A 57,671-nucleotide genomic window follows, 5' to 3' on the forward strand; every position below is an offset into this window, starting at 1 on the left:
CTGATGAGTGATAGAAGGAGTGCATGAAGATGAGCCAGGAAAAAGTGGACAGATATAAAAAGGAAAAAGCCAACCGCAGGAAGACCATGAAAAAGGAGAAGATCCAGTATTATATCCGCCGCTGTGTGGTTGCGGTCCTTGCTGTGGCCCTTGTGGGATGGATCGGCTATTCCGCCTTCAGCAGGTATGAGAGCAGCAGGCCTGTGGAGACCGCGGAGGTGGATTATAACGCTATCACGGATTACGAGACAAGCCTGAATACGGCGCAGTAGGATGACGGCAGAGCCGGCAGATCCGGGACGGAGCGGGCAGCAGCGGGGGAGATCCCCGAGAAATACACTATAATGGAAGACGAGAGAAGACAGGAAAGCCTGTCTTCTTTTTTTGTGCGATATGTCCGTAGGGTGACTGCCGTGCCCCCGCGAGCGGGCATCCGGCAGGCGACTGTGCGCTATATTTTGGATTTTTGCAAAAAAAGGGGTTGAAATCACCAATGAAGTGGTTTACAATGGTTTCAAGTGGTAGAAAGTGGTGAAAAGTGGTACAAAGTGGTGCGAAAGTGGCAGGCCACTTTGAAAGAGGGTGAGTTCTGATGTTGAAAGGAGAGTACAGTCACAATATCGACCCTAAGGGGAGGGTGATCATTCCAGCCAAGTTCCGTGACGATCTGGGGGAGCATTTCGTCATAACAAAAGGCATGGAGAACTGCCTGTACGTGTATCCTGAAGACGAATGGACCGCCTTTGAAGAGAAGCTTAACGCCTTACCAACGACCACAGACAAAAAAGCCCGTGCTTTTGCGCATTTCTTTCAGGGAAGCGCAAATGACGGCGACCTTGACAAGCAAGGTAGAACTTTAATCCCACCGGCCCTGCGCAGCTACGCGAAGCTCGAGAAAGAGGTTGTGTTTATCGGTATGGGGAAGCGTGCCGAGATCTGGGACAAGGCCAGATGGGATGAAAAGAATGCTGAACTGGAGCTCACGATTGAGGATATTGCATCTGATATGGAGGAGAGTGGATTCAGTATCTAGAGGGAGAAGATATGGAATTTAAACACAGGTCAGTATTACTTGAAGAAACTGTCAATGGATTAAACATCAGGCCGGACGGCATTTATGTGGACGGAACGCTTGGTGGAGGCGGACATGCGTACGAGATATGCAGACGTCTCGGTGACAAGGGGAGTATTGTAGGAATAGACCAGGATGAGGCTGCCATAGAGGCGGCGGGCATCCGCTTAAAGGACTTCGGGGAGAAGGTCACGATAGTCCGGAGCAACTATTGTGAAATGAAGTCCGTGCTCCAAGGATTAGGCATTGACAAGGTCGATGGGATCGTGCTCGATCTGGGCGTATCATCTTATCAGTTAGATACGGCAGAGAGGGGATTCTCCTATCGCGAAGATGCACCCCTGGATATGAGAATGGACAGGCGTCAGACGATGACGGCCAGGGACATTGTCAATGACTACAGTGAGAAGGACCTCTATCGCGTTATCAGAGATTACGGGGAGGATAGGTTTGCCAAGAACATTGCCAAGCATATCGTGATCGAACGCGAGAAGAGGTCCATCGAAACAACCGGACAGCTGACGGAGATCATCAGGGGAGCCATTCCCATGAAATTCCAGAAAAAGTCCGGGCATCCGGCCAAGAGAACCTTTCAGGCCATCCGGATCGAGCTGAACAGAGAGCTGGATGTGCTGAAGAATTCTCTGGACGATATGATCGATCTGCTAAATCCGGGGGGAAGGCTTTGCATCATCACCTTCCACTCACTGGAGGACCGGATTGTGAAAAGCGCATTTAAGAAAAATGAGGATCCCTGTACATGCCCGAAGGATTTTCCGGTGTGCGTGTGCGGAAAGGTCTCAAAAGGGAGTATTTTAACTAGAAAACCTATTCTGCCGAGCCAGGAGGAGATGGAGGAGAACAGCCGTTCCAAGAGCGCGAAGCTCCGGATCTTCGAGAGAAAGTAGGCGGGCGGGCGCAGGGAGTATATAGAAAGGGGATTATCAGATGGCTGCGGGAAGAGCATCATCCAGAAGGACAAATACATACAGAAGAAGCGGCGCTGATTCCCGTTCTATGTACGTGTACGGCAACGCAGTGCCAAAGCCGGATTACGAGCCCCAGCGGCGTGGGGAGCCGTCGCGGGAGCCCAGGCGAGGGAAAAGCAGCCGTCAGAGCCGGCGGGTACGCCAGAACCAGAGAAGAGAGCTGCGGGTCGGGAAGCGATACGTGATCTTTCTCTCCGTGGCAGCGGTGCTGGCCCTTTTTATCTGCGTAAACTATGTGCGCCTCCAGTCAGAGATCGCCGGCCGCTCCAGCAACATCACAGCGCTGCAGGAGGAGCTGGCTGACATGCGGGAGGCGAACAACACGAAATACAATTCCATTGTCGACTCCGTCAACATGGACCAGATCAAGCAGAAGGCGGAGGGTGAGCTGGGAATGGTGCCCGCCCAGAGCGGCCAGATCGTAGAATATGACAGTCCTGAGGGGGATTACGTGACACAGTATGAGCAGATACCGGAGAGTGGTATCATTGCGAGCGCAGACAATGTACAGGACTAAGGTGTAAAGATGACCAAAAAAGTAAAGAAATTATTGCGGAAGAAATTTCCCAAATTTATGCAGAAAAAGCTAGTTATCCTCTATGTGGGGATCATACTAGCTTTTGCTGGTCTTGTGGTGAGGATCACCTACATCAATGCGGCCAGCGGAGAGGAATATACAAAGATCGTGCTGGATCAGCAGCAGTATGACAGCCGGGTCATCCCTTACAAGAGGGGGGATATCGTGGACCGGAACGGCACCAAGCTGGCCACCAGCGAGCGGGTGTACAATGTGATCCTGGACGTAAAGACCATGCTCAGCGATGAGGATTACGTGGAGCCCACAAAGCAGGTGCTGAAGGACTGCTTTGGCGTCGAGGAGGAGACGGTGGACAGTCTCATAGAGAACAGCCCGGACAGCCGGTACAGCATCCTCGTAAAGGGGATCGACTACGAGACGGCCCAGAATTTCAACGCCATTGATGACGATGATGAGAACTATCCCAATGTCCAGGGGATCTGGCTGGAGGATGACTATCACAGGACCTACCCCTACAGCACCCTGGCCTCTGACGTGCTTGGGTTCACTGTGGATGGAAATGTGGGAAATGGGGGCATAGAAGGGTACTATAACTCCACTCTCAACGGCACCGACGGCCGGGAGTACGGCTATCTGGACAGCGGCTCCTCCGTGGAGCGGACCGTGAAGGAGCCGGTGAACGGAAAGACCGTGGTGTCCACCATTGACCTGCAGGTGCAGAGCGTGGTGGAAAAGTATATCCAGCAGTTCAACGATGAGAGGAAAAACAACGCCACTCCCGGGGAGGGGAGCAAGAACACGGCGGTCATGGTCATGAACCCCCAGAACGGGGAGATCCTGGCGGAGGCCAGCTATCCAAACTTTGACCTGAACAATCCCAGGGATCTGACGAAATACTACACCCAGGAAGAGATCGACGCCATGAGTGACGAGGAGACGCTGGACGTCCTCAACAGCCTGTGGAAGAACTTCTGCGTCACCGACACCTATGAGCCCGGCTCCACCATCAAGCCCTTCACTGTGGCGGCGGCGCTTGAGACGGGCGCCCTCACCGGGGATGAGACCTTTTACTGCGGCGGCTCTCTCCACATCGGGGACTATGATATCCACTGCATCAACCGGGATGGACACGGAACCCTGACGGTGAAGGGGGCGATAGAGAACTCCTGCAACGTGGCTCTGATGCAGATCGGGGAGATGATCGGAGCGGTGGATTTCTCCAAATATCAGCACACCTTCGGCTTTGGCGAGATGACCGGCATCGACCTGCCGGGTGAGGCGGAGACTTCGGCCCTTCTCTATACGGCGGACAACATGGACGAGACCAGCCTTGCCACCAATGCCTTTGGACAGAACTTCAACGTGACCATGACTCAGATGATGGCGGGCTTCTGCTCTCTCATCAACGGCGGCTACTACTATGAGCCCCACATCGTGAAGCAGATCCAGGATGAGAACGGGAACGTGATCGAGAATGTGGACCCTGTCCTTGTGAAGAGGACCATATCGGAGGATACGAGCACTCTGGTGAAGGACTACATGAGAGGCGTGGTTCTGGAGGGCAGCGGCAAAGCAGCCAACATAGAGGGCTACGAGGTGGGAGGAAAGACGGGGACGGCGGAGAAGCTGCCCCGAAGCGACGGCAAAAACCTTGTTTCCTTCATCGCCTACGCACCCCAGGAAAATCCGGAGATCGCCATTTATGTAGTTATCGATGAGCCCAACGAATACGACCAGGCCCAGAGCTCTCTGGCCGTCCAGATGGCCAGCGACATCATGAAGGAGATTTTCCCCTACCTGGGCATCAGCCAGACGGCGGACGCGTCAGCCGGATCGGATCAGTAGAAAGCAGCGCAAAGGGAAAACAGCATACGGGCAGATGTATAACCTCACAGAAGCACTCATAAATTGTAGAAAGGCTTTTGTGAGGTTTTTCTGTGCGCAACCGGACATATAATAAGAAGAAACTCTTCATCGTTTTTCTCGGGGCCCTGTTCATCCTGCTTTTCCTGGCCGGGCGCCTTGTCTGGCTGATGGTCTTTGAGGCGGACTACTACCAGGAGAAGGCGGAGGCTCTCCATGAGCGGGAGAGGGAGATCAAGGCGGCCAGGGGGAGGATACTGGACGCATCAGGCCATGTGCTGGCGGATAACCGGACCGTGTGCACCATCTCCGTCATCCACAGCCAGATCACGGACCCTGAGGCGGTGATACGCGCTCTGTCCCAGACGCTGGAGATGGAGGAGAGTGAGGTCAGGGAGAAGGTGGAGAAGGTCTCCTCCATGGAGCGGATCAGAACCAACGTGGAGAAGGAGACCGGGGACATTATACGGAATATGGGCCTTGACGGGGTGAAGGTGGATGAGGATTTCAAGCGGTATTACCCATACGGGGACCTGGCCTCCACAGTGCTTGGGTTTACCGGGGCGGATAACCAGGGGATCATCGGCCTCGAGGTGAAGTATGAGGAGTACCTGAAGGGGCAGAACGGCACCATACTGACCACCACGGACGCCCGGGGCATAGAGCTTCCCGGGGAGGCGGAGGACCGGATCGAGCCGGTGGCCGGAAACGACCTGCAGACAAGTCTTGACTACAATCTGCAGATGTACGCCCAGCAGATGGCGGAGAAGGTGATGGAGGAGAAACAGGCCGACGGCGTCTCCATCCTTCTCATGAACCCGCAAAGCGGGGAGATAATGGCCATGGTGAATGTGCCTGAATTCGATCTGAACGACCCATTCACCCTGAACACAGGGACAGATACCTCCGCTTTGTCGGACGAGGAGAAGCAGGACGCTCTGAACCAGATGTGGAGAAACCGGTGCATCAACGACACCTACGAGCCCGGATCTACCTTCAAGATCATCACCGCCTCGGCGGCTCTGGAGGAGGGCGTGGTGTCTCTGGATGACACCTTCAGCTGCCCCGGCTACCGGGTGGTGGAGGACCGGAAGATCCGCTGCCACAAGGTGGGAGGACACGGGCAGGAGACCTTTGTGGAGGGTGTCATGAACTCCTGTAATCCGGTGTTTATCGATGTGGGGCTGCGGCTGGGGGCGGACACCTTCTGCGATTACTATCAGCAGTTCGGTCTCCTTGACCTGACCGGAGTGGACCTGCCAGGGGAGGCCGGGACCATCATGCACAAGCGGGAAAATATAGGCACTGTGGAGCTTGCCACCATGTCCTTTGGCCAGTCCTTCCAGGTCACACCCATCCAGATGGCGGCCACTGTCAGCTCTATCATAAATGGCGGCTACCGGGTGACGCCCCATGTGGGAGTCCGGGTGCTGGATGAGGAGGGGCGGGAGAAGCTGACGCTGAACCAGGGAAAGAAGGACCGCATCGTCTCGGAGGAGACCTCCCGGACCATGCGCACGATCCTGGAGAAGGTGGTGGCGGAGGGCTCGGGTAAAAACGCGGCCATAGAGGGATACCGGATCGGGGGCAAGACAGCCACCTCCCAGACGCTCCCCAGGAGCGCGAACAAATATATCTCCTCCTTCATCGGATTTGCGCCGGCGGACGACCCTCAGGTGCTTGGCATGTGCATTATATACAATCCCCAGGGAGTCTACTATGGGGGAACCATTGCGGCGCCGGTGATACGGGACATTTTTGAGAACATCCTCCCCTATCTTGGCGTTGAAAAAGAGTGAGAAATGAAGTATACTGAATGGAGCTATGGATTGCCCCGGCAGTCCTGGGCCAGGAAAATAACGAAAGAGACGAGAGGTGTATCTATGGACTATACAATTTTTGTGCCAGTGCTCATTTCCTTTGCGCTGAGCGTGATCATGGGCCCGGTTGTGATTCCGGTGCTCCGCAGATTGAAAATGGACCAGACGGAGAGGGAGGAGGGTGTGAAATCCCACCTAAAGAAGGCGGGCACTCCCACCATGGGAGGAGTCATCATCCTGACCGCGGTGGTACTCACATCCGTTATCTACATCGGGCGGTATCCGAACATTATTCCCATTCTCTTTGTGACTCTGGGATTTGGACTTATCGGATTTCTGGACGATTATCTGAAGGTGGTGCTCAAGAGGTCTGACGGGCTCTTCCCCAGGCAGAAGATGGCCCTGCAGATCCTTGTGACGGCGGTCTTTGCCTTCTACCTTGTGAAGTTTACAGACGTGCCTTTGACGATGCTCATCCCCTTCTCCGGCGGCAGATACCTGGATATCGGATGGCTGGCCATCCCCCTGCTCTTTGTGGCGGTGATCGGTACGGTCAACGGGGTGAACTTTACAGACGGCCTGGACGGTCTGGCCTCCAGCGTGACCGTACTTGTGGCCACCTTCTTCACGGTGGTGGCAGTGGGGACGAAGAGCGGCATCGAGCCGATCACCTGCGCGGTGGTGGGCGCCCTCCTCGGGTTCCTTCTGTTCAATGTGTACCCGGCCAGCGTGTTTATGGGGGACACAGGTTCCCTGGCCCTTGGCGGCTTTGTGGCCTCCACAGCCTACATGCTGCAGATGCCCATTTTCATTATCATCGTGGGACTGATCTATGTGGTGGAGGTGCTCTCCGTCATGATCCAGGTTACATACTTTAAGAAAACCGGGGGCAAGCGGTTTTTCAAGATGGCCCCCATCCACCATCATTTTGAGCTCTGCGGGTGGTCGGAGACAAAGGTTGTGGCCGTGTTTTCCATCATCACAGCCATCCTCTGCCTGATCGCTCTCATGGCCATGTAGCAGGAAGGAGAGAAGGGATACAATGGATACAGCAGGAAAAGAAGTACTCGTGTTCGGCCTGGGGATCAGCGGCATCGGCGCTGGATCCCTGCTGGAGAAGAGAGGCGCCCGTGTGGTTCTCTATGACGGCAATGAAAAGCTGGACAAGGATAAGATCAGAGAACAACTGGGAGAGGACAGCAGTGCCAGGATCATCACGGGGCCTTTCCCGGAGGAGCTGCTGGGGGAGCTGGACCTTGTGGTGCTCAGCCCCGGCGTGCCCACAGATCTGCCCGTCATAGAGAAGATGAGGGAGATGGGGATAGAGATCATCGGGGAAATTGAGCTGGCCTACCTCTTTGGCAGAGGAGAGATCCTGGCCATCACAGGCACCAACGGGAAGACCACCACCACCTCTCTTCTGGGGGAGATTGCGAAGAACGCCTTTGACAGTGTCTTTGTGGTGGGAAATATTGGCAATCCCTACACCGCAGTGGTGGACCAGACCAGGGACGATTCCGTCATCGTGGCGGAGATGAGCAGCTTTCAGCTGGAGAGCATCGTTACCTTCCGTCCCAGGGTGTCCGCCATCCTCAACCTGACACCGGATCATCTGAACCGGCACCACACCATGGAGGCCTACATCCAGGCAAAGGAGAATATCACGAGGAACCAGACAGAGGAGGATTTCTGCGTCCTCAACTACGAGGACGAGGTGCTCCGCAAATTCGGGGAGAGCCTGCGGGCGCAGGTGATCTGGTTTTCCAGCGCCAGGAAGCTGGAGGCAGGCATTTATCTGGAGGATGGTCATATAATATACAGGGGAGCCAAAGGGGCGGAGGAGCTGCTGTGCAGCGTGGATGAGCTCCAGCTTCTGGGCACCCACAACTATGAGAATGTGATGGCGGCCTCCGCCATGGCCATCGCCTACGGCGTCCCCATGGACGTGATACGTGATACGGTGAAGGCCTTCAGGGGTGTGGAGCACCGGATCGAGTTCGTGGCGGAAAAGGGGGGCGTGGCCTACTACAATGACTCCAAGGGCACCAATCCGGATGCGGCTATCAAGGCGGTCCAGGCCATGAAGAGGCCCACTGTGCTGATCGGGGGAGGCTATGACAAGCAGTCCGACTACAGAGAGTGGATCGAGAGCTTTGGAGGGAAGGTGAAGCTCCTTGTGCTCCTGGGAGCCACAAAGGAGAAGATCGCCGCCCAGGCAAAGGAGTGCGGCTTTACAGACTATGTGTTTGCGGATAGCTTCGACGAGGCAGTCCAAAGAGCGGCATCCGCCGCGGCGCCTGGGGATGCGGTTCTTCTGTCACCCGCCTGCGCCAGCTGGGATATGTTCAGGAGCTATGAAGAACGGGGAGATAAATTCAAAGAGATTGTAAATTCCTTGTAAGGGAGAGCATAGATTGCCGGGTTCATCCAGAAAGAAAAAATATGACTACACGCTGCTTGCGGCGCTGTCTCTTCTCCTCCTGGCGGGGCTTGTGATCCTGCAGAGCACCAGCGCCTGGAACGGGGAAGTGAAGTTTAACGATCCTTATTATTATCTGAAAAAGCAGGTTTTTGCCACAACCATCGGGATAGCGGCCATGTTCGTGACAGCCAATATGGACTACCATGCCCTGCGCCGTCTCGCCCTGCCGGCCTACCTGGCAGCAGTGCTATTGTCCGTCGCTGTCCTTCTTGTGGGAGATGAGTACAACGGGTCCAGAAGATGGCTTTCTTTGGGCCCGTTTTCTTTTCAGCCCTCAGAGTTCGCCAAGGTGGCAGTGATCCTCTTCCTGGCCGATCTTGTGACGAAGTGCGCGGACAGGGTAAAGAAGATGCGGGTTATGGCGGGGATCATGATCCTGGTCCTGCCGGTGGCCGGCCTTGTGGGAGCCAGCAACTTAAGCACAGCCATCATCATCCTGGGCATCGGGGTAATCCTTGTGTTCATCGCCAGCCCGAAGTACGGGCAGTTTGTCTGGATGGGAGTCATTGGCTGTGCCTTTCTGGCCGTCTTTCTGGCTCTGGAGAGCTACCGCCTGGAGCGGCTGGCCATTTGGAGAAACCCGGAGGCCTACGAGAAGGGCTACCAGACTCTGCAGGGGCTCTACGCCATCGGCTCCGGGGGACTTTTTGGCCGGGGGCTGGGAAACAGTGTGCAGAAGCTGGGATTTGTCCCGGAGGCCCAGAACGACATGATCTTCTCCATCATCTGTGAGGAGCTGGGACTTTTCGGGGCCGGCTTTATCCTCCTGCTCTTTCTCATCCTGATCTGGCGGTTCTACGTCATCGCCAGCAGAGCCCCGGACCTCTTCGGGGCCCTTATCGCCGCCGGGGCCATGGGTCACATGCTGATCCAGGTGATCCTGAACATCGCGGTAGTGACCAACACCATTCCCAACACAGGCATCACCCTGCCCTTTATCAGCTACGGGGGTACCTCGGTGGTGTTCCTCCTGCTGGAAATGGGGCTTGTGCTGAGCGTGTCATCTCTGGTAAAATAACAGGAAAGCGCCGGCTGCCATGGCGGCCGGCGGGAATACAGGAGGCTTTACATGAAGCAAAAGAAAAACAGGGGCTACAAAATGTCCCATAAAATATACGCGCTGACAGTCATTGTTCTGGGGCTTGCCATTATCCTGCTGGCCCTGTTTCTGCTCTTCTATGTGCAGAAGATCGAAGTGAAGGGAAATGAGTACACAGACAGCCAGGAGATCGTGGATCTTGTGGAGGAGGATCCGCTCTCCAAGAATTCGCTCTATCTCCTGTACAAGTACCGCTTTACGGACTATGATATGCCGGGCAGCCTGAACTCCATGAAGGTGACTCTTACGGCCCCCTGGTCCGTAAAGGTGACTGTGGATGAGAAGAAGATACTGGCCTGCGTGCCAGGCGGCGAGCAGAATGTGTACTTCGACGAGGAGGGGCTGGTTGTGAAGATGAGCAGCGAGGTCCTGGAGGGAGTGCCCTGTATCGAGGGGCTGGATGTGTCTGGGGCGGAGCTCTACAAGCCCCTTGAGAACGGGGATGAGGCCCTGTTTAAATCCATCCTGGAGGTGACCCGGGAGGTGGCGGAATTTGCACTCTCCCCGGACCGGATCGTGTGCAGCGACGGGGACATCCAGCTCTGGTTCGGCGAAATATGCGTGCTTTTGGGGGACGACATCACCGCCGACAAGATTGCCCAGATTTCCCCCATTCTGGCGAAGCTGGAGGGACAGCGGGGAACACTCCACCTGGAGCACTTTGTGGAGAAGGGGGATGCGGTTTCCTTCACGCCGGATGTGCTGCCCGAGTAAATGCCTGTTTTCCACATAAAAATGAGCGGAAATCCATAAAAATAGAGAAAATTCTATTGATATTTTGCACAAAAGCCTATATTATATAGTATATATGGCGGACTGGCAGTCCGCCGTTATGGGATGTATAATTATATAATAAGGATAGAAACAAAGGAGGAGAAACCCTTGCTAGAAATTAAAACAAACGAGTCGGAAGCGGCGGCAAAAATTATTGTTGTTGGAGTTGGAGGCGGCGGAAACAACGCTGTCAACCGAATGATTGACGAACAGATCGCCGGCGTTGAATTTATCGCTATTAATACAGACAAGCAGGCCCTGCAGTTATGTAAGGCGCCTACACTGATGCAGATCGGTGACAAGATCACCAAGGGACTGGGCGCGGGAGCCCGCCCGGAGATCGGAGAGAAGGCGGCAGAGGAGAGCGCGGAGGAGATCTCGGCGGCTCTGAAGGGCGCTGACATGGTATTTGTTACCTGCGGTATGGGAGGCGGAACCGGAACCGGAGCTACGCCCGTTGTCGCCCGCATCGCAAAGGAGCAGGGGGCTCTGACCGTAGGCGTTGTCACAAAGCCTTTCCGCTTTGAGTCCAAGACCCGCATGAACAACGCTCTGGCTGGAATTGATAAATTAAAAGAAAATGTCGATACACTGATCGTCATCCCCAACGACAAGCTGCTGGAGGTGGTGGACAGACGCACCACCATGCCGGAGGCTCTGAAGAAGGCGGATGAGGTGCTGCAGCAGGGTATCCAGGGTATCACGGATCTGATCAATGTTCCGTCCTTGATCAACCTGGACTTTGCGGACGTACAGACTGTTATGACGGACAAGGGTATCGCCCACATCGGTATCGGACAGGGCCGAGGCGACGACAAGGCGCTGGAGGCTGTGAAGCAGGCTGTGGCCAGCCCGCTGCTTGAGACCACCATTGCAGGGGCTTCCCATGTCATCATCAATATTTCCGGTGATATCACCCTCATGGACGCATCCGATGCGGCTGAGTTCGTGCAGGATCTGGCGGGAGAGGATGCCAACATTATCTTTGGTGCTATGTACGATGACTCCAGAGCCGACGAGGCCACCATCACTGTCATTGCGACAGGCTTACATAACGTAGGCGGAACCTCCTCCAAGCTGAAATCCAGACTGGAGGGACGCTCCGGAATGGTTCCACCGGCCAGCAGCTATGACAGACAGCTGAATTCTGCCCACGCGACGCACACATCCCACACCACTCATGCCCCGAGGCAGGAGGCGGGAACAGCGCCGTCTAACAGCGGAAGCGGGCTGAAGCGTCCGCTGGGAGGGACAACCCCCTCACTGGAGACACCGAGGACACCCACCAGCAAGGTGAAGGAGCAGTCCATCAAGATTCCGGATTTCTTTAAAAAATAAAAATATGTAACGTCTTACCCGGGAGGCCGCGCGAAGAGCGCGGTTTCCTTTTTTCTGCCCTTTTTCGAAAACTTCTGTATTTCTGCGGAAACCATATTTTTCTGTCGAGAAAATCTGCCGGCCTCCCGGCACCATCTGACAAATTTTGAAGCCCCCTTCTCTTTATAATAAATCCTGCCCGGGTACAGTAAAGCAGTACGCGATGTCTGCACAAAAGAGAAAGAAGGTGTAATGTGGAGTATGAACTGTATATAGATATTTTTTTCCTGGAAAATTTTATGATGGATCACATACTGCTCCTTCTTGTCAGGCGGATACTGAAAAGCCCTGCCACGCTTGGACGTATCGCTCTGGGAGCACTGGCGGGATCCGCGCTCATGTGTGTGGTGATCGCCTGTCCGCTTCCCTGTCCGTTCATAAAATTTTTTCTGTTCCACGGCGTGGTCAGTGTGGCCATGCTGCGGGCGGGCCTTGGGATACCCTGGGGGAGGAAGATGGTGTACGCTTTCTTCCTTCTGTACGCGGCAGGGTTCCTGACAGGCGGGATCATGGGCTGGCTTGCCCAGTACGGGGAGTGGCTGGAGGTGGGAAGCCTCTTTTTCGCCCTGGCGGCCGGGAGCTATTACCTGGCCTCCGGCGTGCTCTGGCTTGTCTCCCTGGGACTTCAGAGAGGCCGCGGCAGGTGCCGGGCGGATCTTTTCTGGAGGGACAGGAAGGTGACGCTGACAGCCCTTGTGGACACCGGCAACTCCCTGAAGGATCCCTTCACCGGGGAGCCCGTCAGCATCCTGGAGAGGGAGGCGGCGGAGGAGCTGTTTCAGGGCCGGCTGCCGGAGGAGCTGCGGTATATCCCGTACCGCTCAGTTGGAAGGAAGGATGGAGTGCTTCCGGCTGTGAGGCTGGAAAGGCTCTGCATATATGAGAGGGGGCCCAGGTGGATACAGGGGCCTCTTGTGGGGATCAGCGAGGACGCAGTATCTTCAGACGGAACATACCGGATGCTCATTCATCCGGATCTGTAGCATAGATTGGAGGATAGAAAGACATGATGATAAAAGTAGCGGTGCCAAATCAATTTAAACTCAAGGTGATACCGAATTTCAGGACTTTGCTTTTCCCGGAGAGGGGGGACGTGCACTATATCGGCGGCTCAGACATCCTCCCGGCGCCCCTGGAGGCCGAGGAGGAGGCCGATGCCATCGGAAGGCTGGGGACGGAGGAGGACAAGGCAGCCAGGAAGCTGCTCATCGAGCACAACCTCCGGCTGGTGGTGTACATAGCAAAGAAATTTGACAACACAGGCGTGGGGGTGGAGGATCTGATCTCCATCGGCACCATCGGCCTCATCAAGGCCATCAACACCTACGACCCGAAGAAAAAGATCAAGCTGGCCACCTACGCCTCCCGGTGCATTGAAAATGAAATTCTCATGTATCTGCGCAGGAACAACAAGACGAGGATGGAGGTGTCCATCGACGAGCCTCTCAATGTGGACTGGGACGGCAACGAGCTGCTCCTGTCGGATATCCTTGGTACGGAGGAGGATACCATCTACCGGGACCTGGAGCAGGAGGCGGAGCGGAAGGTGCTGGGGAAGGCCCTGGAGAGGCTCACCAGCAGGGAGCAGACCATTGTGCGCCTCCGGTTCGGCCTGGGGGTGCCGGGCGGGGAGGAGAAGACCCAGAAGGAGGTGGCGGATGTGCTGGGCATCTCCCAGTCCTACATCTCCCGGCTGGAGAAGAAGATCATGCAGCGGCTGAAGAGGGAAATGGTAAAATATTCATAGCCACGGCCCGGGTAAAATGATACAATAAAAACAAAAAGGGGTTGAGGCATATGAAGCTTACTTTTATCGGCGCGGCCCACGAGGTGACAGGCAGCTGTCATCTTCTGGAGGCCTGCGGGAAACGGGTCCTTATCGACTGCGGCATGGAGCAGGGGCCGGATCTGTATGAGAACCAGAAGCTGCCGGTGACGGCGGGGGAGATCGACTGCGTGCTTCTGACCCACGCCCACATCGACCACTCGGGAAACATCCCGCTCCTGTGCAAGCAGGGGTTCGCGGGGGAGGTAGTCACCACCTTCGCCACCTCGGACCTGTGCAGCATCATGCTGCGGGACAGTGCCCACATCCAGGAGTTTGAGGCCCAGTGGAGAAACCGGAAGGCCCGCCGCAGCGGAGGAGAGCTGTACGAGCCGGTGTACACCATGGCGGACGCTGACGCGGCCATCCAGCTCTTCGCGCCCTGCGACTACGGACAGACCATTGACCTGTGTCCCGGGATCCGTGTCCGGTTCAACGACATGGGCCATCTCCTTGGCTCCGCCAGCATCGAGGTGTGGGTGACAGAGGGGGACGTGACAAAGAAGGTGGTGTTCTCCGGGGACGTGGGAAATGTGAACCAGCCCATCATCCGGGATCCCCAGCCTGTGAGGGAGGCGGACTACGTGGTCATAGAGTCCACCTACGGAGACAGGCTCCACGGGGATGAGATCCCGGACTATGTGGGAGAGTTCACCCGCATCCTGCGGGAGACCTTTGACCGGGGCGGCAATGTGGTTATCCCCTCCTTCGCCGTGGGCAGGACCCAGGAGCTGCTCTATTTTATCCGGGAGATCAAGGAGAAAAATCTCCTGCCCGAATACCCCTCCTTTGAGGTCTATGTGGACAGTCCTCTGGCCATCGAGGCCACTACGGTCTTCAATAAGAATGTCCGTTCCTGCTTTGACGAGGAGGCCATGGCTCTTGTGGAGCAGGGCATCAACCCGCTCGTTTTCCCTGGGCTGAAGACAAGCATCACCACGGAGGAGTCCAAGCAGATCAATCTGGACGACCGGCCCAAGGTCATCATCTCCGCCTCCGGCATGTGCGAGGCGGGCCGGATCCGCCACCATCTGAAGCACAATCTGTGGCGCAGCGAGTGCACCATCTGCTTTGTGGGCTACCAGGCGGTGGGGACTCTGGGAAGGAAGCTTCTGGAGGGTGCCCAGGTGGTGAAGCTCTTCGGGGAGACCATCTCAGTCAACGCCCGGATCGAGTCCATCAAGGGCATCAGCGGCCATGCGGACATGAACGGTCTGCTGGCCTGGCTGGAGGGCTTTGAGAAGAAGCCGGACCGGGTCATCGTGGTCCACGGGGAGGACACGGTAACGGAGAGCTTCGCCCGGACTGTGGAGGAGAGGATCGGCTGCCCTGCCTTTGCTCCCTTCTCCGGCGGCTGCATGGACCTGGCCACGGGACAGATCCTGTCGGAGGGTGTGCGGATCCCCAGGAAGGCGGCCGAGAAGCCTGCCAAGGCGAGGGCGAGAGCGGCCTTTGAGAGAGTGGTGGCAGCGGCCAGACGCCTCATGGAGGTGGTCGTGAAAAACGAAGGACTCTCCAACAAGGATCTGGCAAAATTCGAGACCCAGATCCAGAATCTGGCGGACAAGTGGGACAGGTGATCTGTCAAAAAAGGTCAGATAAGAAGAGAGAAAAAGTGAAGAAAGACATGTAAAGTTTTGGCCCTTTGTCAAGGGCTAAAACTTTTTTTATTTTCCCCTGGGCCAGTATAAGCCCGGGCCTGATTGAGAAAAATCAATACTGTACGAGATCAGATGACGACGGAAAACAAGGAGGTTTGAAGATGATGGCACAGGGGAAGGTTGAGATCTGCGGGGTGAACACGTCAAAGCTCCCGCTTCTTACAGAGGAGGAAAAGGAGGAACTGCTGGCCCGCATCAAGGAGGGGGACGAGGAGGCCAAGGACCGCTACATCAAGGGAAACCTGCGGCTGGTGCTGAGCGTTATAAAGCGCTTCTCGTCCAGCAATGAAAATCCTGACGACCTGTTCCAGATCGGCTGCATCGGGCTGATCAAGGCGGTCAACAATTTTAATACAGAGCTGGATGTGAAATTCTCCACCTACGCGGTCCCCATGATCATCGGGGAGATAAGGCGCTACATGAGGGACAACAATTCCATCCGGGTGAGCCGCTCCCTGCGGGACACAGCCTACAAGGCGATCTACGCCAGGGAGAGCTACATGAAGCAGCACCTAAAGGAGCCTACGGTCCAGGAGATCGCGGAGGAGATCGGCATCTCGGGGGAGGACATTGTCTTTGCTCTGGACGCCATACAGGCCCCTGTGAGCCTGCAGGAGCCGGTGTACAGTGACGGCGGGGACGCCCTCTACGTGATGGACCAGATCAGCGACAAGAAGAACCGGGAGGAGAAGTGGATCGAGGACCTGTCCCTAGAGGCTGCCATGGAGCACTTAAGCGACCGGGAGCAGTACATCATAAGGCTCCGGTTCTTTGAGGGGAAGACCCAGATGGAGGTGGCGGAGGAGATAGAGATCTCCCAGGCCCAGGTGAGCCGGCTGGAAAAGCACGCACTGAGGGTCATGCGGCAGTATCTGAACGGCTGACGAAAAAGGAGACAAAAAGAAGCGGCGAAAACAACAGGAAAATAGCAGGATATGCAAATACCCGTTGAAATTTCGGCCGCTTCATACTATGATAGGGGAGAAGAAAGAGGAAAAGGAGTGCCGTGTATTATGAGAGGCTGTATATTTGATCTGGACGGAACATTGACGAATACATTGGAGTCACTGACCTATTCTGTAAACCTGACTATGAAAGAGATGGGCCTTCCATCCATCACGATGGACCAGTGTAGAAGATTTGTGGGAGAAGGCGCCAGAAAGCTGATCGAGAGGACGCTGAGGGCCTGCGGGGACGAGAACCTGAGCCGCCTGGAGGAGGGACTTAAGGTCTACGGCAGAATATTCCATGACAACTGTACATATCATGTAACACCCTACGACGGGATCACAGAGATGCTGGGGGATCTGAGGGCCATGGGCATCCGACTGGCGGTGCTGTCCAACAAGCCCCACGGGCAGGCCGTGGATGTGGTGAGACAGATCTTTGGAGAGGGAGTCTTTGACTTTGTGCAGGGGCAGAGCGAGGAGCTGCCGAGGAAGCCGGATCCGGCCGGGGTTTTGTACCTGCTGGATAAGATGGGCGTCAAAAAGGAGGACTGTGTCTACGTGGGAGACTCGGAGGTGGATGTGGCCACCGCCAGGGCAGCCGGCGTGACGGAGCTGGCCGTCACATGGGGATTTCGCAGCAGACAGGTCCTTGAGGAGGCCGGGGCCACCGTGCTCATCGACCATCCGGGAGAGCTGGTGGATTTTCTGCGAAGCCGCGGATAAAGCGAAGCCGCAGATAAAGCGAAGCCGCGGCTGGCCGGGACTGCGTATGGCGGGAAGCTGCGGCATAGAGAAAGAAGCAAAAGGACAATGAGAGCATACGGGATATAGAAAGGAAAAGAAAGAAGGGAGGAAAAACGTATGTATGAGTATGATGAAGAATGTCTGCAGGTGTTCCTTGACAAGCAGGGGCAGCTGTTCGACGAGCCGGTGGCCGGGACCTTAGAGGAGGCGGAGGCTTTCCTGGAGGACTGTATGGCCGTTGTGGTGGACAGCATCCAGGAGGTGGCAAACTACTTCCAGGAGGAGGGTGTGGACGTGGACGGCATGTCCCTCGAGGAGCTGGAGGAGGCCTCGGAGGTCTTTGCCCTGCCAAGCGGCAAATATCTGATCGTGGAAGGATAGAAGGAGGGGCCCTGCATGGGGAGGGCCCGGCGAGAAAGGAGCCGCCCGGCGTGGGCGGCTCCTCTATTTTTCAGCCTTTTTCAGGGCTTCCCTGACAGCGTCCACGATGACCTGGGAGGTGTAGGCCGAGTCAGCGGAAAATTCCAGGTTGTCAAGAGACTGGGACTGGCAGATCTGCTCCGCGATGTCCTCCATGGCCGGCTGAGCTAAGGGGAGCATGGCCGCCGTCGTCTCGTCCATGTTGGTGAAGCGGATGGAGCTGATCCCCGAGTCGTCCACCGAGACCTCCACTTCCAGGTCTGTATTGTTTAAGGTAAGGGAGGAGGTGTAGACACCGGCTTTGTATTTGCCTGACGAGCCGCTCTCTTTTTTGTCTCCGGGGAAGAACATGAAGACGAGCAGCAGGATCAGAAGAATGGCCAGCACGGCGAAAATGACGGTATAGATGATCTCCTTCATGTGGAGCACCACGATTTTTGTTCTGGAACTCATAAAAAGCCCTCCTGTACCATTATGGCAGTATTTTTATTCTCTATAAACGTATGCCGGGAACCGGGAAAATATTCCCGGCTTTTGCGTGACAAACAGCCCTTCTTCCTGTAGAATGGAGGGAGTGTGAAAGGAAAGGTGGAAGACAATGTATATCATAGCTGGACTTGGAAACCCGGGGCAGCCCTATGAGGGGACAAGGCATAATGCCGGGTTTGATGTCATAGATGTGCTGGCGGAAGCGTATAATATCTCCGTGGATTATCGGAAAAACAGGGCCCTTATTGGAAAGGGCATCATAGAGGGGCAGAAGGTGATCCTGGCCAAGCCCCAGACCTACATGAACCTGAGCGGGGAGAGCATCCGGGGACTTGTGGATTACTACAAGGTGGACGAGGAGTCGGAGCTCATCGTCATCTACGACGACGTGAGCCTGGATCCCGGTCAGATCCGGATCCGGAAGAAGGGCAGCGCCGGCGGCCACAACGGAATAAAAAGCATCATCGCCCACCTGGGCACGGAGGTGTTTCCCCGGGTCAAAGTGGGGGTGGGCCAGAAGCCCAGGCAGTACGATCTGGCGGACTATGTGCTGGGGCATTTCTCCAGAGAGGAAAGGGAGCAGATGGCGGAGGGCTACCGCCATGCCGCGGAGGCGGTAAAGTACATGGTGACAGACCGGGTGGACGAGGCCATGAACGAGTACAACCGGAAAGTGAGACCAAAGGAGCTGTAGGGATATGAGAGCGCTGACAATGCCGCTTGAGGAGCTTGCGGAATTTGAGGAGATAAAAAAAGAGCAGAAAAAGGGAAAGGGAGCCCTGCAGGTGTCGGGCTGTGTCCGCTCACAGAAGACCCATCTTGTCTACGCCCTCTCCGGCGGGGCGGGAAGGCGCGTCATCGTCTGCGCCAGCGAGTCGAAGGCCAGGCAGATGTATGAGGAATACCGCTTTCTTGACAGCGATGTCCGGTTCTATCCGGCCAAGGATTTCCTCTTTTACCAGGCGGATATCCGCAGCAAGGAGCTGATGAGCCAGCGGATGTCCGTCATCCAGGCTGTGCTGGAGCAGGAGAGGATCACGGTAGTGCTGAGCTTTGACGCCCTCATGGACGCCCTGCCTCTCCCGGGGGCCGTGCGGGATCAGGCTATAGCCATTGAGAACGGGGCTGCCATTGACTTTCAGCAGGTGCAGAGGCGCCTGGCGCAGGCCGGGTATGACAGGGAGGCCCAGGTGGAGGGGCCGGGACAGTTCGCGGTGCGGGGTGGCATACTGGACATCTTTCCCATTACCGAGGAGCTGCCTGTGCGGATCGAGCTGTGGGGAGACGAGGTGGACTCTGTGCGCACCTTTGACGTGGAGAGCCAGCGGTCTGTGGAGAATCTGGACCGGGTTCTTGTGTATCCCTGTGAGGACGCGGAAAAGGAGGAGAAGAGAGTCTCCTTTCTGGACTATTTTCCCGGGGAGGACACCATTCTCTATCTGGATGAGCCGGTGCGCCTCCTGGAGAAGGGGGACGCGGTGGAGAGTGAGTTCGTGGAGGCCCAGGCCAAGCGGATGGAGAGCGGTTACCAGGTCAGCGACGGGGAGATGATCCTCTACCATCCGGCGGATATCGCGAAGAAGATGAACCAGTACCCCTGTGTGGGGCTGTGCGCCCTGGAGACCAGGTGCCCGGAGTTTAAGATCCGGGGAAAATACAGCCTGGAGACAAAGAGCGTGAACCCCTATAACAACAGCTTTGAGATGCTCACCCGGGATCTGAAGCGGCTGAAGAGAGAGGGCTACAGGGTAGTCCTCCTGTCCGGCTCAAGAACCAGGGCAAAGCGCCTGGCGGAGGATCTGCGGGACTACAATCTGAGCAGCTTTTACAGCGACGAGATGGACCGGGAGGTGGAGCCGGGGCAGATCATGACCGCCTACGGCCACGTGGGGGAGGGGTACGAGTACCCTCTGCTGAAGTTCGAGGTCATCTCGGAGACAGACATTTTCGGGAAGGTAAAGAAGAAAAAGAAGCGCCGCACCTACGAGGGCAGGAAGATCCAGAGCTTCTCCGAGCTGAAGGTGGGGGACTATGTGGTCCATGAAAACCACGGCATCGGCATCTACCAGGGCATCGAGAAGATCGAGGTGGACAAGGTGGCCAAGGACTACATGAAGATTTCCTACGCCCAGGGGGGCAACCTCTACATCCCTGCCACCCAGCTGGATCTGATCCAGAAGTACGCCAATGCGGACGCCAAGAAGCCGAAGCTGAACCGGCTGGGGACCCAGGAGTGGACAAAGACCAGGACGAGAGTGCGGGGAGCGGTCCGGGAGATCGCAAAGGACCTGGTGGCTCTCTACGCGGCCCGGCAGGAGCAGGAGGGCTATGTCTACGGTCCGGACACGGTCTGGCAGCGGGAGTTTGAGGAGATGTTCCCCTTTGAGGAGACGGAGGACCAGCTTGCGGCCATCGAGGCTGTGAAGCATGATATGGAGAGCCCCAAGATCATGGACCGGCTCATCTGCGGGGACGTGGGCTACGGGAAGACGGAGATCGCCATCCGGGCGGCCTTCAAGGCGGTTCAGGAGAACAAGCAGGTGGTCTACCTGGTTCCAACCACCATCCTGGCCCAGCAGCACTACAATACCTTTGTCCAGAGGATGAAGGAGTTCCCGGTGCGGGTGGATCTGATGTGCCGTTTCCGCACTCCGGCCCAGCAGAAGAAGACCATTGAGGACACAAAGCGGGGGCTTGTGGACATCATCATCGGCACCCACCGGGTCCTGAGCGACGACCTGAAATACAAGGACTTAGGGCTCCTCATCATCGACGAGGAGCAGAGGTTCGGCGTGCAGCACAAGGAGAAGATCAAAAAGCTGAAGGAAAATATCGACGTGCTGACTCTGACCGCCACTCCTATCCCGAGGACGCTCCACATGAGCCTCATCGGCATCCGGGACATGAGCGTCCTGGAGGAGGCGCCGGAGGAGAGGATGCCCATCCAAACCTATGTCATGGAGTACAACGATGAGATGGTGCGGGAGGCCATCGAGCGGGAGTGCGCCCGCCAGGGGCAGGTGTACTACGTCTACAACCGGGTGGAGGACATCGTCGAGGTGACGGCCCGGATCCAGAGGCTGGTGCCGGATGTGACGGTGGCCTTTGCCCACGGGCAGATGCGGGAGCATGAGCTGGAGAAGATCATGTACGCCTTTATCAACCGGGAGATCGACGTCCTTGTGTCCACTACCATCATTGAGACGGGGCTGGACATCTCCAACGCCAACACCATGATCATCCACGACGCGGACCGGCTGGGTCTCTCCCAGCTCTACCAGCTTAGGGGTCGGGTGGGGCGGTCCAACCGCATGGCCTACGCTTTCCTTCTCTACCGGAAGGATAAGCTTCTGAAGGAGGTGGCGGAGAAAAGGCTCTCCGCCATCCGGGAGTTCACAGACCTTGGATCCGGGTTCCGGATCGCCATGAGGGATCTGGAGATCCGCGGCGCAGGCAATCTTCTGGGAGCTGAGCAGCACGGCCACATGGAGGCGGTGGGCTACGATCTCTACTGCAAAATGCTGAACGAGGCGGTGAAGCACCTTAAGGGAGAGACGGAGGAAGAGGAGACCTTCTCCACCACCATCGACCTTAACGTGGACGCCTTTATCCCGGACACCTACATCCCCAACGAGTACCAGAAGCTGGACGTGTACAAGCGGATCGCAGCCATCGAGAACGAGGAGGAGATGGAGGATATGCTGGAGGAGCTGATCGACCGGTTCGGGGACATCCCACGCAAGGTTCAGCAGCTTCTGAACATTGCGGGCCTCAAGGCCCGGGCCCACAGGGTTTACGTGACGGCCGTGGAGCAGAAGGGAGGCCAGTATGTATTTACCATGTACGAGAAGGCCAGGGTCAATCCTTTGAAAATACCGGATATGCTCTCCTCCTACAGGGGAGATCTGGTCTTCCGGGCGGAGGAGCCCCCCAGCTTTGTCTATGAGAAGAAGGGCGGCAGCCGGAGGGCGAAGGATGAGGACGCTCTGGAAGTCGTGAAAAAAGTGTTAATTTCCCTGGAGGGATTGCTTGAATAGACAAAAAAAGCTATAATGGGGAATAGGCATTTTAAAGGAGGATAAAAGCGATCATGAAAAAGAGAGCAGTCATTTTGCTGCTGGCCGGCCTGCTGGCGGCCGGATCACTGACCGGGTGCGGGAGCCTGGAGGACAGTGACGTAGTGGCAACTGTGAATGATACAGATATTACAGCGGGCGTGGCAAATTTCCTTGCCAGGTACACCCAGGCCCAGTATGAGACCTACTACGCGGGATACATGGGAGACGATATGTGGTCCGGTGAGGGGGAGGACGGAGAGACCTATCAGGACACGGTCAAGGACTCCATCCTTGAGTCCCTGGAGAACATGTACCTCATGGAGCAGCACATGGACGAGTATGAGGTTTCTCTGAGCGACGAGGAGAAGAACGCCATCAAGGAGGCGGCCAGCGAGTTTGACTCGGCCAACGGCCTGTCGGAGAAGGAGAAGGTCTCCGGGAGCACAGACAATGTGGAGCGGGTTCTTGAGCTTCTGACGATCCAGAAGAAGGTGCAGGACGCCATAGAGGCGGGGGCGGACACAGAGGTCTCCGACGAGGAGGCGGCCCAGAAGAGCATGCAGTATGTGGTCTTCCCCTTCACCACCACCGACGAGGAGGGTAACTCCGTGGACCTGACGGACGAGGAGAAGGCGGAGCTTAAGACGACGGCGGAGAGCTTTGCCGCGGGCGCCGCGGGGGCGGCTGACTTTGCGGCCTACGCCGCGCAGCAGGGACAGACCTCCCAGGACGCTACCTTTGACGGGGAGACCACCACGCTTCCTACCCAGCTTGTGGAGGCGGCGGACGCCCTGGACGAGGGAGAGACCACAGGACTTGTGGAGGGGGACAACGGCTACTATGTGGCCAGAGTCACCAGTCTTCTGGACCGGGAGGCCACAGATGCCAAGAAGCAGGAGATCGTATCCCAGCGGCAGCAGGAGCTCCTGGATGACACCATCGACGGATGGCGGGAGGACGCAGACATAGAGGTTCACGAGAAAGTGTGGGACAAGGTTGATTTCACCACCCTCACCGTCACCATGAAGCAGGACGAGGCGGATCCCTACACAGATGAAGTCCAGACCGACGACCAGGCGGAGGATGCGGGAGAGTAGGAAGAGAGCGGTCGCATCGGGGGAATTGTATTGGAAAAAATACAAAAAATCTGCTTGACAGATCAAAGGGCGGCATTTATACTTGGTAATTGTTAAGGCAAAGGTGTCACACATGAAAATGTGTGGCACCTTTTTTGCATTTGCATCATGGAAAGGAAGGCGTTACGTATGAGATTGAAAGATACTGGACTTACAGCAAAGGAACTGAAGGCAATGGTGAAAAAGTATATGGTAGAGACATACCCCAGATTTGACTTCGTGGCAGAGAGGGCGGAAGGGATGTACCTGTACGATGAGAAGGGAGAGGCTTACCTTGATTTCTACGGCGGCGTGGCTGTGAACAGCCCGGGCAACAGAAACGAGAAGGTGGTGGCAGCCATCAAGGATCAGGCGGATGACATCATCCACACGTTCAATTATCCCTATACCATTCCCCAGGCTCTTCTGGCCAAGAAGATCTGCGACACCATCGGGATGGATAAGATTTTTTACCAGAACTCCGGAACAGAGGCCAACGAGTGTATGATCAAGATGGCCAGAAAGTACGGCACCGACCATTTCGGGCCGGAGAAGTACCAGATCATCACGGCAGTGGACGGCTTCCACGGAAGGACCTTTGGCTCCATGGCCGCCACAGGACAGCCGGAGACAGCTATCCAGGAGGGCTTTGGATCCATGGTTCCCGGATTTGTCTACGCGAAGTTCAATGACCTGGAGGACTTTGCATCCAAGATCACAGAAAATACGATCGCCATTATGATAGAGCCTGTGCAGGGCGAGGGAGGCGTACACCCGGCTACACAGGAGTTTATGGAGGGGCTGAGAAAGCTCTGCGATGACAATCACCTGCTGCTGCTCCTGGATGAGGTGCAGACAGGATGGGGAAGAACAGGAGCGCCCATGGCTTACATGGGATACGGCGTCAAGCCGGACGCAGTCTCCATGGCAAAGGCCATGGGAGGCGGGATGCCCATCGGAGCCTGCTGCGCCAGAAAGGAAGTGGCTGAGGCCCTGGGAAGCGGAACCCACGGTTCCACCTACGGCGGCAGCCCCATCGCCTGTGCTTCCGCCCTGGCATCCATCTCTGAGATCCTCGACAAACACCTCTCCGAGAACGCGAAGGAGGTGGGTGACTATCTGATGGAACAGCTTGCCACACTGCCCCACGTCAAAGAGGTGAGGGGCCGCGGCCTGCTGGTGGGCGTTGAGTACGATATCCCCATCGCCATGGAAGTGAAGTGGGGCGCATTCAGAAGACACGCTCTGATCACAGCCGTCGGCGACAGCATCAACCGCATGATCCCGCCGCTTATCGCCACAAAGGAGGATGTGGACCTGCTTGTGGAGAGGATGAGAGGCGCCGTTATGGAGGCGGCGACTGCAGTGCAGGCAGCGTAGCCTTTGCGGCCTGTGCCCGACTGAACAGCGAAATGAAAAAAAGCTCTCCGGAGATGTCTCCGAGAGCTTTTTTCATGTCCTGTCCGCACAAAGCGAACCTGAAATACAGATGAAATCTGATTAGAATAATTTTCCTACCAGGTCGCTGACCAGCTTTCCGTCCGCTTTTCCCTTGATCTTGGGCATCAGTGTCTTCATGATGCGGCCCTTGTCCTTTGCCGTGGGGGCGTTGATGCCCAGCTCGGCGAGAGTGGCGTCTATGACCTCCTGGATCTGGGACTCGTCCATCATCTTGGGCGCGTACTGCTCAAGGACAGACAGCCGGTGGTTGCACTCCTCGATGATCTCTGTGCGGTCCGGCGGAGTCATCTCCAGCGTCTCCTTTGTCTGCTTGATCTCCTTTAAGATGACCTGTGTCTCCTCCTCCTCGGTGAGGTCGGCTCTCTTGTCTATGGCTTTGTTCTTCAGCGCCGCAAGGAGCATGGAAAGGGTCTCCTTTGTCTGCTTGTCCCCTGCCTTCATGGCCTGGACCATGGCGCTTCTCACTTCATCGATTTTGCTCATGTGATTATTCCTCCTCTTGCTATCTTCCTATATTATAGCGGAGAGGGGAGAAAATGAAAAGGATGTTATAAACTTTTTGTGAAATATGAAAATAAAATAATGCAGGATACAGGCAAATCTGGTAAAATAACGTTCAGATGCGTGCATCAGGCGCGTATGTCAGTGGGGAGGCATATGTTCGGATATATCACAATCTGCAAACCGGAACTGAAGATAAAGGACTTTGAAAAGTACAGGGGCTATTACTGCGGCCTGTGCCAGGAGCTGAAGGAGAGGTACGGTCTGGGCGGCCAGATGACCCTCACCTACGACATGACCTTTCTCATCCTTCTCCTCACATCCCTCTATGAGATGGAGACGGAGGAGGAGAGGCACCATTGCAGGGTGCACCCGGTAAAGAGGCAGCGGATGCTGCGCGGCCCGGTGACCGCCTACGCGGCGGATATGAACCTGCTCCTGGCCTGGTATCATCTGAAGGACGACTGGGCGGACGAGCGGAAGGTGTCCAGCCTGGCGGCGGAAAGGCTGCTGAAGAAGAAGGCGGGGAGGATCGCGGAAAAGTACAGGCGCCAGGCCCGGGTGTTCGAGGCTGCATTAGGAGAGCTGTCCCGCCTTGAGAAGGAGAGGAGCACAGACATAGACAGGACGGCCGGATGCTTCGGCCGGCTCATGGAAGAGCTTTTTGTATATAAAAAGGACGTGTGGGAGCCCACTCTGCGCCGGATCGGTTTCTTTATGGGCAAGTTCATCTACATTATGGACGCCTATGAGGACCTGGAGGAGGACCTGAAGAAAAAATGCTACAATCCCCTGCGGGAGTTGTACAAAAGAGAGGACTATGAGCAGAGAGTGGGGGATATCCTGTGCATGATGATGGGCGAGTGCAGCGCGGAGTTTGAAAAGCTGCCCTGCCTTGCAGACATAGACATTTTGAGAAACATTCTGTATGATGGAGTGTGGAACCGCTACCGGCTCGTACAGAAGAAAAAACAGGAGGACAAAAAGGAAGATGAATAAAAATCCTTATGACGTGCTGGGCGTCTCCCAGAACGCGTCGGATGATGAAGTGAAGAAAGCATACAGGGAGCTGAGCCGGAAGTACCATCCGGACGCCAATGTGGACAATCCGCTGGCGGACCTGGCTGAGGAGAAATTTAAGGAGGTCCAGGAGGCCTACGATGAGATCATGCGGCAGCGCTCCCAGGGAGGAGGCTCTTACGGCAGCTCCCGCGGCGGCTCCTACGGGGGCGGCAGGTCCTCCGCAGGGGGATACGGAAGCTACGGCTATCAGGGTCAGGGCTACGGGCAGCAGTCCGGCGGAAGCCAGCAGGATGTGGAGATGCAGGCGGCCATCAACTTTATCAACAGCAGGCGCTACCAGGATGCTCTGAACGTGCTGAACCGGATGCAGAATCGCACCTCCATGTGGTACTACGCCAGCGCTTTCGCAAACGCCGGGCTTGGGAACAATGTGCTGGCCAGGGACCAGGCGGCCACGGCAGTGAACATGGAGCCAAACAACGTGCAGTACCGGCAGCTCCTCAATCAGATTGAATTCAACAGCCGCAGGTATCAGAACAATCCATACGGGGGAGGCTATTACGGATCAGGCGGAAGCTGCGGCACAGGCAATATGTGCTGTGACCTTTGTATCGCGGATCAGCTCTGCGAGTGTATGGGAGGAGATCTTTGCACATGCATATAAAATCGAGAATGATGGCGTTCGGCGGGCTCGCCCTCGCCCTGTGTATTCTTTTTATGGCGCTGGGGAGCGTCTTTGAGACGGGAACCCTGTTTTTCCTGGCAGCGTCCTCCTTCTTCGTGGGGATCGTCATCCGGGAGGCGGGTATGAAGCTGGGGCTGGCCTTCTATCTGGCGGCCGTCCTCCTTGGCTTTATCCTGGCGCCCAACAAATTCTACGTAGTGACCTTTGGGGCTATGGGGCTCTATATCCTGGCTGTCGAGGGGGCCTGGAGGCTTCTCGCCAAAAGCTCCGGCAGGGCGCGGAAAAGAGGTTTGTTCTGGGTGATCAAGTATCTGGTGTTCAACGTCATGTACATCCCGGCAGTCTTTTTGCTCCAGGGGCTCCTTTTTTCCAGGGAGCTGTCGCCGGCGGTTCTTGCGGGCGCCCTGGCGGCAGGGCAGGCAGGTCTGTGGATCTATGACAACGCCTACGAATATGCCCAGGCTCAAATCTGGACCAGGCTGCGGGGCAGGCTGCTCCGGCCGGGAGAGTGAAAATGTATAATTTCCTCTGTCTTTACAGATACTACCATTATCTACAGCAAGAAAGATAAATGGATAGAATGTAAGATGGAGGAAATTTTTATATGAAGGCAACCGGGATTGTAAGAAGGATCGATGATCTGGGGAGAGTGGTGATCCCAAAGGAGATACGAAGAACCCTCCGGATACGGGAGGGCGACCCGCTGGAGATATTTACGGACCGGGAGGGAGAGATCATCCTGAAGAAATATTCTCCCATCGGGGAGCTGTCCGCCTTCGCCAGGCAGTATGCGGACAGTCTGGCCCAGACGGCGGGGTATCTCGTGTGCATCTGCGATATGGATCAGATCGTGGCCGCCGCGGGCAGCGGGAAGAAGGATTTCCAGGAGAAATATATCGCCAGGCCTCTGGAGAAGGCGCTGGAGGAGAGGAAGGATATCCTGGCCGCGGAGGGCGAGAAGAGGTTCATTCGGGTCACCGGGGAGGAGGACGACGGCTGCACCCAGCAGGTCATCTGCCCCATCCTCTGCGAGGGGGATGTGATCGGAGGAGTCATGATCCTCGGGAAGGACGAGAAGAGGAAGCTGGGGGAGACAGAGCTGAAGCTGGCCTCCTGCGCGGCGGGATTTCTGGGCAGGCAGATGGAGCAGTGAGGAAGCGGGAGAAAAATCCATATGGGACTCATAATCAGTTCGGGCGTTTCATATCCATTAGATAGGAAATAACTGGACAAGGAGAAAGAGAATATGGATAAAAAAGCCGGAAAAGAGACAAAGATACTCTGGATCCTCAAGGCGCTGCTGCTGTCCTACGTGGTGACGGGGGCCCTCCTTCTTCTGCTGGCCCTTCTTCTGTACAGGCTGCAGCTTGATGAGCAGGCGGTGTCGGCGGGGATCGTGGCCATCTATATCGCCGCCACCCTGATCGGCGGGCTGGCGGCGGGAAAGATGGCAAAGTCGCGGAGATTTCTGTGGGGGCTCATGACGGGAGTCCTGTATTTTGTGCTCCTCATCCTCATCACCCTGGGGGTGTACCGGACCCTGGACGGCAGCGGCATCCACATGGCCACCACCTTTGCGCTGTGCGCGGGAGGCGGCATGATCGGCGGTATGATCTCCTGACCTTGCAAAAGACGAAAAAATACTTCCAAAACAGAGAGCCTTGTGCTATAATATCAGAAGTCAAAGATGCGAAGGAGGGTGTACAAGATGAAACATGTAAAGACATTAAATACACAGACATTGACAAATACAATGAAAAAAGGCGGCTGCGGAGAATGTCAGACATCCTGCCAGTCAGCTTGCAAGACATCCTGCACAGTGGGAAATCAGACCTGCGAGCAGAAGAAATAGTCAGTTGGAATTAAAAAGTATCTACTAAGGGGGCAGCGGCTTTCGGCCGCTGTTTCTTGTGGTATAGAAAAAATGGAGACAGAAAGGGGTATCTGAAGTGATACATCAGTACCGGAATAATGGATACAACATTGTCCTGGATGTGAACAGCGGCGCTGTCCATGTGGTGGATGAGCTCTGTTATGACGCCATCGCCCATCTGGCGGCGGGGGAGGAGCCAGATCTGGCTGCCCTGGAAAAGCCGGAGACGCTGGAGGGACTCCAGGAGGCGCTGGGAGACAGGTACGAGGCCGGGCAGATCCGGGAGGCCTGGGAGGATATTAAAGAGCTGACCCAGGAGGGAAGGCTTTTTACCAGGGATGTTTTTGAGCCCATGATCGACCAGGTGAAGCAGAGGAAGACCGTGGTCAAGGCGCTGTGCCTCCACATTGCCCACGACTGTAACCTGGCGTGCAAATACTGCTTTGCGGAGGAAGGAGAGTACCACGGCCGCCGTGCCCTCATGAGCTATGAGGTGGGAAAGAAGGCGCTGGATTTCCTCATCGCCTCCTCCGGAAACAGGAGGAACCTGGAGGTGGATTTCTTCGGCGGCGAGCCGCTCATGAACTGGCAGGTGGTGAAGGACCTGGTAGCCTACGGCCGGCAGCAGGAGAAGCTGCACGACAAGCACTTCCGCTTTACTGTGACCACCAACGGGGTGCTCTTAAATGACGAGATACAGGAATTTATCAACAAGGAGATGGACAACGTGGTCCTCAGCCTGGATGGCCGCAAAGAGGTGAACGATGCCATGCGCCCCTTCCGCAGCGGCAAGGGAAGCTACGACCTCATTGTTCCCAAGTTCCAGAAGCTGGCGGACAGCAGGAACCAGGAGAGGTATTACGTCCGCGGCACCTTCACGAGAAACAACCTGGATTTCTCCAACGACGTGCTGCACTTTGCAGACCTTGGCTTCAAGCAGATGTCCATCGAGCCGGTGGTGGGAGATGAGTCCGATCCCTACGCTATCCGGGAGGAGGACATCCCGAAGATCTGCGAGGAGTACGACCGCCTGGCAAAAATTATGATCGAGAGGGAGAAGGAGGGGAAGGGATTTAATTTCTTCCACTTTATGATCGACCTGGAGGGCGGACCCTGCGTGTCCAAGAGGCTGTCGGGCTGCGGCTCCGGCACAGAGTACCTGGCCGTGACGCCCTGGGGAGATCTCTATCCCTGTCACCAGTTTGTGGGCCAGGAGGAGTTCCTCATGGGAAATGTGGACGAGGGGATCACCCGACCGGAGATCGCGGATGAGTTCAGAAACTGTAGCGTCTACTCCAAGGAGAAATGCAGGAACTGCTTTGCCAAGTTTTACTGCAGCGGCGGATGCATGGCCAACGCCTACAATTTCCATGGCACCATCCATGAGGCCTACGACATCGGATGCGAGATGCAGCGCAAGAGAGTGGAGTGCGCCATCATGATGAAGGCAGCTCTGGCCGACGCAGCCGATGAGGCGTAAGGTGTAATAAAAAACAGAAAAGAGGATACAGATCATGAACAAGAAAAAAGGCATACTGAGCCTGATACTGACAGCCGTACTGATCATACTTCTCGCCTACACCTGTATTGTGGGCTTTGGACCAACAGGCACAGGAGCTTCCAAAAATATCAAGCTGGGCCTTGACCTGGCCGGCGGTGTCAGCATCACCTACCAGGTAAAGGATAAGAACCCTACAGATGAGCAGATGAGCGACACCATTTACAAGCTCCAGCGCCGTGTGGAGCAGTACAGCACAGAGGCCACTGTATACCAGGAGGGAGACGACCGGATCAGCATTGAGATCCCCGGCGTGACAGACGCCAACGCCATCCTGGAGGAGCTGGGAAAGCCGGGAGCTCTGGAGTTCCAGACCTCTGACGGACAGACCGTCCTCACCGGAGCGGACGTGGAGACAGCCTCCGCCAGATCCGGGAAGGACGATATGGGAAATACAGAGTACACCGTTGAGCTGGACCTGACGGACGATGGCGCCCAGAAGTTTGCGGAGGCCACAGAGGCCAATGTGGGAAAACAGATCGCCATCATCTATGACGGTGAGACCATCAGCAGCCCGGTGGTCAACGAGGCCATCACAGGCGGGCAGGCCTACATCACCGGCAACTTTACATACGAGGAGGCGGAAAATCTGGCCTCCACCATCCGCATCGGCGGTCTCCAGCTGCAGCTGGAGGAGCTCCGCTCCAACGTGGTGGGCGCGCAGCTTGGACAGCAGGCAGTCACTACCAGCGTGCAGGCCGGAGCGGTGGGACTGGCCCTCGTGTTCCTCTTCATGTGCTTTGTGTACCTGCTTCCGGGCCTTGCCTCCAGCCTGGCCCTGCTGATCTACACAGGCATCGTGCTGGTGATTCTGAACGCCTTTAACGTCACTTTGACCCTGCCGGGTATCGCCGGTATCATCCTGGGTATCGGTATGGCGGTGGATGCCAACGTCATCATCTTTGCCCGCGTGAAGGAGGAGATGACAAAGGGAAAGAGTGTGAGGAACTCTCTGAAGGCGGGCTTCCACAAGGCTATGTCCGCCATCGTGGACGGCAATGTGACCACCCTGATCGCAGCGGCTGTGCTCTGGTTCAGGGGCAGCGGAAGCGTGAAGGGATTTGCCCAGACGCTGGCCATCGGCATTATCGTGTCCATGTTCACAGCCCTTGTGATCACCCGCATGATCGTGTACGCCTTCTACGCGGTGGGCATCCGCAGCGAGAAGCTGTACTACCGGCCGAAAAAGCCAAGAGAGCCCATTAACTTTGTGGGCAGGAAAGCCATTTTCTTTGCCATTTCCCTGATCCTTATCGCGGCGGGCTTTGGCGTCGCGGGCTACAATGCGGCCAGAGGAAACGGAGCTATGAACTACAGCCTGGAGTTCCAGGGAGGAACCTCCACGAACGTGACCTTTGACCAGGACTACACCATCGATGAGATTGACGCCCAGATCATCCCCGTGGTGGAGAAAGCCACAGGAGACCACAATGTGCAGGCCCAGAAGGTGGAGGGAAGCAACCAGATCATCTTCAAGACGTCCACCCTGGATCTGGACGCAAGGGAGGCGCTTGATCAGGCTCTGGTGGACAACTTCCAGGTGGACGAGTCTCTGATCACCTTTGAGAATATCAGCTCCACAGTCAGCAGCGAGATGAGGACCGACGCCATCGTGGCGGTCGTTATCGCCACAGTGCTCATGCTCCTCTACATTTGGTTCCGGTTTAAGGACATCCGCTTTGCAACAAGCGCGGTTCTGGCCCTGCTCCACGATGTGCTGATCGTAGCTCTGTTCTACGCGGTGGCAAGGATTTCCGTGGGAAATACATTTATCGCATGTATCCTGACCATCTTCGGATACTCCATCAACGCCACCATCGTCATCTTCGACCGTATCCGTGAGGAGCTGAAGCTGGCGCCCAAGGGACAGGATCTCGCATATACTGTTAACAAGAGTATCACACAGACTCTGACGAGGAGTATCTACACCTCCCTCACAACCTTTATCACCATTGCGGTGCTCTTTGTTATGGGCGTAAGCTCCATCAGGGAGTTCGCTCTGCCGCTGATGGTGGGCGTTGTGTGCGGCGCCTACTCTTCTGTATGTGTCACAGGTCCGCTCTGGTACGTCATGAAGACAAAGATCGGTGGAAAGAAGAAAGAAGCGGAGAAATCCGGAAAGAAGAAAAAATAGGTAAGAAAAATACAGTAAGGGGTGTGCGGGTGACTGCATACCCCTTTTTGTACCGTTCTTCCTGCCGGCCCTCTTGCGGCCGCGGGCGGGATGAAAAGAGTAATCGGAGGAGAGAAGAGGATGAAAGAACGCTGGGTTTTGCTGAGAAAAGGGGCGGATTTCGCCGGGATCGGGGAGCGGTTTCACATCAGTCCCCGGCTGGCCTGTCTGATCCGAAACCGGGATATCATAGGAGACGAGAATATAGAAAGCTATCTGTACGGCACCATCGCCGACCTGGAGGACGGCATGCTGATGCGGGACATGGACCGGGCGGTGGAGATCCTGATGGAGAAGGTGCGGGAGGGAGCATCCATCCGCATCATCGGGGACTACGACATTGACGGCGTCTGCGCCACCTACATTCTCCTGGAGGGGCTGAAGGGGCTGGGGGCTGTGGTGGACACGGACATCCCGGACCGGATCGCGGACGGGTACGGCCTGAGCAGGCATCTGATCGACCGGGCCTTTGAGGCGGGGACAGACACCATCGTGACCTGTGACAACGGCATCGCGGCCGCGGAGGAGATTGCCTGCGCGAGAGAAATGGGGATGACCGTGATCGTGACAGATCACCACGAGGTGCCCTTTGACGAGGAGGAGGGGGAGAAGCAGTATCATCTGCCCCCTGCGGACGCGGTGGTGGACCCGAAGCGGGCGGACTGCCCCTACCCCTTCAAAGGACTGTGCGGCGCCGCCGTGGCCTACAAGCTGATGGAGGCCCTCTATGAGTCCATGGGCAGGGACTCCTCGGACATCGACTATCTCATGGAGGAGGTGGCCTTTGCCACAGTGGGGGATGTGATGGATCTGACAGGGGAGAACCGGATCTTTGTCCGCCAGGGCCTGGAGATGCTCCAGTCCACCGCCAATCCGGGACTGCGCTCCCTCATGGAGTGCACGGGCATTGACCGGAAATCTGTCAGTACCTACCATATCGGCTTTGTGCTGGGGCCCTGCCTCAACGCCAGCGGCAGGCTGGACACGGCCAAGAGGGCCCTCTCCCTGCTGTCAGCCAGGTCAAAGAAGGAGGCGGACCTGCTGGCCGGGGATCTGAAGGCATTAAACGACAGCCGAAAGGAGATGACCGAGGCCGCGGTGCGGGAGGCGGTGGAACAGGTGGAGCACACGGAAGCCGGACGCCAGAGGGTGCTGGTTCTCTACCTGCCGGACTGCCATGAGAGTCTGGCCGGGATCGTGGCGGGCAGGATCAGGGAGCGGTACTGCCGGCCCGCCTTTGTCATCACAGACAGCGGCGACGGGGAGCTGGCCAAGGGCTCCGGCCGGTCCATCGAGGCCTACCATATGTATGAGGAGCTGAACAAGTGCAGGGGACTGTTCGTGAAGTTCGGGGGCCACAGGCTGGCCGCCGGTCTCACCCTGGAGAAGAAAAATATTGAGAAATTCCGCCAGGACATCAACGCGGTGTGCACCCTGACTGAGGCGGACATGACAGAGAAGGTGTCCATTGACATGCAGATGCCCTTCTCCTGTGTGACGGAGGAGCTGCTGGAGGAGCTGAAGCTTTTGGAGCCCTTTGGGAAGGGGAACACAAAGCCTGTGTTTGCAGAGAAAAATGTGTCCATCGTCTCCTGCCGTCTCATCGGGAAAAACAGGAACATGCTCAGACTCCGTCTCCTGGACGGGGCCGGCACGGACATGGACGCGGTGTACTTCGGGGACGCCGCCGGATTTCTCGACGAGGTGGAGGCAAAATACGGCCGGGCAGTGCGGGAGAGATTTTTCGAGGGGGAATACCGCAGAATTCGTCTCTCTGTCACCTATTATCCGGGGATAAACGAGTATATGGGACGAAAATCCATGCAGATTGTCATCACCCACTATCAAATTGTTTGAAAAAACAGAAAATAGATGATATACTAAAGAATGACATTTTATCGACAGTTGGTCTGAAGGAGGCAGTAAGGATGAAGCCAATAGAAGAATATGTGGTCAGTATACCGGATTTTCCTGAACAGGGGGTTATTTTCAGAGATGTGACAAGTGTGCTCCAGGATGCGGAGGGACTGCATCTTGCCATTGACCTGATGCAGGAGAAGCTGGAGGGGCTGGATTTTGATGTGGTCGTGGGGCCTGAGTCCAGGGGATTTATTTTCGGGGTGCCCATCGCCTACAATCTGCGCAAGCCCTTCGTGCCGGTGCGGAAAAAAGGCAAGCTGCCCCGGGAGACTGTATCCATCGAGTACGAGCTGGAGTACGGCACTGCCTCCATTGAGATGCACAGAGACTCCATAAAGCCCGGGCAGAGAGTGGTCATTGTCGACGACCTGATCGCCACCGGGGGAACCACGGAGGCTATCATCAAGCTGGTGGAGGGCATGGGAGGAGAAGTGTCAAAGGTCATTTTCCTCATGGAGCTGGCCGGACTGAAGGGCCGCCAGCGGCTGAAGGACTATGATCTGGACTCTGTGATCACCTACCCCGGAAACTGAGGCGCAGCAGGAAGCGTGAGAGAGCGGGGAAAACATGGAAAAGGAGGAGGGAACTGATATGGCAGTCATGACCTATGAATCGGACAATAAAAATCGTATTGCGCCCGAATCTATAATGGAAAATCAGATGCTCGGGCTTGAGATCGTGGACGGACACGCGGTGAAATCTCCGGAGGACTACCAGGATCCGGAGCAGCTCTACCAGATGCTCATCGCCCGCATCCGCAAATATCATCCTTCCACGGATGTTTCCATGATAGAGAAGGCGTTTAATCTGGCAAAGGAGGCTCACAACGGGCAGTGCAGAAAATCCGGTGAGCCCTATATTATCCATCCCCTCTGGGTGGCCATCATCCTGGCGGACCTGGAGATGGACAAGGAGACCATTGTGGCAGGGATGCTCCACGATGTAGTGGAGGATACGGCTGTGACAGACGAGCAGATCCGTCAGGAGTTCGGCGACGAGGTGGCCCTCCTGGTGGACGGCGTCACCAAGCTGGGACAGCTGTCCTACTCCTCAGATAAGCTGGAGGTGCAGGCGGAGAACCTGCGGAAGATGTTCCTGGCCATGGCAAAGGATATCCGGGTCATCATCATTAAGCTGGCGGATCGTCTCCACAATATGCGGACCCTCCAGTTTATGCGCCCGGAGAAGCAGAAGGAGAAAGCAAGGGAGACCATGGACATCTACGCTCCCATTGCTCAGAGGCTCGGTATCTCCAAGATCAAGACAGAGCTGGATGACCTGGCCCTCAAGTACTCCCAGCCGGAGGTGTTCTATGATCTGGTGGACCAGATCAACGCCAGGAAGACGGAGAGGGAGGAGTTCGTCCAGCAGATCGTGGAGGAGGTCTCCCAGCACATCAAAAACGCGGGGATCAAGGCTGAGGTCAACGGACGGGTGAAGCATTTCTTCAGTATTTATAAAAAGATGGTGAACCAGGACAAGACGGTGGATCAGATCTACGATCTCTTTGCGGTGCGCATTATCGTGGACTCTGTGAAGGACTGCTACGCGGCCCTTGGCGTGATCCACGAGATGTACACGCCCATACCCGGCAGGTTCAAGGATTACATCGCCATGCCGAAGGCCAACATGTACCAGTCCCTTCACACCACCCTCATGAGCTCCGTCGGGCAGCCCTTTGAGATACAGATCCGGACTCAGGAGATGCACAAGACGGCTGAGTACGGTATCGCCGCCCACTGGAAATACAAGGAGTCCAACGACGGGAAGAAGAACGTGAAGGCCCAGGAGGAGGAGAAGCTGAACTGGCTGCGCCAGATCCTGGAGTGGCAGAGAGATATGTCCGACAACAGGGAATTCTTAAGCATGCTCAAGGGAGATTTGGATCTCTTCGCGGAGGACGTCTACTGCTTTACCCCGGGCGGGGATGTGAAGAGCCTGCCTGCCGGCTCCACGCCGGTGGATTTCGCCTACGCTATCCACAGCGCGGTGGGCAACAAGATGGTGGGAGCCAGGGTCAACGGCAAGCTGGTCAACATCGACTACAAGATCCAGAACGGAGACAGGATCGAGATCCTCACCTCCCAGAATTCCAGGGGGCCCAGCCGTGACTGGCTGAACATTGTCAAGAGCACCCAGGCCAAGAACAAGATCAATCAGTGGTTTAAGAAGGAGTTCAAGGAGGACAACATCGTCCGGGGCAAGGAGCTCATCGCCAGCTACTGCAAGGCCAAGACCATTAATCTGTCCAACATCATGAAGCCAAAGTATCAGGAGGTCGTCCAGAAGAAGTACGGCTTCCGGGACTGGGATTCTGTGCTGGCGGCCATCGGCCACGGCGGGCTGAAGGAGGGCCAGGTGGTGAACCGGCTCATGGAGGAGTACAGCAAGGAGCACAAGCAGGAGCTCACCGACGAGGTGGTGCTGGAGAAGGTGGCGGAAGCATCCAGGAACAAGGTGCACATCGCCAAGTCCAAGAGTGGCATTGTGGTGAAGGGCATCGACGACATGGCGGTCCGTTTCTCCAGGTGCTGCAATCCTGTGCCGGGAGATGAGATCGTGGGCTTTGTCACCAGGGGAAGAGGTCTTTCCATCCACAGGACAGACTGCGTCAACATGATCCACCTGACGGACGCGGAGCGGGCCCGGCTCATCGACGTGGAGTGGGAGAGCGAGGTGGCTGAGGAAGAGGGTGGCCAGTACCTGGCGGAGATCAAGATGTACGCCTACGACCGGCAGGGACTTCTCATGGAGATCTCCAAGATCTTTACAGAGGCAAAGCTGGATGTGAAGTCTCTGAACGTGCGCACAAGCAAGAAGGGCACTGCCACCATCGAGGCAGGATTTATCGTCCACGGCAGGGAGGAGCTCGCCGCGGTGTCCAAGAAGCTGCGGCAGCTGGACGGCATCATCGACATCGAGAGGGCCGCGGGCTAGAGCGCCCGGCAGACTGCCGGGATGCCGGAGTAAACAGGAGAACAAAACAGGAGCGAAGACAGGGCTTTAGAAGGCACGGAGGAACAGACGCGATATGAAAATAGAGAAATTTGTCACAGGTATCATCAGCACAAACTGCTATCTTGTCATCAACGAGGAGACAAAGCAGACCGTTGTTATCGACCCGGCGGCCTGTCCCTCCTACCTGATGGGACATATGAAGAGCGAAGGACTGCAGGTGGAGGCCATCCTCCTGACCCACGGCCATTTTGACCATATTATGGGGATCGATGACCTCCGCAGGGAGTTCCCGGTTCCGGTGTACGTCCATGAGGGGGACAGAGAGACCCTCCTGGATCCGGCCCTGAACCTCTCCTCCAGCTACACGAATGGCTACACCTTTGACGGGGCTGACTATATCCGGGACGGACAGAGGCTGGAGCTGGCGGGATTTTCCTTCCAGGTCATACACACACCGGGCCACACGCCCGGAGGGGTCTGCTACTACCTGGAGAGTGAGGGCGTGCTGTTCAGCGGAGATACCCTGTTCCAGAATTCGGTGGGCCGCACGGACTTCCCGAACAGCAGCATGTCGGATCTGATCCGGTCCCTCAGGGAGAAGGTCATGAAGCTGCCGGACGACGTGAAGGTGTATCCGGGGCATATGGGCGAGACGACCATCGGACACGAGAGGAAGTATAATCCGTTTATTTAACGCAATTCCGGACGTAATACTTTTCAAAAGTATTACGTCCGGAATTGCGTCAACCCCCGCGTAATTGTGCATCGTGTCTGAAACAATATCCACAACAGGAAGGATGGACATACAAGATCATGATTTTTTTGAGCTGCAGCAACGATATGTATACATACAACACTTATCACCTTGCCAAAGCGTTTTTCCCGGAGGAGGAAATGCAACAAAATGTGGCGGAAAATATGGAGGATGTCTTTCGGATCACCTTCCCTGACGGCCGTGTCTTTGCGGTAAAGACAGAAGATATCCCGGAGGGGGCGGACCGCGGCGGGAAGAAGTACGCCGTGGACGTGGCCCTCTACAAGGCCTGCCGGGAATATACGGGGAGGGATCTGGCCTGGGGCATCCTGACCGGGGTACGCCCCACAAAGATCGCCATGCAGAAGCAGGAGCAGGGGATGGATGAGGCCTCCTTTGTGGAGTGGTTCCATGAGGACTCCTTTGTGAGCCCCGAGAAGGCGGCTCTCGCCTGGAAGATCGCCGGGAGGGAGAAGAGGATCCTGGAGCGCCTGGACTACCGGGACGGCTACAGCCTCTATGTGGGCATCCCCTTCTGCCCTTCTGTGTGCAGCTACTGCTCCTTCAGCTCCGGACCCATTGACTACTGGAGGGACTCTGTGGAGGACTATCTTAAGGCGCTGATGAAGGAGCTCTCCTGGATTGGGGAGAGAGCCGGGGAAAAGGGGAAGAAGCTGAACACCATTTACATCGGCGGAGGCACCCCCACCACTCTTAGCGAGGACCAGCTGGAGAGGCTCCTCTCCCACATAGACTTCTGCTTTCCCAGAGGGGAGCTTCTTGAGTACACCGTGGAGGCGGGACGGCCGGACAGCATTACAGAGGGCAAGCTGAGGGTTCTTGAGGGACACGGGATCACCCGCATCTCCATCAATCCCCAGACCATGCAGCAGAAGACCCTGGACCTTATCGGAAGGCGCCACACAGCCGGAGAGATAGAGGACAGCTTCCACATGGCCCGGAGCCTTGGCTTTGACAATATCAATATGGATCTCATTGCCGGACTGCCCGGGGAGACCGCCGCTGACATGGCGGACACTCTGGAGAAGATTAGAGCCCTGGGACCGGACAGCCTGACGGTCCATTCCCTCGCCATCAAGAGGGCGGCGAAGCTGGGGCAGGAAAAGAGCGCCACAGGCAGCATCGCGGCCCTGGCCGGGGATCCGGCGGTGATGGCCCGTGAGCTCTCGGCCATGATCGAGGAGGCCTACGGGGCGGCCGGCAGGATGGGACTTTTCCCCTACTATCTGTACCGACAGAAGAATATTGCCGGCAATTTTGAAAATGTTGGCTTTGCAAAGGTTGACAAAGCGGGAATTTACAATATACTTATTATGGAAGAAAAACAGTCCATAATTGCGGCCGGAGCCGGCTCCTCCACAAAGATCCTGCTGGATGAGCCCATCACAGTTCCGGGCAGCAGACATGGCAGAAAGACAACGCTTGTGCGGGCGGAGAATGTGAAGAACATCCGGGAGTACATCACCCGCATTGATGAAATGATAAATCGAAAAGGAGAATGGTTATGGCGCTGAAGAAAAAGCCGGTCACGGGCATGAAGGACATTCTTCCCCGTGAGATGGAGATCAGGGATTACGTGATCCAGATGATCAAAGACACTTACAAGACCTATGGATTTATGTCCATGGAGACCCCCTGTGTGGAGCACATTGAAAATCTGTGCAGCAAGCAGGGCGGAGACAATGAGAAGCTGATCTTCAAGATCCTGAAAAGAGGAGAGAAGCTGAAGATAAAGGAGGCCCAGGAGGAGAGCGACGTGGTGGACGGCGGTCTGCGCTATGACCTGACAGTCCCCCTCGCCAGATACTATTCCAACCACGTAAGCGAGCTTCCCTCCCCCTTCAAGGCGCTGCAGATCGGAAATGTATGGCGGGCTGACCGTCCCCAGAAGGGCCGTTTCCGCCAGTTCGTGCAGTGTGACATCGACATCCTCGGGGAGGCCGGCAATCTGGCGGAGATCGAGCTGATCCTTGCCACCACGGCCATGCTGGGGAAAATGGGATTTGAGAATTTTACCGTCTGCATCAACGACCGGAATATCTTGAAGGCCATGGCAGCCTACAGCGGATTTGCCGAGGAGGATTACGACGAGGTTTTCATCATCCTGGACAAGATGGACAAGATCGGTCCCGAGGCCGTGGGCCGGGAGCTGATGGAGCTGGGCTACACAAAGGAAAATGTGGATACCTACCTGGGACTCTTTGACCAGACACCCCAGGATGTCAGCGGCATCCGCTTCCTGAAGGAGAAGTTGGGAGACTATTTGAGCGACGAGACCGCAGAGAGCATGGAGATGATCATGTCCAGTGTGGAGACCGCAAAGGAGGCGGAGTTTAAGATCCGCTTCACCCCTACCATGGTGCGGGGGCAGTCCTACTACACGGGCACTATTTTTGAGGTGGTCATGGACGACTTCGGGGGCTCCGTGGCGGGCGGCGGCCGCTATGACAAGATGATCGGAAAATTTACCGGTCAGGACACCCCTGCCTGCGGATTTTCCATCGGCTTTGAGCGCATCGTCATGCTGCTCCTTGAGAACGGCTACCAGGTTCCCTCAAAGGGGGAGAAGAAGGCCTATCTGATGGAGAAGAACATGCCAAAAGAGGGCGTTCTCAAAGTGCTCTCCCTGGCGAGGGAGGATCGGAAGGCTGGAAAGCAGGTGCTTGTGGCCAACATGAAGAAGAACAAGAAGTTCCAGAAGGAGCAGCTCACGCAGGAGGGCTACGGGACCATCGTGGACTGCTACGCGGACTCCGTGGACAGACTGTAGAGGATACATGGAAACTTTGCGGGCGCGGAGTGTACGGACAGAGAATATGCAGAAATAAATAAAAAGGAGAAGAGAGAAAATGGCAGAGTCAATGCAGGGCTTAAAGAGGACCCACCGCTGCGGCGAGCTGTCTGCCGCCAATATCGGCGAGACAGTCACCATCATGGGCTGGGTGCAGAAAAACCGGAACAAAGGAGGTCTCGACTTTGTGGACGTGAGAGACCGCTCCGGGATCATACAGGCAGTGTTTGAGGAGGGCAAGACAGACAGCGCTCTTCTCGAGAAGGCGGCAAAGCTCCGGGCAGAGTACGTGGTAGCCATCGTGGGAAAGGTGGAGAGACGCTCCGGAGCTGTCAACACCAATATTTCCACCGGTGGGATCGAGATCATCCCTCAGGAGCTGAGGGTGCTGTCTGAGGCAGAGACGCCCCCCTTCCAGGTGGAGGAGAATTCAAAGACCAAGGAGGAGGTGCGCCTGAAATATCGCTATCTGGATCTGCGCCGGCCGGATATGCAGCGCAACCTTCTCATGAGGAGCCGGGTGGCCACGCTGACCCGTCAGTTCCTTGCGGACGAAGGCTTTCTGGAGATCGAGACGCCGGTGCTGGTGGGCAGCACGCCCGAGGGAGCCAGGGATTACCTTGTGCCCAGCCGTATTCACCACGGCCATTTCTATGCGCTGCCCCAGTCTCCTCAGCTCTTCAAGCAGCTCCTCATGTGCTCCGGGTGCGACCGCTATTTCCAGCTGGCAAAGTGCTTCCGGGACGAGGATCTGCGGGCGGACCGCCAGCCGGAGTTCACCCAGATCGACATGGAGCTCTCCTTTGTGGACGTGGATGATGTCATTGATGTAAATGAGCGTCTCCTGGAAAAGCTGTTCCGGGAGATTCTGGGCGTGGAGGTATCTCTTCCCATCCCAAGGATGACCTGGCAGGAGGCCATGGACCGCTACGGCTCTGATAAGCCGGATATTCGCTTCGGCATGGAGCTTCGCGACGTGACAGAGGCAGTGAAGGACAGCGAGTTTGCCGTGTTCAAGGGCGCGATCGAGAACGGCGGCACGGTCCGCGGCATCAACGCCAAGGGACAGGGCGGCATGCCGAGAAAGAAAATCGACAAGCTGGTCTCCTTTGCAAAGGATTTCGGCGCAAAGGGACTTGCCTACATTGCCATCCAGGAGGATGGGACTGTGAAATCCTCCTTTGCAAAATTCATGACAGAGGAGGAGATGAAGGCCCTCATCGATGCCATGGAGGGGGAGAACGGTGATCTGCTTCTCTTTGCGGCTGACAAAAACAAGGTTGTCTGGGATGTGCTGGGCAATCTGCGGCTGGAGCTGGCCCGTCAGATGGATCTGCTGGACAAGAGCGAGTACAAATTCATCTGGATCACAGAGTTCCCTCTCCTTGAGTGGAGTGAGGAGGAGAACCGCTACACAGCCATGCACCATCCCTTCACCATGCCCATGGAGGAGGATCTCCAGTACATCGACAGCGACCCGGGCAGAGTGCGGGCCAAGGCCTACGACATCGTGCTGAACGGAAATGAGATCGGCGGCGGAAGCGTCCGTATCTTTAATCCGGAGATCCAGAGCAAGATGTTCGAGGTGCTGGGCTTTACACCGGAGAGAGCCCAGGAGCAGTTCGGCTTCCTTCTGACCGCCTTCAAGTACGGTGTTCCGCCCCACGCAGGCCTGGCCTACGGCCTGGACCGCCTTGTCATGCTCATGGCAAAGCAGGACAGCATCCGCGACGTGATTGCCTTCCCCAAGGTGAAGGACGCCTCAGACCTCATGACAGAGGCTCCCACGCCGGTTGACCAGAAACAGCTGGACGAGCTTGGGCTGGCCATTGTGGACGAGGAAGAGAACCAGTAGAGTGACAGCTGATTGATAAGAGCTATAGGATAAAAGGGACATCTCCTGACGGGGGATGTCTCTTTTGTATACGTAAAGCTCCCCGTTCGCAGCTTGTCTCCGGCCTGTGAGGACAATTGATCAGAAGAGTGTGAGAGGCATATTTCTCAGAAAAGTATCTGGATATAGAAGCGTTTATATGTTATAATCCGTTTACAGTGAGAGATGAGGAGGATGTTTTCCGGGAGTATCTGATATGTAACATCAGAAACACAGCAAAGAAGGAGGAAAACAGCCTGTACGATGAAATCAGCCGAGTGTATGATGAGCTGGACAAAAAGGTGGAGAAGGTGCAGGCCGGTGTGGACGAGATGAGCCGGTACTACAGGATTTCCAGACTGGAGCAGGAAAATACAACGCTGATACTTAAGATTACGGATGACCTGAGGCGGCGCGTGGAAAAGCTGGAGAGCGAGAGCGCATAAGAACGAACCATATGGGGCTGTTGCAAGACAGATATATAATTATCTATCTGGAGAGCAATGGCTCCTTTTTATGAAAGCGGAGGATGGGACTTGAACCCGCACGGCATTAAAAGAAAAGCGCTGAAGCAAGTCCAAATACAAGCTTCAACGCTTTTTGAATGAGAGCGACAGACGGGGCTCGAACCCGCGACCCCGACCTTGGCAAGGTCGTACTCTACCAACTGAGCCACTGTCGCATGCGTTTTTGTGTTCCTCAGAACAAAAAATAATATACTATATGAAAGGAGAAATGTCAATACTTTTTTTGAAATTAGACAACCAAAAATCAACTTCAGCTGCATGCTGTTTTTTTCTGCGCAAACATGCGCAAAGAGGAGTGCTTATGATCTATATTACGGGAGATACTCACGGTGACTGGATGAGCAGACTAAATACAAATGCTTTTCCAGAGCAAAAGAGTATGACGAAACAGGACTATGTGATTATTTGTGGGGATTTTGGAATTTGGAATGACACAAAGAAGGAAAAATACAATCTGGACTGGCTGGAAGACAGATCGTTTACGACACTGTTCGTAGATGGCAATCATGAAAATTTTGACAGATTGTATTCCATGTCGGTCGCGAAGTGGCGCGGAGGGAAAGTACATTTTATCCGTCCTTCCGTGATCCACCTTATGCGCGGCCAGATCTTTCATATCGAAGGAAGGGCATTCTGGACCTTCGGCGGCGCAGGCAGCCATGATATTCAAGATGGCATTTTGGAAAAGGATGATCCCAGAATTAAGAAATGGAAACATGATTATGAAAAGATGTTCAGGGTCAATCATGTATCCTGGTGGAGAGAAGAATTGCCATCCCAAGAGGAAATGGAAGAAGGGCGCAAAAATTTAGCGAATACAGATAATAGGGTGGACTTTATCGTTACTCATTGCGGTGCTACCAGCAGCACATTATTGTATTCTCTTGGTGAATATAAACCAGATGTTCTCACAGATTATCTGGAAGAAATCAGACAGAAGGCTGTCTTTAAAAAATGGTTTATGGGGCACTACCACGATAACTATGCTATTAATGATAAAGAAATTATTATATATGAACAGATTGTGAGGATCGCGTAACAATCAGCGGTTGTCTGCGAAAACCAGAAAAGAAAAAGCGTTGAAACCACTATAAGAATCAGGCTTCAACGCTTTTTAAATGAGAGCGACAGACGGGGCTCGAACCCGCGACCCCGACCTTGGCAAGGTCGTACTCTACCAACTGAGCCACTGTCGCATTTCTGATTTGTTTTCCTCAGAACAAGAAATAATATACTATACATTTGCACGGATGTCAACAACATTTTTAAAAAATTATTTTTCTGGAGCACGGGGGCAAATTATGCTATACTTTACCCCATGATACTGAAGAAGGGAGAAAAGGCATGAAGACACAAAAGACAATCAGAGCGGCGCTCCTCGGATGTGGAACAGTGGGAGGCGGCGTGTACAAGCTCCTTGACAGAAGAAAAGAGGAACTGGCGGACAAGGCGGGAGCCTCTCTCGAGATAAGCGCTGTGCTTGTCCACAATGTAAATAAAAAGCGGGAGGGCGTGGACCCGTCCCTGCTGACGGACGATTTTGAGAGGATTGCGAACGACCCTTCTATTGACATCGTGATCGAGGTCATGGGAGGCATAGAACCAGCAAGGACCATGATCCTGCGCTCTCTGCGGGCGGGGAAGAATGTGGTGACGGCAAACAAGGATCTGATCGCTGTGCATGGAAGCAAGCTGCTGAGCGCAGCCAGGGAAAACAAAGTGGATCTTCTGTTTGAGGCGGCTGTGGCCGGGGGTATCCCCATCATCAGGCCCTTAAAGCAGTGCCTGGCCGGCAACGAGCTCTCCGATGTGGTGGGCATCGTCAACGGCACGACGAACTATATCCTGACCAAGATGTTTGAGGAGAACATGGACTTTGACGCGGCACTTGAGAAGGCCAAGGAGCTGGGCTACGCGGAGGCGGACCCCACGGCGGACATCGAAGGGCTGGACGCGGGGCGGAAGGTGGCAATCCTGGCATCCACAGCCTTCCACTCTCCGGTGGTCTTTGACGATGTGTACACAGAGGGGATTACAAAAATATCCTCCAGCGATATAAAATACGCCAAGGAATTTGACTGTGTGATCAAGCTCCTGGGCATTGCCAGGGAGAGGCAGGAGCAGATCGAGGCCTATGTGTGCCCCATGCTGCTCCCGGCGGACCATCCCCTGGCCACGGTCAGAGGCTCCTTCAACGCGGTCTTTGTCCACGGCGACGCGGTGGACGACGTCATGTTCTACGGGCGGGGAGCAGGGGAGTTCCCCACGGCCAGCGCAGTGGTGGGGGATGTCATCGACGTGATGCGGAATATGGAGTACGGCTGCACGGGAAGGATCGGCTGCGGCTGCTACCGCTCTGTGCCGGTGAAGCAGTTCCGGGATGTGAAAAACAAGTTTTTCATCCGCATGCAGGTGATCAACCGCCCCGGTGTGCTGGCGGCCATTGCCGGCGAGCTTGGCAGGCACAAGGTGAGCATCTCCAAGGTGGTGCAGAAGGTGATCACAAAGGGAAGCGCGGAGCTGGTCATCGTTACCGAGGACGTGAAGGAGTATCACATGAGCGAGGCCCTGGAGGACCTGAAAGAGCTGGAGCCTGTGCAGGAGATCAGCAGCGTGATCCGAAGCTACTAGATTTCGGGGCAGGATTGCAGGACAGGCTTTCGAGACAGGCCTCTGCGATCAACTTATTAAGACAATCTTTCCCCGCGGCATTGCCCTGGCGGGGAAAGTGTGCTACAATGACCCAGTAAACAATCAAACAGACGAAGCAGAGTAGGAAGATGTGCGTTAAGTGCCGGATGGACGGGGAGTTGCCAGCTGGACGAAAAGCAAGAGTGCTTGCGGTGCATGTTCCGCATCCCGCTGCTACACATAGACAGAAATACCTGCTTATGGGTAGCTTTAAGGACTACTTCGAAAGGAGGTATTTTTTTATGAAAAAAATGAGACAGCTGTTTGCGGACTCTCTTGGGGAGCTGCAGGATGTGAGGAAGCTCTCGGTTATGGCCATGATGCTGGCCCTGGCAGTGGTCCTCGGCTTTTACGCCACTGTGCAGGTGGGGGATTTCCTGAAGATCGGCTTTGCCTTTATCCCAAATGAGCTGACCGGCATGCTGTTCGGACCGGCGGCAGGGGGGCTTCTGGCGGCTCTGGCTGATATCGTGAAATATCTGGTAAAGCCGGTGGGAGCGTTTTTCCCCGGGTTTACAGTGAGCGCTCTCCTGGGCGGCGTGATCTACGGAGCAGTGCTCTACAAGCGCCCACTCAGCCTGAAGAGAGTCATTGTGGCTAACGCATTGGTGACGGTATTTGTCAATCTGCTCCTCAACACCTACTGGCTCACTGTGCTCTACGGCAATGCCTTTGGAGCGCTCCTGCCGGCCAGGATGCTGAAGGAGGCCATTCTCCTGCCCATAGACATTCTGCTCTACTATACGATTGCCAGAGTGCTGGGGCGGGCCAGAGTGTTCCACAGTCTGCAGGGAGCGGCCAAATAGAGAAAGGGTGATCACATGCAGGAAAAACTCCCCCTTGGTTTTCTGTTCAAACAGATCAACAACGTATACGAGAAAGAGGTCAACAACAGCCTGCGCACGCTGGGCATCACGGCGTCCCAGTGCGCGGTGCTGGATTATCTGTTCCACAGCCGGAAGGAAGAGATCAACCAGAAGGATGTGGAGCGGGCCCTCAGCCTCAAAAACCCCACGGTGACAGGGCTTTTGAAGCGGCTGGACGAGAAGGGGTACATTCTGATCGTTCCCAGCACAAAGGATAAGCGGTGCAAAAATATTTATCTGACTGAGAAGGCCTACGACATCCGCAGGCGGATGGAGGCTGACCGGAAAAAGGTGGACAAGAGGCTGACCATCGGCATGACAAAAAAGGAAGTGCAGGCATTGCGGAAAATGCTGGACAAGGTGCTGTACAATGTGGCTGATCCCTGACGGGATGGGCCACTTTTTTATTGCGAGGAACAGTGTTGAGAAAACTTATCAATATGAATATTGAAACCCATTTTCATTTATGATATATTAATAAAAGCAAATGATAATCAATTTCAAAATATAGGAGGAACCTATGCCGGTTGAAGTGATCTCATATCTTCTGTCCGAACGGGATCGGGAGCAAAGACTCCGGTCACAGCTTGTATTACAGTGTGCCCCCTTCCTGAAGGGGATCAAGGCTGCCGCTATCACCAATCTTCCCTCCCAGGCGGAGGAACTGCTTGAGAAGGTGCTGGCCGGGACAGGGATATCCTACAGAGTGCTGGCCGTAAGAAAGAAAAGATGCCTTGTATTCCTGTACAGAAGGATCACCTTTGAGCGGTATATAGGCCGCCGGGAAAATGTGGAATTTCTGGCGGGTTTCGGCTACACAGAGGGCTCCGCCGAAGAAATGCTGGGGAGGCTGGCGGACAGGATCGGCATGTATGCCGGCCGGGAGCTGGTCTTTCCCCATGAGATCGGCGTTTTCCTGGATTACCCTCTGGCCGATGTGGAAGGGTTTATCCGGAATGCTGGGAGAGATTATCTGCTGTCAGGCTACTGGAAGGTGTATCACGATCTGGACGGAGCCAGGGAGCTGTTCCGAGCCTATGACAGGGCCAGGGACTGCGCTGTGAGAGAGCTTCTCCAGGGAAAAGGGATGAGTGAGATCGCCGTCCGGGTAGCCTGACGATTTCTGAAAAGGCAAGGAGGATACAGAAACTATGAGCATAGCAGTTGTATATTGGAGTGGAACCGGAAATACACAGGCCATGGCAGAGGCGGTTGCAAAGGGCATCGCGAAAGGCGGGGCAGAGGCGGAGCTTCTCCCTGTGGGCCAGGCGGATCCGGCAAAGATCGCCGCCGGAGATGTATTTGCCCTGGGCTGCCCATCCATGGGCGCGGAGGAACTGGAGGAGTCCGAGATGGAGCCCTTCGTGCAGGCCCTGGAGGGCATGGCTTCCGGAAAGAGGATCCTTCTCTTTGGCTCCTACGGATGGGGCGACGGAGAGTGGATGCGCACCTGGGAGGACAGGATGAAGGGAGCCGGAGCCGCGCTCATCGGCGGACAGGGCGTGATCGCTAACGAGGCGCCTGATGAGGAGGCCCTCGACGCGTGCGAGAAGGCCGGGGAGGCTCTGGCGAAAGCAGCCCAATAGCAGTCAGCAGACAGCCCGGAAGAAAGGAGAGCGGACATGAGCGTTGTCATCATAGGCGGAAACGAGCGGATGGAATGTCAGTACAAGGAAATCTGCAGAAAGTATAAATGTAAGGCAAAGGTATTTACGAGGATGGCCGGCAATCTGAAGACACAGATCGGACAGCCGGATCTGATCATCCTTTTTACATCCACTGTGGCCCACAAGATGGTCCACTGCGCACTCAGGGAAGCGGAGCGCCATGACGTGCGGGTGGAGCGATCCCACAGCAGCAGCGCCAGTGCGCTGGACGGAATTCTCAGGGAGTGCTGCGGTTAGCGCAAGCGGGAGGAGGGAAGCCGGGAAAGCAGGCTTCCCTCTTTTTTCTCGTCTGCAGAAACCGAAGGGGAGCTGCTGTCAGTGGTTGAAGAAGCGGCTCCAAACTGCTATAATACTCATAGTGTCCGCGAAAAAAGTCTGGGGCCAAAAAGGCGGCCGGACAGACAGCGCGCGGAGGATAACGGAGGAGAATATGAGTTACGCAGATCAAGTATTTATCCATATGTGCCGGGATATCATAGACAACGGCACCAGCACGGAGGGGGAGAAGGTGCGCCCTGTGTGGGAGGACGGCACCCCCGCCTACACCATCAAGAAGTTTGGGGTGGTGAACAGGTACGACCTGTCAAAGGAATTTCCGGCCCTGACTCTGCGCCGGACGGCTATTAAGAGCTGTACGGACGAGCTTTTGTGGATCTGGCAGAGAAAATCCAACAATATCCACGATCTCCACTCCCACATCTGGGACAGCTGGGCAGATGAGAACGGCTCCATCGGGAAGGCCTACGGCTATCAGATGCAGGTAAAGCACCAGTATAAGGAGGGGATGATGGATCAGGTGGACCGGGTCATCTACGACCTGAAGAACAATCCCTACAGCAGGCGCATCATGACCAATATGTACGTGCACCAGGATCTCCACGAGATGGGGCTTTATCCCTGCGCCTACAGCATGACCTTCAATGTGACCAAGGAGAAGGACAGCGACAGGCTCACCCTGAACGGCATCCTGAACCAGCGCTCCCAGGACGTGCTGACGGCAAACAACTGGAATGTGTGCCAGTACGCGGTGCTGCTCCACATGCTGGCCCAGGTGTGCGACATGAAGGCAGGGGAGCTGGTCCACGTGATCGCGGACGCCCACATCTACGACAGGCACATCCCCATGGTGGAGGAGCTGATCGCCAGAGAGCCGTTAGCGGCCCCCCGGTTCTGGCTCAACCCGGAGGTGAAGGACTTCTATGACTTTACGCCGGAGGATGTGAAGCTCATCGACTACAATACCCATGAGCAGATCAGGAACATACCGGTAGCCATATAAAACAGGGGAGAAAATAAGGAGGATGCTATGAATTTGATCGTAAACGCAGATAAGAACTGGGCCATCGGCAAGGACAACAGGCTTCTTGTCAGTATTCCCCAGGATATGAAATTTTTCCGTGAGACCACCACGGGAAAAGTGGTGGTTATGGGGAGAAAGACGCTGGAGAGCTTCCCTGGCGGACAGCCCCTGAAGAAGAGGACCAACATCGTGCTCACCACAGACCCGAACTACCAGGCGGGGGAGGCTGTCATCGTCCACTCCATGGAGGAGCTCATGGAGGAGCTGAAAAAATATCCCCGGGAGGACATCTTTGTCATCGGAGGGGAGAGCATTTACAGGAGCCTGCTCCCCTGGTGCAGGACGGCCTATGTGACGCGGACAGATCACGCCTACGACGCGGACACCTGGTTCCCGGACCTGGACGCGGACCCGGAGTGGAAGATGACAAAGACAAGCGACGAGCAGACCTATTTTGATCTGGAATATTATTTCACTGTCTATGAAAGGATTGCCGGGGGAAAATGAGGATTTTGAGCATTACCGCGCAGAAGCCGGACAGCACCGGAAGCGGCGTCTACCTCACGGAGGTGGTGAGGGAGTTCTCCAGGCAGGGGCATGAGCAGGCAGTCCTGGCCGGGGTGTACCGGGAGGACGAGGTACGCCTCCCCGCAGGTGTGGACTTTTTCCCTGTCTTTTTTCACTCGGAGGAGCTGCCCTTTGCCATTCCCGGGATGTCCGACAGGATGCCCTACGAGAGCACGGTCTACAGCGCCATGGATGAGGGGATGACAGAGACCTACATGAAGACTTTCCGCAGAAAGATCCGGGAGGCGGTGGAAAGCTTTCAGCCGGACCTGATCCTCTGCCATCACCTGTACCTTGTGACAGCCCTTACAAGGGACTGCGTGAGGGAGATTCCTGTCTTTGGCTTTTGCCACAATACGGACCTGCGGCAGATGAGAAAGCACGATCTCCAGCGAGAGTTTATCTGCAGCCGCATCGGGAAGCTGGATGGCATTTTTGCCCTCCACCAGGAGCAGAAAAAGGAGATCCTGAAGGTGTACCCAGTGGAGGAGAGCCGGGTGCGCATTGCCGGGACAGGATACAATGACCGGATTTTCTTCCGGAAGGGGGAAAAGCCGGCGGCGGATCCTGTGCGCCTTGTCTTTGCGGGAAAGGTGAGCCAGGAGAAGGGAGTGGCAAGCCTGCTTTGCAGCCTGGGGCGGGTGAAGGCGGAGGGCAAAGGGCTGCAGCTTACCCTGGCCGGGGGAAACGGGGACGAGCGGGAGATGGAGCGCATCCGCTCTCTGGCGGACGCCTGCCCCTGGCCTGTCGCATTTACCGGCAGGCTTCCCCAGGAGAAGCTGGCGGATGTGTACAATGAGAGCCATATTTTTGTGCTGCCCTCCTTCTATGAGGGACTTCCCCTGACGGTCATGGAGGCGCTTGCCTGCGGCTGTCAGGTGGTGGTCACGGATCTGCCGGGTATACGTCCCTTTATGGAGACCTACGTGCCCCACGCGCCTGTCTTCTATGTAAAGCCGCCCCGGATGAGGAACACGGATCAGCCCTTTGAGGAGGATCTGCCGGCCTTTGAAAGAGAGCTGGCGGAGAAGATAGAGGTATGCGCCGGGCGCGTCCGGGACGGCCATATGCTCTGCCCGGACCTGGCACGGATATCATGGAAGGCGGTCTGCGGCAGGATACTGGAAGCGGTAAAAAGTGCGGGATAGAAGCCGGGGAGAAGGACGAAGCAGAGAAGAGGAGGACGGGTATGTTTATCGACCTGCATATGCACGAGATGCGCAATTCCGGCGACAGTTTCCTTCCGTTGGAGGAAATCGTTGAGATTGCAAAGAAAAAAGGATTGGATGCTATCTGTATTACCGACCATGACAACATGGATATACGGGAATTTGCCCGGGAGTATTCGGAGAAGACGGGCTTTCCCATATTTGTGGGGATTGAGTTTTATTCCCTCCAGGGGGACATCATTGCCTTCGGTGTCAGGGAGTATCCCAGGGAGAGGATCAGCGCCCAGGCGTTTATCAACCTTGTGAGGGAGCAGGGAGGCGTCTGCTACAGTGCCCACCCCTTCCGCAACAACAGAAGGGGGATGGAGGAGCATCTGGACGAGGTGACCGGGCTGTCCGGCATTGAGGTGCTTAACGGCAGCACCCACCGGGAGGCCTGCCTGACTGCGGCGGCCTACGCGAAGAAGCTGAACCTGATACCGGTGGGGGCCAGCGACTGCCACGTGCCGGAGAAGGTGGGAGTCTGCGCCACCTATTTTCCCATGGAGATACGGTCAGAGGAGGATTTGGTGAGGGCCTTTAAGACCGGGGGCATGAAGCCGGCCTATTACGAGGACGGCGCCTACCACATTGTGGACATCGACGCGCCGGAGTCAGAGTTTCCGGATGAAGTATGGATGAAAAAAAGCGCCCGGCCATTGTGACCATGGCCGGGCGTTCATACCTGTTTTCCTGATCAGGGATCAGTTCTCTTTTCTTGCAATTCCGTAGATGGCTGCGCCAAGCACCAGCGCGATGCAGTCAGCGATGCTGAAGCTGTCCTGTGTGATCTGAAGATAGATCAGTGAGACCAGTCCGAGCACGGCGAATACAAGACCGAGTGCTCTGCATACGCTGTAGACGCCCTTTATGCATGCGGCGCCGCAGATAATTGCCAGGATAGCGACGGCATAGGCCAGTACCACTACCAGAGCTTCCTGGGCCTCATGTCCCGGCAGCAGTCCGCTGACAGCTCCGGTCAGGGCCAGCGTGCCCAGAATGGCATATACGATACCAAAAAGCAGGGCCACTGCGCCGAAAATCTTTAGGGTTCCGGAATTAGAATTTTTATTGTTGCTTTGACTCATCTTATGTTCTCCTTTCCTAAAAAGCCTGTACGGCCAGTCCTGGAACCTGCACTGTAGCAACAGAACAGGTGTTCGAAAAACTCCCATATTGTAACACGAAAAATTTGCGGGCGCAACAGTGGTATGCCTGATTTCGATCAAAATGTGTGCAGGCCCGATAAAAAGGATAAAAAAGTCAGTTGACAATTGACAGGTATATCAACTATAATAATAAAAATTATCTGAATAAATGCAGTGACAAGGAGGAGTACATAGGTACCGGAAGCGCAGAGAGGAGATGGGTGGTGTAAATCTCCGTGATGGATGTATGGAAGTAGCCTTCGAGCAGTGGACCGAACCCGGGCAGCAGGATCTGTTGAGCAATGCGGATCGTATTAGGGCCTGGCAGTAGACTCCAACGGCATTCCCCCGTTACGGGAAACGGTATCGGAGCGCCCGCCGCATATGAGTGTGCAGAAGCTCCCGTACTGGCAGAGAGCAGAGACAAAGGAGCTCTGAATTTAGGTGGTAACACGGATGGATATTCGCCCTAAGCTAAAGGCTTAGGGCTTTTTTATTCCGTGTCCCGTATGAATAGTAGTTATTAAGGAGGTAAGGTATGAAAAAGATTTCTGGAAACAAACTGCTTGTAAAAGCGCTGAAGGAGGAGGGAGTAGACACCATCTTCGGCTATCCCGGCGCCTGTACCATTGACATCAGCGATGAACTCTACAAACAGGACTACACAAAGGTGATCCTGCCCCGCCAGGAGGTGGCTCTCGTACACGAGGCAGACGCCTACGCCCGGTCCACGGGAAAGGTGGGCGTGTGCCTGGTGACAAGCGGCCCCGGGGCCACGAACCTGGTGACAGGACTTGCCACGGCAAACTATGACAGCGTTCCCCTTGTGTGCTTTACAGGCCAGGTGGCCAGGCACCTTATAGGAAATGACGCCTTCCAGGAGGTGGACATTGTGGGGATCACAAGGAGCATCACAAAGTACGGTGTCACGGTGCGCAACAGGGAGGACTTGGGAAGAATTATCAAGGAGGCCTTCTACATTGCCAGGACAGGACGCCCCGGCCCGGTGCTCATCGACCTGCCCAAGGACGTGATGGGAGAGCTGGGGAGCGCCGACTATCCCTCCGAGGTCAATATAAGAGGCTACAAGCCCAACACCCACGTACATATCGGGCAGCTCAAGCGGGCTATCAAGATGCTCTCCAAAGCGGAGAAGCCTCTGTTTCTGGCAGGCGGCGGTGTGAATATCGCCCGCGCCGGGGAGGCCTTCACAGAGCTGGTGGAGAAGACCAATGTCCCCGTGGTGACTACGGTTATGGGAAGGGGAGCCCTCCCCACACAGCATCCTCTCTTTGTGGGAAACCTGGGTATGCACGGCGCCTACGCGGCCAACATGGCGGTGAACTCCTGCGACCTGCTCTTCTCCATCGGGACAAGGTTTAACGACAGGATCACAGGAAAGCTCCACTCCTTTGCACCCAAGGCCAAGATCGTCCACATTGACATCGACACCTCCGCCATCTCCAGGAATGTGCAGGTGGATATTCCCATTGTGGCCGACGCGGGAGAGGCCATCGACAAGATGCTGGAGTACGTGGAGCCATGCGAGACGAAAGAGTGGCAGGAGGAGATCAAGGGCTGGAAGGCGGAGCATCCTCTGACCATGAAGAAGAGGCCCATCATGACGCCCAAGGACATCCTGGATGTGATCAACGACATGTTTGAGGAGGCCATTGTGGTGACAGACGTGGGACAGCATCAGATGTTCACCTCCCAGTTTCTGGAGATGACGCCGAAGAAGCAGCTCATCATGTCCGGAGGACTGGGAACCATGGGCTACGGCCTTCCCGGCGCCATCGGTGCCAAGATCGGCAATCCGGACAAGACAGTCATCTCCATCTCCGGGGACGGCGGCATGCAGATGAACATCCAGGAGCTGGCCACGGCTGTGCTGGAGGAGCTTCCTATTATAAATTGCATTTTCAACAACAGCGTGCTGGGCATGGTGCGCCAGTGGCAGAAGCTTTTCTACGGCAAGCGCTATTCCATGACCTGTCTTCGGTCCGGTGCAGCCTGCCGGGGAAAATGCGGCGAGGTGGAGTGCCCGCCCTACACGCCTGACTTTGTGAAGCTGGCGGAGAGCTACGGAGCCAAGGGCATCCGGGTGACAAAGAAGGAGGAGATCCGTCCCGCCTTCGAGGAGGCTGCAAAGAGCAAAAAGACCCCCTATATCATTGAGTTCCTCATTGACCCGGAGGATCTGGTATATCCTATGATCCAGCCCGGCGGCACACTGAAGGAAATGATCATGGACTGCTAGAAAGGAGAAGAGTAGAATGAGCAACGGAATGAAAAAAAGATGGATATCCCTTTACGTGGAGAACCAGGTAGGTGTTCTCTCGAAAATCTCAGGACTTTTCTCCGGAAAGTCCTACAACCTGGACAGCCTGACTGTGGGGACTACAGAGGATCCCACAGTGTCCAGAATGACCATCGCCACGGTCAGCGACGACGAGACCTTTGAGCAGATCAAAAAACAGCTCAACCGTCTGGTGGAGGTGATCAAGGTCATTGACTTTACAGACATTTTCGTGCGGATGAAGGAGATCCTGTACGTGAAAGTGAAAAACTGCAGCGCTGAGGATAAGGTGGAGGCCTTCCAGATCGCGGAGACCTTCAAGGCAAAGGTCATCGACTACGGGAAGGACAGCCTGCTCCTGGAGTTTGTGCAGACAGCCACCAAGAATGACGCCGTGATCAAGCTCATGAAGGAGGAGTTCAGGAGCATTGAGGTGGTGCGGGGAGGAAGCGTCGGCATCGAGTCCATCAGCATGATGGAGAGGTAGCATTTTCCGGGGTGTCCGGAGCCCGCAGAGCGGACTCTGAAATTGATTGCAAAAAAACAGAGCGCACTCTTGAATTTTGTTAATGACCGTACTATAATGAGAAAAGATCAAGAAGATAACCATTGACCAATAAAATACAGAACGGGGGAATTATCCATGGAAAAAAAGAATATCGACTGGTCTAATCTCGGATTTGCCTACATGCAGACCGATAAGAGATACGTTTCCAACTACAAGGATGGAGCCTGGGATGAAGGTACACTGACATCCGACGCGAATATTGTGCTCAACGAATGTGCCTGCGTCCTCCAGTATGCGCAGACATGCTTTGAGGGACTGAAGGCTTACACAACGGAGGACGGACATATCGTTACTTTCCGCCCGGATCTGAACGCACAGAGGATGGCATCCTCCGCAAAGAGGCTGGAGATGCCGGTATTTCCGGAGGATCGCTTTGTTGAGGCTGTCCACAAGGTAGTGGAGGCAAATGCAGCCTATGTTCCGCCCTACGGATCAGGCGCTACCTTATACATCCGTCCCTACATGTTCGGTTCCAACTCTGTCATTGGCGTAAAGCCGGCAGAGGAGTATCAGTTCCGCGTGTTCACCACACCGGTAGGACCCTACTTCAAAGGCGGCGCAAAGCCCATCACCATCCGTGTATGTGACTACGACAGAGCAGCTCCCCACGGAACAGGCCATGTAAAGGCCGGCCTGAACTATGCCATGAGCCTGTACGCTATTGTTGACGCTCACGAGAAGGGCTTTGACGAGAACATGTATCTTGACTCAGCCACAAGGACCAAGGTGGAGGAGACCGGCGGAGCCAACTTCCTCTTCGTGACAAAGGACAACACAGTTGTCACACCAAAGTCTCCCACAATCCTGCCTTCTATCACAAGACGTTCACTCCTCTATGTGGCAGAGCACTACCTTGGACTGAAGACAGAGGAGAGGGAGGTCTATATGGACGAGGTCAAGGATTTTGCGGAGTGCGGTCTGTGCGGCACAGCGGCAGTTATCTCACCGGTTGGAAAGATCGTGGACCACGACAAGGAGATCTGCTTCCCCAGCGGTATGGAGAAGATGGGACCGACCATCCAGAAGCTGTACGACACACTGACAGGCATCCAGATGGGCCACATCGAGGCTCCGGAGGGATGGATCCACAAGATCTGCTAAGATTTGCTGACAGGAGACTTTCCGCAAAAGTATGCAGGCATAAAAAGCAATACAGAAGACAAAAAAGACACTGTGAGGACGCAAGTCCTTTGCAGTGTCTTTTCGTTTGGCTATTTGATGTCCTGTTATTTGATATCCCGCTTCCGGAAGCTGCCGGCTCCCACCAGGGCGGGCACGAGGAGGAAGCAGATGCCCACCAGGGCAGACCGCAAGAGAGTGCTCCTGTCCGGGTTCTGGGTCAGGGCAGTCATGCACATATCCGGCAGGTAGTCGGACAGAGTGACCGACCTGTCAAGAAAATGATGGATGAGCATCTCTCCCAGGGTGACCACAAGGGAGGTGAATTCCAGGAAGCAGATGTTGGCAGCCAGGGAGCCCCCGTTCTGGCGGATCAGGATGCTGAACATGACAAAGATGGACACGTAGGAGGCGCCAAGCAGCAGCTCCAGGACTCCTCTTTGCAGAAGCTGGGGCACAAAGGAGCCGGACACATCCCCGAAGCCCCACAGAGCCGTGGCGGTGAGGGTGGCGGCCAGGACAAACACCAGGGTGAAGAGGACGGAGGCCAGGATGCCCACAAGCAGCTTGGACAGATAGATCTTCAGCCGGCTGTAATTTCGCGATGCGATGATCTTGACGGTGCCGTTGTTGAACTCGCTCCCCACAAAGAGGGAGATGAGGACAGCCATCAGGAGCGTAGTGTTGCCCGCGAAGAAGGTCAGCATCTGGCTGGAGGCGCTGAGCTCATTGTGCCCTGTGGGAATTCCCTCCACAGACACATTCATGCCCGCGTCGTCCAGGGCGGCCTGCTCCTGGGTGAGCTGGGCCTCCATGGAGTCTCCGGCCAGCTTGTAGGTGAAGT

Annotated in this window: 55 protein-coding genes, 2 tRNA genes, 1 riboswitch and 1 other annotated feature (1 of these 59 cut by a window edge); of the genes, 51 read left to right on the forward strand and 6 right to left on the reverse strand. The window is 55.7% G+C overall.

The window, feature by feature from the left end; translation table 11 throughout:
* Window positions 1-29: 29 nt before the first annotated feature.
* From H7U36_RS07835 to H7U36_RS07915, 17 genes are all read left to right on the forward strand, one after another.
* The gene (locus tag H7U36_RS07835; protein WP_033126494.1) at window positions 30-272 is read left to right on the forward strand and encodes a hypothetical protein; all 243 of its coding nucleotides are present in this window, start codon (window positions 30-32) and stop codon (window positions 270-272) included.
* A 320-nt stretch (window positions 273-592) separates the two neighbouring features.
* On the forward strand, window positions 593-1,033 hold the full coding sequence (mraZ, locus tag H7U36_RS07840) for a division/cell wall cluster transcriptional repressor MraZ (RefSeq protein WP_033126495.1): 441 nt from the start codon (window positions 593-595) through the stop codon (window positions 1,031-1,033).
* 11 nt (window positions 1,034-1,044) lie between these two features.
* Entirely contained in the window at window positions 1,045-1,980 is a 936-nt protein-coding gene (gene rsmH / locus H7U36_RS07845) for a 16S rRNA (cytosine(1402)-N(4))-methyltransferase RsmH (protein ID WP_033126496.1), read from the forward strand.
* Window positions 1,981-2,020: 40 nt separating this feature from the next.
* Window positions 2,021-2,578 (forward strand): hypothetical protein, encoded by a 558-nt coding sequence (locus H7U36_RS07850; RefSeq protein WP_243425711.1) that lies wholly within the window; start codon window positions 2,021-2,023, stop codon window positions 2,576-2,578.
* A gap of 57 nt (window positions 2,579-2,635) precedes the next feature.
* Window positions 2,636-4,444, forward strand: coding sequence for a peptidoglycan D,D-transpeptidase FtsI family protein (locus tag H7U36_RS07855; protein WP_242842861.1), 1,809 nt, complete (start codon window positions 2,636-2,638; stop codon window positions 4,442-4,444).
* 92 nt (window positions 4,445-4,536) lie between these two features.
* Window positions 4,537-6,261, forward strand: a complete 1,725-nt coding sequence (locus H7U36_RS07860; protein ID WP_191493639.1) for a peptidoglycan D,D-transpeptidase FtsI family protein — start codon at window positions 4,537-4,539, stop codon at window positions 6,259-6,261.
* A gap of 84 nt (window positions 6,262-6,345) precedes the next feature.
* Window positions 6,346-7,302, forward strand: a complete 957-nt coding sequence (gene mraY / locus H7U36_RS07865) for a phospho-N-acetylmuramoyl-pentapeptide-transferase (protein WP_033126500.1) — start codon at window positions 6,346-6,348, stop codon at window positions 7,300-7,302.
* Between the two features lie 22 nt (window positions 7,303-7,324).
* Entirely contained in the window at window positions 7,325-8,683 is a 1,359-nt protein-coding gene (gene murD / locus H7U36_RS07870) for a UDP-N-acetylmuramoyl-L-alanine--D-glutamate ligase (RefSeq protein ID WP_033126501.1), read from the forward strand.
* Window positions 8,684-8,696: 13 nt separating this feature from the next.
* Window positions 8,697-9,782 (forward strand): FtsW/RodA/SpoVE family cell cycle protein, encoded by a 1,086-nt coding sequence (locus H7U36_RS07875; protein WP_033126502.1) that lies wholly within the window; start codon window positions 8,697-8,699, stop codon window positions 9,780-9,782.
* A 51-nt stretch (window positions 9,783-9,833) separates the two neighbouring features.
* The gene (locus tag H7U36_RS07880) at window positions 9,834-10,577 is read left to right on the forward strand and encodes a cell division protein FtsQ/DivIB (RefSeq protein WP_033126503.1); all 744 of its coding nucleotides are present in this window, start codon (window positions 9,834-9,836) and stop codon (window positions 10,575-10,577) included.
* A 168-nt stretch (window positions 10,578-10,745) separates the two neighbouring features.
* Complete coding sequence (ftsZ, locus tag H7U36_RS07885) at window positions 10,746-11,975, forward strand: cell division protein FtsZ (protein WP_205148248.1); 1,230 nt, start codon at window positions 10,746-10,748, stop codon at window positions 11,973-11,975.
* Between the two features lie 233 nt (window positions 11,976-12,208).
* Entirely contained in the window at window positions 12,209-12,997 is a 789-nt protein-coding gene (locus H7U36_RS07890; protein ID WP_205148249.1) for a sigma-E processing peptidase SpoIIGA, read from the forward strand.
* 23 nt (window positions 12,998-13,020) lie between these two features.
* Window positions 13,021-13,761: an RNA polymerase sporulation sigma factor SigE gene (gene sigE / locus H7U36_RS07895; RefSeq protein WP_033126506.1), complete on the forward strand. Its 741-nt coding sequence runs from the start codon at window positions 13,021-13,023 to the stop codon at window positions 13,759-13,761.
* A 50-nt stretch (window positions 13,762-13,811) separates the two neighbouring features.
* Entirely contained in the window at window positions 13,812-15,419 is a 1,608-nt protein-coding gene (locus tag H7U36_RS07900; RefSeq protein ID WP_205148250.1) for an MBL fold metallo-hydrolase RNA specificity domain-containing protein, read from the forward strand.
* 185 nt (window positions 15,420-15,604) lie between these two features.
* Entirely contained in the window at window positions 15,605-16,384 is a 780-nt protein-coding gene (gene sigG, locus H7U36_RS07905) for an RNA polymerase sporulation sigma factor SigG (RefSeq protein WP_033126516.1), read from the forward strand.
* Window positions 16,385-16,513: 129 nt separating this feature from the next.
* Window positions 16,514-17,173 (forward strand): HAD family hydrolase, encoded by a 660-nt coding sequence (locus H7U36_RS07910; RefSeq protein WP_191429116.1) that lies wholly within the window; start codon window positions 16,514-16,516, stop codon window positions 17,171-17,173.
* Window positions 17,174-17,311: 138 nt separating this feature from the next.
* On the forward strand, window positions 17,312-17,575 hold the full coding sequence (locus H7U36_RS07915) for a hypothetical protein (protein ID WP_033126509.1): 264 nt from the start codon (window positions 17,312-17,314) through the stop codon (window positions 17,573-17,575).
* A gap of 63 nt (window positions 17,576-17,638) precedes the next feature.
* On the opposite strand, the gene H7U36_RS07920 is transcribed toward H7U36_RS07915, so the two are convergent.
* A complete protein-coding gene (locus H7U36_RS07920; protein WP_033127161.1) occupies window positions 17,639-18,067 on the reverse strand; it encodes an FMN-binding protein in 429 nt (142 codons plus the stop codon).
* 145 nt (window positions 18,068-18,212) lie between these two features.
* Here H7U36_RS07920 and pth point away from each other — a divergent pair, with 145 nt between their 5' ends.
* The 4 genes from pth to H7U36_RS07940 all read left to right on the forward strand — a co-directional run bounded on the left by pth (window position 18,213) and on the right by H7U36_RS07940 (window position 24,656).
* Window positions 18,213-18,797 (forward strand): aminoacyl-tRNA hydrolase, encoded by a 585-nt coding sequence (pth, locus tag H7U36_RS07925; RefSeq protein WP_138302746.1) that lies wholly within the window; start codon window positions 18,213-18,215, stop codon window positions 18,795-18,797.
* Between the two features lie 4 nt (window positions 18,798-18,801).
* Window positions 18,802-22,140: a transcription-repair coupling factor gene (mfd, locus tag H7U36_RS07930; protein ID WP_205155983.1), complete on the forward strand. Its 3,339-nt coding sequence runs from the start codon at window positions 18,802-18,804 to the stop codon at window positions 22,138-22,140.
* A gap of 53 nt (window positions 22,141-22,193) precedes the next feature.
* Window positions 22,194-23,258 (forward strand): peptidyl-prolyl cis-trans isomerase, encoded by a 1,065-nt coding sequence (locus H7U36_RS07935; RefSeq protein WP_205155984.1) that lies wholly within the window; start codon window positions 22,194-22,196, stop codon window positions 23,256-23,258.
* Between the two features lie 168 nt (window positions 23,259-23,426).
* Window positions 23,427-24,656: an aspartate aminotransferase family protein gene (locus H7U36_RS07940; protein WP_205155985.1), complete on the forward strand. Its 1,230-nt coding sequence runs from the start codon at window positions 23,427-23,429 to the stop codon at window positions 24,654-24,656.
* A gap of 120 nt (window positions 24,657-24,776) precedes the next feature.
* Here H7U36_RS07940 and H7U36_RS07945 read toward each other — a convergent pair whose 3' ends face one another.
* Complete coding sequence (locus H7U36_RS07945; RefSeq protein WP_205155986.1) at window positions 24,777-25,220, reverse strand: GatB/YqeY domain-containing protein; 444 nt, start codon at window positions 25,218-25,220, stop codon at window positions 24,777-24,779.
* Between the two features lie 174 nt (window positions 25,221-25,394).
* Here H7U36_RS07945 and H7U36_RS07950 point away from each other — a divergent pair, with 174 nt between their 5' ends.
* The 16 genes from H7U36_RS07950 to H7U36_RS08025 all read left to right on the forward strand — a co-directional run bounded on the left by H7U36_RS07950 (window position 25,395) and on the right by H7U36_RS08025 (window position 43,313).
* Window positions 25,395-26,237, forward strand: a complete 843-nt coding sequence (locus H7U36_RS07950; protein WP_191493325.1) for a DUF5685 family protein — start codon at window positions 25,395-25,397, stop codon at window positions 26,235-26,237.
* Window positions 26,230-26,925, forward strand: a complete 696-nt coding sequence (locus H7U36_RS07955) for a DnaJ domain-containing protein (protein ID WP_191428155.1) — start codon at window positions 26,230-26,232, stop codon at window positions 26,923-26,925. Before H7U36_RS07950 ends, H7U36_RS07955 begins: the two co-directional genes overlap by 8 nt.
* Window positions 26,916-27,458: a hypothetical protein gene (locus H7U36_RS07960; protein ID WP_205155987.1), complete on the forward strand. Its 543-nt coding sequence runs from the start codon at window positions 26,916-26,918 to the stop codon at window positions 27,456-27,458. Before H7U36_RS07955 ends, H7U36_RS07960 begins: the two co-directional genes overlap by 10 nt.
* A 92-nt stretch (window positions 27,459-27,550) precedes the next feature.
* The gene (gene spoVT / locus H7U36_RS07965; protein ID WP_033126634.1) at window positions 27,551-28,099 is read left to right on the forward strand and encodes a stage V sporulation protein T; all 549 of its coding nucleotides are present in this window, start codon (window positions 27,551-27,553) and stop codon (window positions 28,097-28,099) included.
* Between the two features lie 93 nt (window positions 28,100-28,192).
* Window positions 28,193-28,567, forward strand: a complete 375-nt coding sequence (locus tag H7U36_RS07970) for a TIGR04086 family membrane protein (RefSeq protein ID WP_191428157.1) — start codon at window positions 28,193-28,195, stop codon at window positions 28,565-28,567.
* Window positions 28,568-28,654: 87 nt separating this feature from the next.
* On the forward strand, window positions 28,655-28,798 hold the full coding sequence (gene scfA, locus H7U36_RS07975) for a six-cysteine ranthipeptide SCIFF (protein WP_033126632.1): 144 nt from the start codon (window positions 28,655-28,657) through the stop codon (window positions 28,796-28,798).
* Between the two features lie 97 nt (window positions 28,799-28,895).
* Window positions 28,896-30,299, forward strand: coding sequence for a thioether cross-link-forming SCIFF peptide maturase (gene scfB / locus H7U36_RS07980; RefSeq protein ID WP_191428158.1), 1,404 nt, complete (start codon window positions 28,896-28,898; stop codon window positions 30,297-30,299).
* A gap of 34 nt (window positions 30,300-30,333) precedes the next feature.
* On the forward strand, window positions 30,334-32,511 hold the full coding sequence (gene secD, locus H7U36_RS07985; protein WP_191493321.1) for a protein translocase subunit SecD: 2,178 nt from the start codon (window positions 30,334-30,336) through the stop codon (window positions 32,509-32,511).
* 120 nt (window positions 32,512-32,631) lie between these two features.
* A complete protein-coding gene (gene recJ / locus H7U36_RS07990) occupies window positions 32,632-34,407 on the forward strand; it encodes a single-stranded-DNA-specific exonuclease RecJ (RefSeq protein WP_205155988.1) in 1,776 nt (591 codons plus the stop codon).
* 71 nt (window positions 34,408-34,478) lie between these two features.
* Window positions 34,479-35,003: an adenine phosphoribosyltransferase gene (locus tag H7U36_RS07995; RefSeq protein ID WP_033126628.1), complete on the forward strand. Its 525-nt coding sequence runs from the start codon at window positions 34,479-34,481 to the stop codon at window positions 35,001-35,003.
* A gap of 115 nt (window positions 35,004-35,118) precedes the next feature.
* The gene (locus H7U36_RS08000) at window positions 35,119-37,407 is read left to right on the forward strand and encodes a RelA/SpoT family protein (RefSeq protein WP_033126642.1); all 2,289 of its coding nucleotides are present in this window, start codon (window positions 35,119-35,121) and stop codon (window positions 37,405-37,407) included.
* Window positions 37,408-37,501: 94 nt separating this feature from the next.
* On the forward strand, window positions 37,502-38,122 hold the full coding sequence (locus tag H7U36_RS08005; protein ID WP_033126627.1) for an MBL fold metallo-hydrolase: 621 nt from the start codon (window positions 37,502-37,504) through the stop codon (window positions 38,120-38,122).
* A 119-nt stretch (window positions 38,123-38,241) separates the two neighbouring features.
* Complete coding sequence (gene hemZ, locus H7U36_RS08010; protein WP_191493319.1) at window positions 38,242-39,717, forward strand: coproporphyrinogen dehydrogenase HemZ; 1,476 nt, start codon at window positions 38,242-38,244, stop codon at window positions 39,715-39,717.
* Complete coding sequence (hisS, locus tag H7U36_RS08015) at window positions 39,702-40,973, forward strand: histidine--tRNA ligase (protein WP_033126625.1); 1,272 nt, start codon at window positions 39,702-39,704, stop codon at window positions 40,971-40,973. Before hemZ ends, hisS begins: the two co-directional genes overlap by 16 nt.
* A 79-nt stretch (window positions 40,974-41,052) precedes the next feature.
* Complete coding sequence (gene aspS / locus H7U36_RS08020; protein WP_205155989.1) at window positions 41,053-42,849, forward strand: aspartate--tRNA ligase; 1,797 nt, start codon at window positions 41,053-41,055, stop codon at window positions 42,847-42,849.
* Window positions 42,850-43,046: 197 nt separating this feature from the next.
* Window positions 43,047-43,313: a hypothetical protein gene (locus H7U36_RS08025; protein WP_033126623.1), complete on the forward strand. Its 267-nt coding sequence runs from the start codon at window positions 43,047-43,049 to the stop codon at window positions 43,311-43,313.
* A 163-nt stretch (window positions 43,314-43,476) separates the two neighbouring features.
* Here H7U36_RS08025 and H7U36_RS08030 read toward each other — a convergent pair.
* Window positions 43,477-43,549: transfer RNA gene (locus tag H7U36_RS08030), tRNA-Gly, on the reverse strand.
* Window positions 43,550-43,617: 68 nt separating this feature from the next.
* Here H7U36_RS08030 and H7U36_RS08035 point away from each other — a divergent pair.
* Window positions 43,618-44,433, forward strand: coding sequence for a metallophosphoesterase (locus tag H7U36_RS08035; protein ID WP_330637063.1), 816 nt, complete (start codon window positions 43,618-43,620; stop codon window positions 44,431-44,433).
* 84 nt (window positions 44,434-44,517) lie between these two features.
* Here H7U36_RS08035 and H7U36_RS08040 read toward each other — a convergent pair.
* A tRNA-Gly gene (locus H7U36_RS08040) sits at window positions 44,518-44,590 on the reverse strand.
* Between the two features lie 148 nt (window positions 44,591-44,738).
* Between H7U36_RS08040 and H7U36_RS08045 the strand changes: the two genes are divergently transcribed.
* From H7U36_RS08045 to H7U36_RS08090, 10 genes are all read left to right on the forward strand, one after another.
* Complete coding sequence (locus tag H7U36_RS08045; RefSeq protein WP_205148913.1) at window positions 44,739-46,025, forward strand: homoserine dehydrogenase; 1,287 nt, start codon at window positions 44,739-44,741, stop codon at window positions 46,023-46,025.
* Window positions 46,026-46,160: 135 nt separating this feature from the next.
* Window positions 46,161-46,261, forward strand: a riboswitch (THF riboswitch).
* 66 nt (window positions 46,262-46,327) lie between these two features.
* Window positions 46,328-46,891 (forward strand): folate family ECF transporter S component, encoded by a 564-nt coding sequence (locus tag H7U36_RS08050; RefSeq protein WP_033126620.1) that lies wholly within the window; start codon window positions 46,328-46,330, stop codon window positions 46,889-46,891.
* Window positions 46,892-46,906: 15 nt separating this feature from the next.
* On the forward strand, window positions 46,907-47,338 hold the full coding sequence (locus H7U36_RS08055) for a MarR family winged helix-turn-helix transcriptional regulator (RefSeq protein WP_033126619.1): 432 nt from the start codon (window positions 46,907-46,909) through the stop codon (window positions 47,336-47,338).
* A gap of 133 nt (window positions 47,339-47,471) precedes the next feature.
* A complete protein-coding gene (locus H7U36_RS08060; protein ID WP_205155990.1) occupies window positions 47,472-48,068 on the forward strand; it encodes a DUF3793 family protein in 597 nt (198 codons plus the stop codon).
* A 34-nt stretch (window positions 48,069-48,102) separates the two neighbouring features.
* Window positions 48,103-48,537 carry a flavodoxin gene (locus H7U36_RS08065; RefSeq protein ID WP_191428168.1) on the forward strand — a complete coding sequence of 145 codons (435 nt, stop codon included), beginning with the start codon at window positions 48,103-48,105 and terminating at the stop codon, window positions 48,535-48,537.
* Between the two features lie 36 nt (window positions 48,538-48,573).
* Window positions 48,574-48,855, forward strand: coding sequence for a DUF2325 domain-containing protein (locus H7U36_RS08070; protein WP_033126616.1), 282 nt, complete (start codon window positions 48,574-48,576; stop codon window positions 48,853-48,855).
* 193 nt (window positions 48,856-49,048) lie between these two features.
* Complete coding sequence (thyA, locus tag H7U36_RS08075) at window positions 49,049-49,897, forward strand: thymidylate synthase (RefSeq protein WP_191493316.1); 849 nt, start codon at window positions 49,049-49,051, stop codon at window positions 49,895-49,897.
* Between the two features lie 27 nt (window positions 49,898-49,924).
* On the forward strand, window positions 49,925-50,425 hold the full coding sequence (locus H7U36_RS08080) for a dihydrofolate reductase (protein ID WP_033126615.1): 501 nt from the start codon (window positions 49,925-49,927) through the stop codon (window positions 50,423-50,425).
* The gene (locus H7U36_RS08085; protein ID WP_138302729.1) at window positions 50,422-51,633 is read left to right on the forward strand and encodes a glycosyltransferase family 4 protein; all 1,212 of its coding nucleotides are present in this window, start codon (window positions 50,422-50,424) and stop codon (window positions 51,631-51,633) included. The genes H7U36_RS08080 and H7U36_RS08085 overlap by 4 nt, the downstream gene beginning before the upstream one ends.
* Before the next feature lie 41 nt (window positions 51,634-51,674).
* The gene (locus tag H7U36_RS08090) at window positions 51,675-52,358 is read left to right on the forward strand and encodes a PHP domain-containing protein (protein ID WP_191493327.1); all 684 of its coding nucleotides are present in this window, start codon (window positions 51,675-51,677) and stop codon (window positions 52,356-52,358) included.
* A gap of 39 nt (window positions 52,359-52,397) precedes the next feature.
* Here the strand turns inward: H7U36_RS08090 and H7U36_RS08095 are convergent, their stop codons facing one another.
* Window positions 52,398-52,781, reverse strand: coding sequence for a hypothetical protein (locus tag H7U36_RS08095; RefSeq protein ID WP_033126612.1), 384 nt, complete (start codon window positions 52,779-52,781; stop codon window positions 52,398-52,400).
* 225 nt (window positions 52,782-53,006) lie between these two features.
* Window positions 53,007-53,316: a binding site (T-box leader), on the forward strand.
* 63 nt (window positions 53,317-53,379) lie between these two features.
* Here H7U36_RS08095 and ilvB point away from each other — a divergent pair.
* From ilvB to H7U36_RS08110, 3 genes are all read left to right on the forward strand, one after another.
* Window positions 53,380-55,101: a biosynthetic-type acetolactate synthase large subunit gene (gene ilvB / locus H7U36_RS08100; RefSeq protein WP_138302726.1), complete on the forward strand. Its 1,722-nt coding sequence runs from the start codon at window positions 53,380-53,382 to the stop codon at window positions 55,099-55,101.
* Between the two features lie 16 nt (window positions 55,102-55,117).
* Window positions 55,118-55,627 carry an acetolactate synthase small subunit gene (gene ilvN, locus H7U36_RS08105; protein WP_033126610.1) on the forward strand — a complete coding sequence of 170 codons (510 nt, stop codon included), beginning with the start codon at window positions 55,118-55,120 and terminating at the stop codon, window positions 55,625-55,627.
* A gap of 156 nt (window positions 55,628-55,783) precedes the next feature.
* Entirely contained in the window at window positions 55,784-56,809 is a 1,026-nt protein-coding gene (locus tag H7U36_RS08110; protein ID WP_205148815.1) for a branched-chain amino acid aminotransferase, read from the forward strand.
* A gap of 125 nt (window positions 56,810-56,934) precedes the next feature.
* Here the strand turns inward: H7U36_RS08110 and H7U36_RS08115 are convergent, their stop codons facing one another.
* A protein-coding gene (locus H7U36_RS08115) for a DUF2705 family protein (RefSeq protein ID WP_205148816.1) crosses the window boundary here: on the reverse strand, window positions 56,935-57,671 show its 3' portion. 109 nt of this gene lie beyond the right edge of the window; the window shows 737 of its 846 coding nt (coding positions 110-846); the start codon falls outside the window, past its right edge — the gene reads right to left on this strand; the stop codon is at window positions 56,935-56,937.

It is taken from the genome of Faecalicatena fissicatena (assembly GCF_016900595.1).
GTDB lineage: Bacteria > Bacillota > Clostridia > Lachnospirales > Lachnospiraceae > Claveliimonas > Claveliimonas intestinigallinarum.

Excerpts from the sequence above, each read along its gene's own strand:
- H7U36_RS07900 (WP_205148250.1), top strand. The coding sequence starts at position 13,812 with ATGAAGCTTACTTTTATCGGCGCGGCCCACGAGGTGACAGGCAGCTGT.
- H7U36_RS07880 (WP_033126503.1), top strand. The coding sequence starts at position 9,834 with ATGAAGCAAAAGAAAAACAGGGGCTACAAAATGTCCCATAAAATATAC.
- H7U36_RS08110 (WP_205148815.1), top strand. The coding sequence starts at position 55,784 with ATGGAAAAAAAGAATATCGACTGGTCTAATCTCGGATTTGCCTACATG.
- H7U36_RS07955 (WP_191428155.1), top strand. The coding sequence starts at position 26,230 with ATGAATAAAAATCCTTATGACGTGCTGGGCGTCTCCCAGAACGCGTCG.
- H7U36_RS07940 (WP_205155985.1), top strand. The coding sequence starts at position 23,427 with ATGAGATTGAAAGATACTGGACTTACAGCAAAGGAACTGAAGGCAATG.
- scfA (WP_033126632.1), top strand. The coding sequence starts at position 28,655 with ATGAAACATGTAAAGACATTAAATACACAGACATTGACAAATACAATG.
- H7U36_RS08050 (WP_033126620.1), top strand. The coding sequence starts at position 46,328 with ATGAAAAAAATGAGACAGCTGTTTGCGGACTCTCTTGGGGAGCTGCAG.
- hisS (WP_033126625.1), top strand. The coding sequence starts at position 39,702 with ATGGTTATGGCGCTGAAGAAAAAGCCGGTCACGGGCATGAAGGACATT.
- hemZ (WP_191493319.1), top strand. The coding sequence starts at position 38,242 with ATGATTTTTTTGAGCTGCAGCAACGATATGTATACATACAACACTTAT.
- H7U36_RS08080 (WP_033126615.1), top strand. The coding sequence starts at position 49,925 with ATGAATTTGATCGTAAACGCAGATAAGAACTGGGCCATCGGCAAGGAC.
- H7U36_RS07915 (WP_033126509.1), top strand. The coding sequence starts at position 17,312 with ATGTATGAGTATGATGAAGAATGTCTGCAGGTGTTCCTTGACAAGCAG.
- ilvB (WP_138302726.1), top strand. The coding sequence starts at position 53,380 with ATGAAAAAGATTTCTGGAAACAAACTGCTTGTAAAAGCGCTGAAGGAG.
- spoVT (WP_033126634.1), top strand. The coding sequence starts at position 27,551 with ATGAAGGCAACCGGGATTGTAAGAAGGATCGATGATCTGGGGAGAGTG.
- ilvN (WP_033126610.1), top strand. The coding sequence starts at position 55,118 with ATGAGCAACGGAATGAAAAAAAGATGGATATCCCTTTACGTGGAGAAC.
- sigG (WP_033126516.1), top strand. The coding sequence starts at position 15,605 with ATGGCACAGGGGAAGGTTGAGATCTGCGGGGTGAACACGTCAAAGCTC.
- rsmH (WP_033126496.1), top strand. The coding sequence starts at position 1,045 with ATGGAATTTAAACACAGGTCAGTATTACTTGAAGAAACTGTCAATGGA.
- H7U36_RS08055 (WP_033126619.1), top strand. The coding sequence starts at position 46,907 with ATGCAGGAAAAACTCCCCCTTGGTTTTCTGTTCAAACAGATCAACAAC.
- H7U36_RS07960 (WP_205155987.1), top strand. The coding sequence starts at position 26,916 with ATGCATATAAAATCGAGAATGATGGCGTTCGGCGGGCTCGCCCTCGCC.
- H7U36_RS08045 (WP_205148913.1), top strand. The coding sequence starts at position 44,739 with ATGAAGACACAAAAGACAATCAGAGCGGCGCTCCTCGGATGTGGAACA.
- mraY (WP_033126500.1), top strand. The coding sequence starts at position 6,346 with ATGGACTATACAATTTTTGTGCCAGTGCTCATTTCCTTTGCGCTGAGC.
- mfd (WP_205155983.1), top strand. The coding sequence starts at position 18,802 with ATGAGAGCGCTGACAATGCCGCTTGAGGAGCTTGCGGAATTTGAGGAG.
- thyA (WP_191493316.1), top strand. The coding sequence starts at position 49,049 with ATGAGTTACGCAGATCAAGTATTTATCCATATGTGCCGGGATATCATA.
- recJ (WP_205155988.1), top strand. The coding sequence starts at position 32,632 with ATGAAAGAACGCTGGGTTTTGCTGAGAAAAGGGGCGGATTTCGCCGGG.
- H7U36_RS07935 (WP_205155984.1), top strand. The coding sequence starts at position 22,194 with ATGAAAAAGAGAGCAGTCATTTTGCTGCTGGCCGGCCTGCTGGCGGCC.
- H7U36_RS07850 (WP_243425711.1), top strand. The coding sequence starts at position 2,021 with ATGGCTGCGGGAAGAGCATCATCCAGAAGGACAAATACATACAGAAGA.
- pth (WP_138302746.1), top strand. The coding sequence starts at position 18,213 with ATGTATATCATAGCTGGACTTGGAAACCCGGGGCAGCCCTATGAGGGG.
- H7U36_RS07835 (WP_033126494.1), top strand. The coding sequence starts at position 30 with ATGAGCCAGGAAAAAGTGGACAGATATAAAAAGGAAAAAGCCAACCGC.
- H7U36_RS08060 (WP_205155990.1), top strand. The coding sequence starts at position 47,472 with ATGCCGGTTGAAGTGATCTCATATCTTCTGTCCGAACGGGATCGGGAG.
- sigE (WP_033126506.1), top strand. The coding sequence starts at position 13,021 with ATGATGATAAAAGTAGCGGTGCCAAATCAATTTAAACTCAAGGTGATA.
- H7U36_RS08005 (WP_033126627.1), top strand. The coding sequence starts at position 37,502 with ATGAAAATAGAGAAATTTGTCACAGGTATCATCAGCACAAACTGCTAT.
- aspS (WP_205155989.1), top strand. The coding sequence starts at position 41,053 with ATGGCAGAGTCAATGCAGGGCTTAAAGAGGACCCACCGCTGCGGCGAG.
- H7U36_RS07945 (WP_205155986.1), bottom strand. The coding sequence starts at position 25,220 with ATGAGCAAAATCGATGAAGTGAGAAGCGCCATGGTCCAGGCCATGAAG.
- H7U36_RS07995 (WP_033126628.1), top strand. The coding sequence starts at position 34,479 with ATGAAGCCAATAGAAGAATATGTGGTCAGTATACCGGATTTTCCTGAA.
- H7U36_RS07970 (WP_191428157.1), top strand. The coding sequence starts at position 28,193 with ATGGATAAAAAAGCCGGAAAAGAGACAAAGATACTCTGGATCCTCAAG.
- H7U36_RS08065 (WP_191428168.1), top strand. The coding sequence starts at position 48,103 with ATGAGCATAGCAGTTGTATATTGGAGTGGAACCGGAAATACACAGGCC.
- secD (WP_191493321.1), top strand. The coding sequence starts at position 30,334 with ATGAACAAGAAAAAAGGCATACTGAGCCTGATACTGACAGCCGTACTG.
- H7U36_RS07950 (WP_191493325.1), top strand. The coding sequence starts at position 25,395 with ATGTTCGGATATATCACAATCTGCAAACCGGAACTGAAGATAAAGGAC.
- H7U36_RS07855 (WP_242842861.1), top strand. The coding sequence starts at position 2,636 with ATGCAGAAAAAGCTAGTTATCCTCTATGTGGGGATCATACTAGCTTTT.
- H7U36_RS08095 (WP_033126612.1), bottom strand. The coding sequence starts at position 52,781 with ATGAGTCAAAGCAACAATAAAAATTCTAATTCCGGAACCCTAAAGATT.
- H7U36_RS08000 (WP_033126642.1), top strand. The coding sequence starts at position 35,119 with ATGGAAAATCAGATGCTCGGGCTTGAGATCGTGGACGGACACGCGGTG.
- murD (WP_033126501.1), top strand. The coding sequence starts at position 7,325 with ATGGATACAGCAGGAAAAGAAGTACTCGTGTTCGGCCTGGGGATCAGC.
- H7U36_RS07910 (WP_191429116.1), top strand. The coding sequence starts at position 16,514 with ATGAGAGGCTGTATATTTGATCTGGACGGAACATTGACGAATACATTG.
- H7U36_RS08090 (WP_191493327.1), top strand. The coding sequence starts at position 51,675 with ATGTTTATCGACCTGCATATGCACGAGATGCGCAATTCCGGCGACAGT.
- H7U36_RS08070 (WP_033126616.1), top strand. The coding sequence starts at position 48,574 with ATGAGCGTTGTCATCATAGGCGGAAACGAGCGGATGGAATGTCAGTAC.
- H7U36_RS08085 (WP_138302729.1), top strand. The coding sequence starts at position 50,422 with ATGAGGATTTTGAGCATTACCGCGCAGAAGCCGGACAGCACCGGAAGC.
- H7U36_RS07920 (WP_033127161.1), bottom strand. The coding sequence starts at position 18,067 with ATGAGTTCCAGAACAAAAATCGTGGTGCTCCACATGAAGGAGATCATC.
- mraZ (WP_033126495.1), top strand. The coding sequence starts at position 593 with ATGTTGAAAGGAGAGTACAGTCACAATATCGACCCTAAGGGGAGGGTG.